Source organism: Klebsiella sp. C283 (assembly GCF_048822555.1).
Lineage (GTDB): Bacteria > Pseudomonadota > Gammaproteobacteria > Enterobacterales > Enterobacteriaceae > Klebsiella > Klebsiella quasipneumoniae.
This window is the reverse complement of sequence record NZ_JBMEZS010000009.1, coordinates 227,389-284,011: the sequence shown is the minus strand read 5'-3', so window position 1 is coordinate 284,011 and position 56,623 is coordinate 227,389. Positions and strand designations below refer to the sequence as shown.

Below are 56,623 nucleotides of genomic sequence, written 5' to 3'. Positions count from 1 at the left end.
GATGCGCGTCTATGGCGCTCGCCTGCGTACCGTTCTCAGTAGCAGCGTAGAGAAAAAGCCGCTCGCCTTCTGCGCGGGTCTTGGCGTGACTGCGCTGGTGCAAAGCAGCAATGCCACCACCATGCTGGTGACCTCGTTTGTCGCCCAGGATTTAGTGGGCCTCACGCCGGCGCTGGTGATGGTGCTGGGGGCCGACGTCGGGACGGCGCTGATGGCGAGGGTGCTGACCTTCGACCTGTCGTGGCTGTCGCCGTTGTTGATATTTATCGGGGTGATTTTCTTCCTCGGCCGCAAGCAGACCCGCGCCGGGCAGCTGGGGCGAGTGGGGATTGGCCTTGGGCTGATCCTGTTGGCCCTGGAGCTGATTGTGCAGGCCGTCCATCCCATTACCCAGGCCAACGGCGTGCAGGTGATTTTTGCCTCGCTGACCGGGGATATTATGCTGGATGCCTTGATTGGCGCCGTATTCGCGATCATCAGCTACTCCAGCCTGGCGGCGGTGCTGCTGACCGCGACGCTGACCGCGGCAGGAGCGATCTCTTTTCCGGTGGCGCTGTGCCTGGTGATTGGCGCCAACCTGGGATCGGGGCTGTTGGCGATGCTCAACAACAGCGCGGCGAACGCGGCGGCGCGCCGGGTGGCGCTGGGCAGCCTGCTGTTTAAGCTGGTGGGGAGCCTGATCATTCTGCCGTTCGTCCATCCGCTGGCCGCGGCGATGCACAAGCTGCCGTTGGCCGAGTCCGAGCTGGTTATCTACTTCCACGTTTTTTACAACCTGCTGCGCTGCATCGCGATGGTGCCTTTTGCCGGACCGATGGCGAAGCTGTGCCAGCGCATGATCCGCGATGAACCCGAGCTGGATAACCATCTCAAACCCAAGCATCTCGACCCGTCGGCGCTGGACACCCCGGCGCTGGCGCTGGCCAATGCCGCGCGCGAGACGCTGCGCATTGGTGACGCGATGGAGCAAATGCTGGAGAGCCTGCATAAGGTGATGCATGGCGAACCGCGTCAGGAGAAAGAGCTACGCCGCATGGCGGACGATATCAACGTACTCTACACCGCCATTAAGCTCTATCTGGCGCGAATGCCAAAGGATGAGCTGGCGGAAGAGGAGTCCCGGCGCTGGGCGGAAATTATTGAGATGTCGTTAAACCTCGAGCAGGCCTCCGATATCGTCGAGCGGATGGGCAGCGAGATCGCTGATAAATCGCTGGCGGCGCGGCGCGCCTTCTCGGTGGAAGGGTTAAAGGAGCTGGACGCCCTGTACGATCTGTTGCTCAGCAACCTGCAGCTGGCGATGTCGGTCTTCTTCTCTAGCGATGTGCCCAGCGCCCGTCGCCTGCGGCGCAGTAAACACCGGTTCCGCATTCTTAACCGCCGCTACTCGCATGCGCACGTTGACCGTCTGCATCAGCAGAACGTGCAGAGTATCGAAACCAGTACGTTGCACCTGGCGCTGCTGGGGGATATGAAGCGTCTGAACAGCCTGTTCTGCTCGGTGGCTTACAGCGTGATGGAGCAGCCGGATGAAGACGACGAACGGGATGACTACTGAGAACTTCCCCGGCGGCGCTGCGCTAACCGGGGTTATGTGTTAGGACGTTTCGTTGAGGCAGCCCGGATAAGGCGCAACGCGCCGCTATCCGGGAAACGTTAGCCATACCAGCTCAGAAGCGGTGGCCTGCAGGCAGGGTTACCGCTGCTTCCCCCGCTTTGAACAACAGCGTCGGGTTCGGGCCGCCAAGGGTCGCGTGACCATCGGTGACCTGGATCCAGTTTCCTTCCGGTAAACCAATCACCGTTAATTCCGGCGCCACGACCAGCAGTTCGCGGATACGCTGTTCGCGGGTTTCACCCTGATGCCCGGTCGGCAACGCGTTGGTGAAGTGCGGGTTAATCTGGAGCGGGAACAGCCCCAGCGCATCAAATCCCTGCGGATCGACAATCGGCATATCGTTGGTGGTGCGAATGGTCGGGCAGGCGAGGTTTGAACCTGCGCTCCAGCCGATATACAACGCCCCGCGTTTGACGACATCGACAATCGGCGCCAGCAGCCCGCGGCTGCGGCACTCTTTCAACAGCTGGAAGGTGTTCCCGCCGCCGACGATCACCATCTCGGCGCTTTCAATGGCGGCGATAGGGTCGGCGACGCGGTGGATACCGGTTACGCTGACCGCCATCGGCGCCATAACCGCAGCCACTTTGGCCGTGTAATCATCCCAGGTTTGCGTCACGCCAGCGAAGGGGATGAATACCGCCGTCCGGCGGCCTTTGACCTGACCGGCCATCAGCGGCAGGGCGTGTTCCAGCCAGGCTTTCCCCGGCAGCGTGGAGTTACTGAGTAGCAGCAGTTCCATCTTTTCTTCCTGTTTTAAACCTATTATTGAAGCAGAAATTCTAGCATCGCCCCGATACCGGCGCGCTGACATGGCGCATGATGTGGGTAAGCGGAATGCTGTTCATGAGCCCGACGAAGCCGTTGAATAATGAATAACGCAATCCAGGTTTTTTCTCGCCCGCAAGGTAGGGTATATTTCGCTTTTACAGGAGAATCTATGCTGCCCGACTCATCAACCCGATTAAACAAATACATCAGTGAAAGCGGCATCTGCTCGCGTCGCGAAGCGGACCGCTTTATTGAACAAGGCAACGTCTTTATCAATGGCAAGCGCGCCACGATTGGCGATCAGGTGAAGCCTGGCGACCTGGTCAAAGTTAACGGACGGTTGATTGAGCCGCGCGAAGCGGATGATCTGGTGCTGATTGCGCTGAATAAGCCGGTCGGCATTGTGAGCACCACGGAAGACGGCGAGCGCGACAACATTGTCGATTTCGTCAACCACAGCAAGCGTATCTTCCCTATCGGCCGTCTGGATAAAGACTCCCAGGGGCTGATCTTCCTCACCAATCACGGCGACCTGGTGAATAAGATCCTGCGCGCCGGCAACGACCATGAAAAAGAGTATCTGGTTACGGTCGATAAGCCGGTGACCGATGAGTTCATTCGCGGCATGGGCGCGGGGGTACCGATTCTCGGGACCGTGACCAAAAAATGTAAGGTAAAGAAAGAAGCGCCGTTCGTTTTCCGCATCACTCTGGTGCAGGGGCTGAATCGCCAGATCCGTCGCATGTGCGAGCATTTTGGCTATGAAGTGACGAAGCTTGAGCGTACGCGGATTATGAACGTCAGCCTGACGGGGATCCCGCTGGGTGAGTGGCGCGATCTGACCGATGACGAGCTGATCGATCTGTTCAAGCTGATTGAAAACTCTTCTTCCGAAGCGAAGCCGAAAGCTAAGCCGAAGGCCAAAGCGGCGACCCCCGGCATCAAGCGCCCGGTGGTGAAGATGGAAAATAGCAACGATAAGGGCCGCCCGGCTGGCAACGGCAAACGTTTCACCCAGCCGGGACGTAAAAAGAAAGGGCGTTAACGCCTGCCGCGGGTCGGCGTATTCGCCGACCAGGAAAAGGTCGCTTCCTTATCCGTCTTATAAGCCTGCTGTTTTTTCACCTGGCGGGCTTTCTTCGCTTCCGCTTCACGCTGGGCCATCAGTTTATCGATATATTCCTTTTTTACGCTGTTCGTTTCCGCATTGCTCAGCGGGCGGCCGTGCGCAATGCGCGCGCGGTCAAGCAGCGTTTTCAATTCGCGCTGTTCGCGCTCGGTCATCTCTTTTTGTGTAATACGGGGGAGTGCCATGGTGGTGCCCTCAGTCAGACCAGAGCACCCAGTGTACGGCAATGAATATTTTACTGATAGCCTGTATGGCAACTAAAGCAGGCACACGTCCGGCCGGCGCCCGGACGTGTCACGCTCAGCGCTTGCTGGTTTTTTTGGCGATGGGCTTCCCTGACCAGTACCCGGCCAGCAGCGAACCGGACAGGTTATGCCAGACGGAGAACAGGGCTCCCGGCAGCGCCGCCAGTGGGCCGAAGTAAATTTTACCCAGCGCGGCCGCCAGGCCGGAGTTCTGCATCCCCACCTCGATCGCCAGCGTACGGCAGGTGGATTCATCAAAACCAAACAGACGTCCGCCCCAGTAGCCGCCGAGCAGGCCAATGGTGTTATGCAGGATCACTGCGATAATCACCACCAGGCCGACGGACGCGATATGGGCCGCAGAACCCGCCACCACCGCGCTGATGATCGCCAAAATGCACACCATCGAGAAAGCGGGCAGGAACGGCTCCACCGCTTTCACCACCTTCGGCAGCAGATGATGGACAATCAGCCCCAGGGCGATGGGAATGACCACAATCTGCAGAATGCTCAGCAACATCCCCATGACGTCGACCTGAATGTGCGCGTCGACGTACAGACGGGTCAGCAGCGGCGTCGCGATGACGCCGACCAGGGTGGAGACCGAGGAAATGGTCACCGACAGGGCCACATCCCCTTTGGCCAGAAAGATCATCACGTTGGAGGCCGTCCCGCTGGCGACGCTGCCCACCAGCACCATCCCGGCGGAAAGCTCCGGCGGCATATGAAACAGCAGCGCCAGCAGCCAGGCGGCGAGCGGCATCACCAGATAGTGCAGAAATATCCCTGCGGCGACCGGCGCCGGACGCGACAGGACGCGTTTGAAATCCGCCAGCTTCAGATGAACCCCCATACCGAACATAATCAGCATCAGCAGGGTGGTAACCCACGGGCCGATCGGGGTGAAGGTGGTGGGGGTGTAATAGGCCAGAACGGAGAGCAGCAGTGCCCATAACGGGAACAGCCGCGTCAGAGTTGCGAGCATGTTGTGTTCCTTGCGATACGCAAACCGGCCGCGCCGTCCCGGTAGGGCGGCGAGCAGGTCAGCTGGTTGTGTTGATGTTGTTATAAAAAAGCCGGGTTCGAGCCCGGCTATAGGTATTGTTTATCGTGCTAAGGAATTTTATTCAAACAAATTATGATGCAACGTCTGCACCACCTTCTCCGCATCGGCGCCAGGCACCAGGAAGCAGAGGTTGTGGCTGGACGCGCCATAGCAGATCATGCGGATGTTAAACGGATCAAGGACGCCAAACACCTCTTTGCCGACGCCGCAGGCTTTCGACAGTTCGTTGCCGATCAGGGCAACCAGCGCCAGGTCTTCTTCCACTTCCACGCGACACAGCGAGGAGAGCTCGGTCAGCAGCGCCTGGGTCAGCAGGGTATCGCCCGCAGAGGTTGAGCCAGTGGTGTCCATGGTCAGGGCCACGCTCACTTCGGAGGTGGTGATCAAATCGACGGAGATGTTATGGCGCGCCAGAATACCGAACACTTCGGCGAGGAAGCCGCGGGAGTGCAGCATATTCAGGCTGTGCAGCGTCAGCAGCGTCTGGCGGCGACGCAGCGCCAGCGCGCGGAACAGCGGCGGGTTCTCGGTGGTTTTACACACCAGCGTACCGCCCGCTTTAGGTTCTTTACTGGAGCCGACAAATACCGGGATATCGCTGCGCACGGCAGGCAGCAGGGTTGCCGGGTGCAGCACTTTGGCGCCAAAGGTGGCCATTTCCGCCGCCTCTTCAAAGGCGATGACGTCGATGCGTTTCGCCGCAGGCGCGACGCGTGGGTCGGTCGTATAGATCCCAGGCACATCGGTCCAGATATCGACGCGGGTGGCATTCAGCGCTTCGCCGAGCAGAGCGGCGGTATAGTCGCTGCCGCCGCGGCCGAGGGTGGTGGTGCGGCCTTTCGCTTCGCTGCCGATAAAGCCCTGCGTCACCACCAGGCCTTCCGCCAGACGCGGCGTCAGCTGCTGCTGAGTCAGTTCGGCGACGGCGGCGATATCCGGTTCGGCGCGACCAAAGCGATCGTTAGTACGCAGTACTTTACGGGCGTCAAACCACTGCGCCTGAATTCCGCGCTCACGCAGAATCTCCACAAACAGCAGGGTGGACATCAGTTCGCCATGGCTGACCAGTTCGTCAGTCAGCGCGCTAGAGGAGGCGAGCGCGGCGGCTTCCGCCAGCGTGGTGATATTTTCCAGCAGGCGCTCAATCTCTTCGCGGATCACGTTGGGATAGCGCAAACGCTCCAGAATATTGAACTGGATCTGGCGCAGAGCGTCCAGCTGGGAAAAACGTTCGGTGGGTTCCAGCCCTTCCGCTAAGGCCACCAGAATGTTGGTCACGCCGGCAGAGGCGGAGAGCACAACAATACGGGTATTGGCATCGAGCAGCGCCACATCAATGCTGCGGTTCATCGCGTCAAAATCAGCAACGCTGGTGCCGCCAAATTTGGCGACGACTAAATCTGTCATAACAACCTCGTGTCAGGGGGCCTGACTTATTAAAACGATTCCTGAACACCGATCCTGGCAGGGGCTGGATGCCGCCGGATCGCAACAAAATGTCTTAATAAGCCAGGCCAAATTATTCAGCCATGGCACAAGGGAAGAGCGATAAACAGGGTGGCGCAGAATGATAAACAACTACGATGTCACCCAGAAGTGCTCCACCTTGTAGACCCGACTCACCGCTCTGGGCGCTGAAGTGTTCGGGTATGAAACGCCCGACTGCGAACGTTTCTGGTGACAACCCAGGGGATTCAGCCCCTGTGGCCGGTGAGGAGCGTAACCAGACGCTCTTTCACCTCGGCGTTGCTCCCCCTCACGTATTTTCGCCGGACTGGTTCCTCCAATACGGTTACCTGGGCAACGCACCTCTTCTGGCAATTACCGACGTCTTTCACCTGGCCGGGGGAATAAGGACATTATATCCCCCGCGAATACCCTTTCGCTGTAGCGTGAAATGCGCGAGCAATAGATACTTACAACACGTAAGCACTGCGGATATATAAAGGCTTAACGCCAGCTATGTCAACGCTGCGGTTATGCGGATTTTTCATGCCCCTGCGGCTAACAGAAAAAAGCCTTATGATAGCTATACTAATGGGGCTTTTTACTCCGTTTTGACCCGATTCCTGACCGGCGTCAGGGACAAGTCACAAAAATCATCACAATTTTCCGTCACCGGCGCTACAATCGACCGAAGTCACAATCTCAAATCAGAAGAGTATTGCTAATGAAAAACATCAACCCAACGCAGACCTCTGCCTGGCAGGCATTACAGAAACACTTCGACGAAATGAAAGATGTCACTATCAGCGAGCTGTTCGCCAAAGATAGCGACCGTTTTTCTAAGTTTTCCGCGACGTTCGACGATCTGATGCTGGTGGACTTCTCCAAAAACCGCATCACCGAAGAGACGCTGGCTAAACTGCAGGATCTGGCGAAAGAGACCGATCTCGCAGGCGCCATCAAGTCGATGTTCTCCGGTGAAAAGATCAACCGCACCGAAGATCGCGCGGTACTCCACGTCGCGCTGCGCAACCGCAGCAATACGCCGATTGTGGTTGATGGCAAAGATGTGATGCCGGAAGTGAACGCTGTGCTGGAGAAGATGAAAGCCTTCTCTGAAGCGATTATCTCCGGTAGCTGGAAAGGCTACACCGACAAACCGATCACCGACGTGGTCAACATTGGTATCGGTGGCTCCGACCTCGGTCCGTTCATGGTCACCGAAGCGCTGCGTCCATATAAAAATCACCTCAACATGCACTTTGTCTCCAACGTCGATGGCACCCACATCGCCGAAGTGCTGAAGAACGTCAACCCGGAAACCACCCTGTTCCTGGTCGCGTCCAAAACCTTCACCACTCAGGAGACCATGACCAACGCCCACAGCGCACGCGACTGGTTCCTGGCGACCGCGGGCGACGACAAGCATGTGGCTAAACACTTCGCGGCGCTCTCCACCAACGCGAAAGCGGTTGGCGAGTTCGGCATCGACACCGCCAACATGTTCGAATTCTGGGACTGGGTTGGCGGCCGTTACTCCCTGTGGTCGGCGATTGGCCTGTCCATCATTCTCTCCGTGGGCTTCGACAACTTCGTTGAGCTGCTGTCTGGCGCGCATGCGATGGATAAACACTTCTCCACCACCCCGGCGGAGAAAAACCTGCCGGTGCTGCTGGCGCTGATCGGTATCTGGTACAACAACTTCTTCGGTGCGGAAACCGAAGCGATTCTGCCGTACGACCAGTACATGCACCGTTTTGCCGCCTACTTCCAGCAGGGCAACATGGAGTCCAATGGTAAGTATGTCGACCGTAACGGCCACGCCGTGGACTACCAGACTGGCCCGATCATCTGGGGCGAGCCGGGCACCAACGGTCAGCACGCGTTCTACCAGCTGATCCATCAGGGCACCAAAATGGTACCGTGCGATTTCATCGCCCCGGCTATCACCCACAACCCGCTCTCCGATCATCATCCGAAGCTGCTGTCCAACTTCTTCGCCCAGACCGAGGCCCTGGCCTTCGGTAAATCCCGTGAAGTGGTGGAGCAGGAATATCGCGATCAGGGTAAAGATCCGGCGACCCTGGAGCACGTGGTGCCGTTCAAAGTGTTCGAAGGCAACCGTCCGACTAACTCTATTCTGCTGCGTGAGATCACCCCGTTCAGCCTCGGGGCGCTGATTGCTCTGTACGAGCACAAAATCTTCACCCAGGGCGCGATCCTTAACATCTTCACTTTCGACCAGTGGGGCGTTGAGCTGGGCAAACAGCTGGCTAACCGCATCCTGCCGGAGCTGAAAGACGGCAGCGAAGTCAGCAGCCACGACAGCTCCACTAACGGTCTGATTAACCGTTATAAAGCCTGGCGCGCATAACGCTTGCGCCGTTAAGACGAAATGCCGACCTTATGGTCGGCATTTTTTTACAGCCTCCGCAGCAGGCGGGCTGGGTTTCCCGCCCACACGCCTTTCTCGGTGATGGACTTCGTCACCACGCTGCCCGCGCCAATCACCACGCCGTCGCAGATGTTGACGGCCAGAATCGTGGCGCCGCTACCGATCGACACGTCATCGCCAATCTCAATCCGCCCCCAGCTGGCGCGGTCGGCGTTTGGTTTGCCGTCGCGAAACAGGTCGTTGGCGAACATCACCCCGTGACCGATAAAACAGCGCCGGCCAATGGTGACGTACTCGCAGATAAAGGTATGCGACTGGATTTTACTCTCCGCGCCGATGCGGGTATTCCCCTGGATCTCAACGAACGGTCCAACGAAGACGTTATCACCCAGCGTGCAGTCGTACAGGTTGGCGGGCTGGTAAATAACGACATTTTTCCCACAGACGACGTTACGTACGCCGGTGTCACGAAGCTCAGGCATAGTTCCTCTCATAGCGGTTTGCCCAGAATATGTAAGGTGCTTTGCTGGCTGGCGGAATGAAAAGTTGCGTCTTTGATGTGCTGCATCCCCTGGCGTTCGTAAAAACGGCGCGCGGCGGGATTCGCGGCGAGTACTTCCAGCCACAGCCAGCTTTCACCGGCCGTTTTTGCTCGCGTCTCGACGGCGTGAAAAATCTGCTCGCCGTAGCGGTGGCCAGTCTCCCCCGGCATCAGGTAGAGCTTATGCAGCAGCGTACCCATCGTGCCATCTTCAGCCATTCGCTGCTGATAGCTATATTTAGCGAAACCAACGGGGGAAGCGGCTTCGGCGATGAGCCAATGATGGTTAGCATCGGTAAGACTCCGACGTAGCGCATCTTCGGCATATTCTTGCTTAAGAAATAACGCCAGTTCATCGGCATTGCGCCAGAGATGGGCGAAGTGGTGCTGGTAACTGGCATAACCCATCGCGCTCAGTTGTGGCGCGTCCTCGGGCAATGCCTTTCGGATAGTTAACATGCTGCGTTCCTCGGGTCGTTCAGTGGCTATAGTGCCTGTAATATGAACAACGTGGAACGACAAAAATCGGTGGGGAAGGGGCTGGAGGTTCTCCCTCCAGCCGGGGGGATTAACGGGCGAAAGCGATCGCTTCGATTTCGACGCCAGCGTCTTTCGGTAACCTGGCCACTTCCACGCAGGAGCGCGCCGGAAAGGCCGCCTGATGTTCGGTAAAGAAGGCCTCGTAGGCGGCATTGATGGCGGCAAAATCCGCCAGGTCTTTCACAAACACCGTGGTTTTGACGATCTGACCAACGGTGAGGCCGGCGGCTTCGACGATGGCTTTCACGTTCTCCAGCGACTGGCGCGCCTGTTCAGCAATGTCGTCGGGCATGGTGCCGTCCTGCGGATTAATGGGCAGCTGGCCGGAGGTGAGGGTCATCGCGCCGAGATTGACGCCCTGAACGTACGGACCAATCGCGGCGGGCGCGTCAGCGGTAGTAATAATCATGTGGTTACCCCTTCAAACAGTTACAGAAAATAATTCAATAGCACCAGCGAGCCGACGCCGCTCACCACCACCCACACCAGACCTAAACGGAAGCTGGCGAGCGTACAGATAATGGCGGCGATCACCTTCGGATTTTTTAAGTCGAACTCCATGCTGGAATTCACGCTCAGGATCTGAATGGTGATGATGGCCGGCAGGACGGTGACCGGCACGAAGCGCAATGTTTTGGTCACCCGCTCAGACATCTGGATCTTGCCGGCCAGGCCGATAAACGAGAAACGAATAAGAAAAGTGACCGCGGCCATGCCCAGCGTCAGGGCGATAAAATAGCTATTACTCATTTTCCAGCGCCTCCACTAACGGCATATCGGATTCGGTTGTTGCCATCTGCTTGCGCTCTTCCGCCAGGTCGACGCACAGGCCGGCAAGGACGCCGAGCACGGAGGCGACAACGATACCCAGCGAGTAGGGCAGGACCACTAACAGCACGCCGGAAACGGCGGCCACTACCGCGGCGACGGTGCAGGCCTGGCTTTTAATTTGCGGCACCACGATGGCGATAAAGGCGGCGACCATGGCGAAATCGAGACCGTATTTCTCAATGTGGGGAAACGAGGCGCCGACCAGCGCGCCAAGAAAATCGGCCAGCACCCAAATCGCCCAGAAGGTGACCATCGCCGAACCATAAAACAGATATTTTTCCTTTTTATTTCCTTCCATCTCTTTGACGGTGGTGGCATACACCTCGTCGGTGAGCGCATAGGACATAAAGCATTTTTTAAAGAATGAGGCTTCGCGCACGGTGCCGGAAATAGAGGCGCTATACAGCACATGGCGAAGATTAATAATTAATGTGGTGAAAATAATCACGCCGAGCGTGGCGCCGGTTTTTAACATATTCAGTGCCAGCATTTGCGCCGAACCGGCAATCACAATCGCCGACCACGCGGTACTTTGCCAGACGCTCATGCCGGCGCTGACGCTTAACGCGCCAACAATGAACGAGAAAGGAAAGTCCCCGATGCACAGGGGCATAATGGCGCTGGCGCCGCGTAATATGACTTTTTTATTCATCGTAAAATACCTGTTGGTGCAGGCAATAAATCATTATTGCGTAGGGTACAAAAGGGCTGGTCTTATTTGCTGACCATAATGCGAATGATCTCTTTATCGGTTTGCGCCATAGGCTTAATCACGAGGCGGCACAGGTTATTAATCGACTGTTCGACGTCGGCGCAGACAATGCCGTCGTTGGCGCTGGCGCAGCGGTTTTGCATCGCCATCAACACAGATTTAAAGGCGCTGGAAACCACCGAGGAGACCTTCATCGCGCAGCTGTTGGAAGCGCCATCGCAAATCATACCGGTAACATCGCTAATCATATTGATGATGGCGGTGTTGATGGTTTCGATATTGCGGGTAAACAGCCATGCCATACCGGCGGCGGCGCCCATGGCGGCGGTGGAGGCCGCGCACAGTGCGGACAGGCGGGTATAGCGCGAATGGATGGAAATGGCCGTCAGATGCGAGAGCGCCAGCGCGCGAGCGAGCGTCTCTTCATCGGCATTCAGATGCTCGGCGACGGTAACTACCGGCATGGTCGCCGCGATCCCCTGGTTGCCAGAGCCGAAGTTCGACATGGCGACCACCGGGGCTCCGCCCATACGCGCATCGGAAGCTGCGACGGTGTTGATAATGACCTCGCTCATTAAGTCATTACTTAACAAACCATTTTTAACGGCTTCAGAGAATGTTCCGTTAATATTCAACCCATACTTTTTCGATTTGCCTTCTGCAGCCAGTGCGCTATTGAGGCGGGCGGCTTCCAGAATAAACGTAATATTCTCAACCGGCGTGGAGATAATAAAGTCATACGCTTCCTGGAGAGAGAAAGTTGGCAGTTCAGTCTGCGCTGTGGCGCTATTTTCCCCGGCGTGTAATGGCTGCTGTTCGCCATTAATATATAACTCGACCACATTGGTATGCGTGCCTTTTACCACGACGCGACAGGTCTGGTCACCGGCGCTGAGGGTGAGATCGAGATGAATAAAGTCAGGTGTATCCTGGACATCAATAGTAACGTGGCCGGCATCCACCAGCGCTTGTGCCTGTTCCACATGCTGTGAAGTAATGCCTGCCAGGGTCTGTAATCCCTTATCGGCATCGCCACCAAAGGCGCCGATGGCGGCGGCCAGCGCGACGCCATTAACTGTCGTGCCGGGAATCGTGACGCCCGTGGCGTTTTTGTACAGATTGGCAGAAATAAAACCGCTAATTTTTTCGCAGGGTGTCGCTAAATGTTTCGCGGCGTAAGCGGTGGTAAATGAAATAGCAACAGGTTCCGTACAACCTAATGCTGGTGCGACTTCTCGCTGTAGCCAGCGAATAAAAAGTGAGGATGCTTGGTCAGACATTATTATGATTCCTGGACGTAAGATGATGAGGAAATATGCTAAGGGAATCGGCAGAAAAAAACTTTCTCAAATAACCCTTTATTTATTAAGGTCTGGAGAAAAATTTTATTTTTAGCCTTATCTAAACATGCAGGCCTGTATGTAAATTAAGTTATTGATTAACAATGACTGTGCAGGGATAGTTTTATACAAAAAAGGGGATTCAGTTATGTCGATCACACGCCGTTAAGGAGGGCATTTTTCTCTTTTGCCGAAATCCTGTCCTGAGGGCGCAAACGTGTAAAGCCCACGCGGTGAGGGGTAACTGTAGATCTGGATCACACTTTTGCGCTATACCGGACGCAACAAGGACTGATTATGAGGTGTGAATATGTCGTCGGTTTATCGCCCACTGGTGAATTTTATCGCCACTGCGATGCAAACGGTTTTGAATCTGGGGCTGCTGTGCCTAGGGATTATCCTGATCGTCTTCCTCGGTAAAGAGACGCTGCATCTGGCCGATGTCCTCTTTACCCCGGAGCCGACCAGTAAGTACCGGCTGGTGGAAGGACTGGTGGTCTACTTTCTCTACTTCGAATTTATCGCGCTGATCGTCAAGTATTTTCAGTCGGGGTTCCACTTCCCGCTGCGCTATTTCGTCTATATCGGCATCACCGCGATTGTGCGTTTGATCATCATCGATCATGAATCGCCGATGGCGGTGCTCATATACTCCGCCGCGATCCTGATCCTGGTGATTACGCTCTGGCTGTGTAACTCCAATCGCCTGAAACGCGAATAAAAAAAAGCGGCCTCCAGGGCCGCTGACCAACAGTCACAAATAGAATTTATGTAGGGTCCAGTTGAGGATAGCAGTGGCATTGGCCTTACTTTTTCAGCTGAGGGCGACGGCGACAATACCCGGTTGGGGTCGTGTATTGCGGCTAGACCGTCGGCCCCCATCTGAAATTTGGGGCCGGTGTTACAAAAAAAACTTAACCTTTCACCCCACCCGCCGTCAGGCCGTTCACCAGCCAGCGCTGCGCCAGCAGGAACACTACCGTGATTGGGATGGCGGAGAGTACCGCCGCGGCGGCAAAATCGCCCCACAGATAGTTCTGCGGGTTGAGATACTGTTGCATGCCTACCGCCAGGGTATAGCTGTTCACATCGCGCAGCAGCAGCGAGGCGACCGGCACTTCGGTGATGGCGGCGATGAACGACAGAATAAAGACCACCGCCAGAATCGGCACCGACAGCGGCAGCAGCACGAGGCGGAACGCCTGCCATGGGGTCGCACCATCCAGCGCCGCCGCTTCTTCCAGCGAGCCATCGATGGTTTCGAAGTAGCCTTTAATCGTCCAGACGTGCAGGGCGATACCGCCCATGTAGGCAAAGATCACGCCGCCGTGGGTGTTGAGGCCGACGAACGGGATGTACTGGCCCAGGCGGTCAAACAACGCGTACAGGGCAACCAGCGACAGCACCGCCGGGAACATCTGGAAAATCAGCATCCCTTTCAGCAGGGTCGCTTTCCCCGGGAAGCGCATACGGGCAAAAGCGTAGGCGCAGGTGGTGGAGAGGGCGACGATACCGATCGCGGTAATCCCGGCGACCTTAATCGAGTTCCACAGCCACAGCAGGACCGGGAACGGCGGCGGCGTGACGCGGCCATCCGCGTGTTCGACGCTGAAGCCTAACGCCAGACGCCAGTGCTCCCAGGAGATGGTATCCGGGATCAGGCTGCCGGTGGCGAAGTTGCCTTCGCGCAGCGAGATAGCGATAACCATCAGCAGCGGAAACATAATCGCGGCGATAAAAATCAGTAGCAGGAGATGCGTGGTAAATAAACGTAGCTTCTGCGATTTGGGTTGGACCATAGCCATTATCGTTATCTCCCTTAATCAAACTTCATGCGTGTGGCTTTCAGATTCACAATCGCTAACGCGCCAACCAGCAGGAAGATAAGCGTTGCGATAGCCGCCGCCAGGCCGAAGTCCTGACCGCCGCCGCCTTCAAAGGCGATACGGTAGGTGTAGCTCACCAGCAGGTCGGTATAACCGGCCGGGGTGGTGGTGCCGAGACGGTCCGGACCGCCGTTGGTCAACAGTTGAATCAGGACGAAGTTGTTAAAGTTAAAGGCGAAGCTGGCGATCATCAGCGGCGTCAGCGGCTTAATCAGCAGCGGGAAGGTAATTTTAAAGAAGTTCTGGAACGGGCCGGCGCCATCCATTGCCGACGCTTCGTACAGATCGTCCGGAATCGCCTTCAGCAGCCCCATGCACAGGATCATCATGTACGGGTAGCCCAGCCAGGTGTTGACGATGATGATCATGGTACGCGCAGTGGTCGGGTCGCTAAACCACGCCGGTTTAATGCCGAACAGCGCGCTGAGCATCATGTTGATTTCACCAAAGCTCTGGTTGAACAGGCCTTTGAAAATCAGAATCGAAATAAATGACGGTACGGCATACGGCAGAATCAGCAGGACACGGTAAATCGCTTTGCCTTTCAGCGCTTCCCACTGCACCAGGCAGGCGAGGATCATCCCCACCGCGACGGTCAGCACCACGGTCAGAACCGAGAACACCACCGTCCAGACGAAGATGGCGAAGAACGGTTTCTGGATGCCTTCATCGTGGAAGACGCGGGTAAAGTTATCCCAGCCGATAGTCACGGTGTAGCCCGGGCTCAGCTTTTCTGTGCCCCAGCTACCGTCGGCGTTGATTGCCTGGTAGAAACCAACGTCGTTGTTCGGGCGGTATTTGACGTGGGTTTGATTGTTGGTCAGCTCGCCGTTTTCGCCAAGCGTATACAGCGGTTGGGTGCCGGAGAACTGGCGCAGCGAGCTCATGATCACTTTGCTGTCATCAGGCAGTACGGCGGTCAGCTGGTTCAGCGCGGTGCGGTTCTGGGTAATGACGCGCAGGTTGGCGCGCTCGCCTTCCGGCAGGGCATCAGTTTCTTTTAACGCCAGCTTCTGCTCGCCGCCGAATTTAAAGGCGTCGGAAAGGTAGTTTTTACCGTTCTCGCCATCGGTCAGGGCCAGCTTCCACTCGTCGCCTGCCGGGATCAGCGTGAAGTTATAGGCTTTGCCGGCCTGGAAGGAGCGATCCATCAGCACCTGCTGCGCGCGCTCAAAGGTCAGCTGGTTGGTGCTGCTGTAGTTGGTGAACGCGATAGCGATAGTACAGATCAGCGGAAACAGGACAAACAGGCCCATGCCGGCGAGGCCGGGATAGACATAGCGCCAGGCATAGGCCTTGCGATTAGCGAAAATATACAGGCCAACTGAGCTTAAAATCAGCGTCATGATGGCGAACAGGTACTCCCCCTGGGCGTACATCAAAACAACAAGGTAACCCACCAGCAGGCACAGTAAGCCAATCACAGACCATGTGAGTTGCGGACTTTGCCACCAGTGTCTCTTTTTAACGGCATCCATGGGGATCATCCTCTACAGCGTTAAACATCTGTCGGCGTCAGTGCCTGATGGCGCTGCGCTTATCCGGCCTACGGATTGTGTAGGCCGGATAAGGCATTCATGCCGCCATCCGGCACGTACGCTACAGCATTACTTAGTGATACGGCTCTGGGCATCCTTCAGCGCAGCATCGACAGTCTGACGGCCGCTGGCGGCGTTGATAACCGCGGTACGAACGGCATACCAGAAGGCAGACATCTGCGGGATGTTAGGCATAATTTCGCCTTTCTGGGCGTTCGCCATGGTGGCAGCGATGCGCGGATCTTTTTCCAGTTTTTCCTGGAAGGATTTCAGCGCCACCGCACCCAGCGGTTTGTCGTTATTAACGGATTCCAGACCCTGATCGGTCATCAGGTAGTTTTCGAGGAACTCTTTCGCCAGCTCCTTGTTCGGGCTGGCGGCGTTGATCCCCGCGCTCAGCACGCCAACGAACGGTTTCGATGGTTTGCCTTTAAAGGTCGGCAGCAGGGTCACGCCGTAGTTAACCTTGCTCTTATCGATGTTAGACCACGCCCACGGACCGTTGATGGTCATCGCGGTTTCACCTTTGTTGAAGGCCGCTTCCGCGATGGAGTAATCGGTATCGGCATTCATGTGCTTGTTCTTGATCAGGTCAACCAGGAAGGTCAGGCCCGCTTTCGCGCCTGCGCTGTCCACGCCGACGTCTTTCACATCGTACTTGCCGTTTTCAAACTTGAACGCGTATCCGCCGTCGGCAGCGATCAGCGGCCAGGTGAAGTATGGTTCCTGCAGGTTGAACATCAGCGCGCTCTTACCTTTCGCTTTCAGTTCTTTATCCAGCGCCGGGATCTCTTCCCAGGTCTTCGGCGGGTTCGGCACCAGGTCTTTGTTGTAAATCAGGGACAGCGCTTCCACCGCGATCGGGTAGGCGATCAGTTTGCCGTTATAGCGAACGGCATCCCAGGTGAACGGATAGAGTTTGTCCTGGAACGCTTTGTCCGGGGTGATTTCCGCCAGCAGGCCGGACTGCGCGTAGCCGCCGAAACGGTCATGCGCCCAGAAGATGATGTCCGGGCCGTCGCCGGTCGCCGCAACCTGCGGGAATTTCTCTTCCAGCTTGTCCGGGTGTTCTACAGAAACTTTAATGCCGGTGTCTTTTTCAAACTTTTTACCCACTTCAGCGAGGCCGTTGTAGCCTTTGTCGCCGTTAATCCAGATAACCAGCTTACCTTCTTCAATTTTCGCGAGGGCAGAGGCGGAAAACATCATCGTGGTCAGTGCCGACAGCGCGAGGATGCGAGCGCCAGTTTTGATTTTCATATACCCGTCCTTTTTGGTGTTGTACTCGTGGATACACTTCGGTGGCTTAACGATGATGAGTTTCCTTTTTTAACAACCCCTTTCCATCCTCCCCAGGTCTACGCCCCACCCGCTGGTTGTGTGATCTCCATTGCAAAAACGGCCGTATTGCGTCCTGGAGCACAGAAAAAAGCGCCCAATTTTGTCGCCTCCATCACGAAATCACCCGCTGCCCGCCATCCCCCGCGGCGAGAGCCAATCTCTCATCCTCCCATCTCCTCCCCCATAAAAAAGCCGGGGGGTGGAGGATTTGCCCGGCTAATGAATGCCGCATAGTCGACCCATCTTGAATGTGACTGTTAGTGACAGGTTGTAACGAAGGGAGAAGGGCATGGCGAGCGTACAGCTGCGAAATGTAACGAAAGCCTGGGGTGACGTGGTGGTATCGAAAGATATCAATCTCGATATCCACGAAGGGGAATTCGTCGTGTTTGTCGGGCCATCGGGCTGCGGCAAATCTACCCTGCTGCGTATGATTGCCGGGTTAGAAACTATTACCAGCGGGGACCTGTTTATCGGTGACACCCGCATGAACGAGATCCCACCGGCAGAACGCGGCGTTGGGATGGTATTCCAGTCTTATGCGCTCTATCCCCACCTTTCCGTTGCGGAAAATATGTCGTTTGGCCTGAAGCTGGCCGGCGCGAAAAAAGATCTGATTAACCAGCGGGTGACCCAGGTGGCGGAAGTGCTGCAGCTGGCCCATCTGCTGGAGCGTAAACCGAAAGCCCTCTCCGGCGGTCAGCGCCAGCGTGTGGCGATTGGCCGTACGCTGGTGGCTGAGCCGAGCGTCTTCCTGCTGGATGAGCCGCTCTCCAACCTCGATGCCGCCCTGCGCGTTCAGATGCGTATCGAAATCTCCCGTCTGCATAAGCGACTGGGCCGCACCATGATCTATGTGACCCACGATCAGGTGGAAGCGATGACCCTCGCGGACAAGATCGTGGTCCTCGACGCCGGCCGTGTGGCGCAGGTCGGGAAACCGCTGGAACTCTATCACTATCCGGCTGACCGCTTCGTCGCCGGCTTTATCGGTTCACCGAAGATGAACTTCCTGCCGGTCAAAGTTACCGCGACGGCTATCGATCAGGTGCAGGTTGAACTGCCAAACCGTCAGCAAATCTGGCTACCGGTGGACAGCGCCAATGTTCAGGTGGGCGCCAACATGTCCTTAGGTATCCGCCCGGAGCATTTACTGCCCAGCGATATCGCCGATGTGACCCTCGAAGGCGAGGTTCAGGTTGTCGAGCAGTTAGGTCACGAAACGCAAATTCATATCCAGATCCCCGCCATCCGTCAAAACCTGGTCTACCGCCAGAACGACGTGGTGTTGGTAGAAGAGGGAGCCACATTCGCTATCGGTTTGCCGCCAGAACGTTGCCATTTATTCCGTGAGGATGGCACCGCTTGTCGTCGGCTGCATAAAGAGCCGGGCGTGTAAGGCTTCCCATTAAAAAAAGGCGCGAACCCGGCTGGCGGTACACCGGCGAAGCGTGCAAAGAAAAGCAATGATCTCAGGAGATAGAATGATGATTACTCTGCGCAAACTTCCACTGGCGGTCGCCGTCGCGGCAGGCGTTATGTCTGCTCAGGCGCTGGCTGTCGATTTCCATGGCTACGCGCGTTCCGGCATTGGCTGGACCGGCAGCGGCGGCGAGCAACAGTGCTTCAAAGCGACCGGCGCTCAAAGTAAATACCGTCTTGGTAACGAATGTGAAACCTATGCGGAACTGAAGCTGGGCCAGGAGCTGTGGAAGGAAGGAGATAAGAGTTTTTATTTCGATACTAACGTTGCCTATTCCGTGAATCAGGAAGATGACTGGGAAAGCACCTCTCCGGCGTTCCGTGAAGCCAACATCCAGGGTAAAAACCTGATCGACTGGCTGCCGGGCTCCACGCTGTGGGCGGGTAAACGCTTCTATCAGCGTCATGACGTTCACATGATCGACTTCTACTACTGGGATATCTCCGGCCCGGGTGCAGGTCTGGAAAACGTTGACCTTGGCTTCGGTAAGCTCTCTCTGGCCGCTACCCGTAACACAGAAAGCGGCGGTTCTTATACTTTCTCCAGCGATGACACCAAGAAATATGCTGCGAAAACTGCCAACGACGTCTTTGACATCCGTCTGGCGGGCCTGGAAACCAACCCGGGCGGCGTACTGGAGTTAGGCGTCGATTACGGCCGTGCGAACCCGCAGGATGACTATCGCCTGGAAGACGGCGCGTCGAAAGACGGCTGGATGTGGACCGGTGAACATACTCAGTCCATCTGGGGCGGCTTCAACAAATTTGTGGTTCAGTACGCCACTGACGCAATGACCTCCTGGAACAGCGGCCACTCTCAAGGGACCAGCATCGATAACAACGGCAGCATGATCCGCGTTCTGGATCACGGCGCGATGGACTTCAACGATGACTGGGGCCTGATGTACGTTGCGATGTACCAGGACGTGGATCTGGACAGCAAAAACGGCTCCACCTGGTACACCGTGGGTGTTCGTCCGATGTACAAATGGACGCCGATCATGAGCACCCAGCTGGAAATCGGTTACGACAACGTGAAATCTCAGCGTACCAGCGAAAACAACAACCAGTACAAAATCACTCTGGCTCAACAGTGGCAGGCAGGCAACAGCGTCTGGTCTCGTCCGGCTATCCGTATCTTCGCAACCTACGCGAAGTGGGATGAAAACTGGGGCTACAGCAACACCTCTGGTCTGCAGACGAAAGACAGCAGCGGAAGCGGCGCTTTCACCTCCAGCCGCGGTGACGACAGCGAAGTTACCTTCGGTGCCCAGATGGAAGTGTGGTGGTAATACCGTCCGCAGGACGGGTGTAACCTGGGAGGGGCATCGGCCCCTCCTGACTATTCAGGGTTAGCGCGCTATTGCCTGGCTACCGCTAAACCGATGCTATCCAAGGTGAGAAGAATGAAAATGAAGAAAACTCTCGTCGCTCTGTGTTTATCCGCAGGGATGTTGGCATGCGTGCCGGGGATGAGCCTTGCCGATGTTAACTTTGTACCGCAGAACACCAGCGCCGCGCCGTCTATTCCAGCCAGCGCGCTGCAGCAGCTGATCTGGACGCCTGCCGATCAATCGAAGACGCAGAGCGTAGATTTAACCACCGGCGGTCAACGCCTGGATGTTCCAGGGATCGTCGGACCGGTCGCCGCCTGGAGCGTGCCGGCCAATATCGGTGAGCTGACCCTAACCCTCGACAGCGAACTGAACAAACATAAACAGATTTTTGCGCCGAACGTGCTGATTCTCGACCAGAACATGACGCCAGCGGCGTTCTTTCCCAGCAACTACTTTACCTATCAGCAGCCGGGCGTGATGACTGCCGATCGCCTGGGCGGAGTGATGCGCCTGACCCCGGCGCTGGGCCAGCAGAAGCTCTATGTGCTGGTGTTTACCACTGAAAAAGATCTCCAGCAGACCACCACCCTGCTGGATCCGGCGAAGGCCTATGCCAAAGGCGCAGGCAATGCGGCGCCGGACATCCCGGATCCGATCGCCAAACATACCACCGATGGCGTGCTGAAGCTGAAAGTGAAAACCAACAGCACCTCCAGCGTGCTGGTGGGGCCGCTGTTCGGCTCCTCCGGCCCGGGCCCGGTCACCGTCGGTAACACCGCGGCGCCGGTAGCTGCGCCAGCCGCCGCAGCCGCTGCGGCGCCGGCCGCCAAAAGCGAACCGATGCTCAGCGATACCGAGACCTACTTCAACAACGGTATTAAGCAGGCGGTGAAACAAGGTGACATCGACAAAGCCCTGAAATTGATGAACGAAGCTGAGCGCCTCGGCTCGAAATCCGCTCGTTCCACCTTTATCAGCAGTGTAAAAGGCAAGGGGTAATCGTCTCCCCACAATGCTGATGTTTAGGCACAGCCTTTAGGTGCATCCTCCGGGATGCACCTTTTTTTGCACGCGCGGCGGTCTGTTGCATGGCTGTTGCGTGAATGATCGTATATTGACGTTTGCCCGCCACCAACCGCCTATTCTGCGATACAATGCTCTCACGTTATGTACCGGAGAATCAGGCATGTCCCATCCTGCGCTTACGCGACTGCGTGCGCTGCGCTATTTTGCCGTTATGCCGCCCCTGGCGCCGCCCCTGAGTGATTGGCTGCTGCTGGAGGACTCAATGACCCAGCGTTTTGAGCAACAAGGAAAGCAGGTCACCGTCACCCTGGTTAACGAAGGGTATATCGGGCGTGAGGCGCTGGCTGACGAAGCGGCGCTGTTGCCCGACGAGCCGCGCTACTGGCTGCGGGAGATTATACTCAATGCCGATGGCGAGCCCTGGCTGGCCGGGCGCACGGTGGTGCCGGAGTCGACGCTGTGTGGGCCGGAGCTGGCGCTACAGCAGCTCGGGCAGACCCCGCTGGGCCGATACCTGTTCACGTCGTCGACGTTAACCCGCGATTTTATTGAAATTGGTCGCGATGCAGCGCTGTGGGGGCGTCGTTCCCGTCTGCGGCTGAGTGGCAAACCCCTGCTGCTGACCGAGCTTTTTTTGCCTGCGTCGCCGTTGTACTAAGAGGAAGAAAAAATGGAGTGGAGTCTGTCGCAGAATAAGCTGTTGGCGTTTCATCGCCTGATGCGCACTGACAAACCGATCGGCGCCTTGCTGCTGCTGTGGCCGACGCTGTGGGCGCTGTGGGTGGCCTCGCCGGGCGTCCCGCCGCTGTGGATCCTGGCGGTATTCGTCGCCGGCGTCTGGCTGATGCGCGCCGCCGGCTGCGTGGTGAATGACTATGCCGATCGAAAATTTGATGGTCACGTAAAGCGTACCGCCCGCCGTCCGCTGCCGAGCGGCGACGTCACCGAGAAAGAGGCGCGAACACTGTTTATCGTTCTGGTGCTGCTCTCTTTCCTGCTGGTGCTCACCCTCAACACCATGACGATTTTGCTGTCGGTGGCCGCGCTGGCGCTGGCGTGGGTCTATCCGTTTATGAAGCGCTACACCCATCTGCCGCAGGTGGTGCTGGGGGCGGCCTTTGGTTGGTCGATTCCAATGGCCTTCTCGGCCGTCAGCGAATCGCTGCCGCTGAGCTGCTGGCTGATGTTCCTCGCCAACATTCTGTGGGCGGTGGCCTACGATACCCAGTATGCGATGGTGGATCGCGATGACGACGTCAAGATCGGCATTAAATCGACGGCGATCCTGTTCGGCGAAAACGATCGTCTGATTATCGGTATCCTGCAGGTGGCCGTGATGGCGCTGATGGGCGCGGTAGGCTGGCTGAACGGGCTGGGCTGGGAATACTACTGGTCGCTGTTCGTGGCGGCGGGTCTGTTTGGCTGGCAGCAGAAGCTTATCTTCAATCGCGACCGCGATAACTGCTTTAAAGCGTTTATGAACAATAACTACGTCGGGCTGGTGCTGTTCCTCGGCCTGGCGATGAGCTACCTGTAAAATCCCTGTCCCCATCCCCCCGGTTTGCCGGGGGGCGAGGAGGACAGCAAACGCCGCGTTACGCGTCGTCCTGCGTGACGCTTTCGATCGTCAGACGTACATCCGACGTAATCAAATCCGCCAGCATCCGATAGACCTTCAGGGTCTCTTCCGGCTCGGCATCGCCCGTATCGCTGATATAGCCTTCATCGCGCAGGGTCAATACCAGGGTACTGAACACCGCTTTATCGAAGAACTCCGGCGCGTTGATGCCATGCAGCACCGACAGGCGCTGAGCCACGGTACGGCTCTCTTTCTCCAGCGAGCTGCGGTTGATCGACGGGTTAGCGCTCAGCAGCCAGAAGGTAATGGCGTAGCGCTGCAGCGTCTCGCGGGCGCCTGCGGCCAACAGCTGCAGAGAGCGAGAGTGCGACGGGTTGAGGCTCATCACATCGCCATCGATGACGATCAGCTCCTGACGCAGCATCTCGGCAATCAGCGCATCCATCACTCCGGCCAGCTCCGCTTTCTCCCAGCGCAGGAACAGCTCGGCTTTGAGGAACGGATAGAGCGTTTCCACATGGCGCAGCACTTCGGCGCGGCTGAGATGACGATGCTGAGTCACCAGGGCGGCTAACAGCGACGGCATCACCAGCATATGGGCGATGTTGTTGCGATAGTAGGTCATCAGCACCGCCTGCTCGCGCGGCAGAATGATGATGTCGCCAATGGTGTCTTTCTCGACTTCGAACTTGTTCATCTGCAGCGCGTGGTCGATAAGTTCGCTGGCCGAAGCGGACGGCGCGGTGGCATCCGGCGAATAGGGCACATTGCGCAGCAGCGCGAGGTAACACTCCAGCTGCTGGGTGAGCTGCTCACGGGTCAGCGAACGCTGGCGGGAGGCCAGCAGCGCCGTACAGCAGAGGTTCATGGCGTTGGCCGCGCCGGCGTTGTTGATGCGTACCATCAGGTCAGCGGCGATGTTATTCACCGTCGGCGTCAGCCAGGAAGGGCGGACCGCTTCGATCGGGTCAATCGCTTCCCGCCACTCCGGCACATGGTGGTTCAGATAGGTCATCAGCGGTAGCGGTTCGCCGAAGTTAACGTAGCCCTGGCCAAGATTGCGCAGCTTGCTTAAGCCGCGCACCATCTGCGGCAGACTCTCTTTCTCTTTGGTGGCGCCGCGCAGCTCTTTGGCATAGGTCCCTACCTCCATCACGTGCTCGTAGCCGATGTAAATCGGCACCAGGGTGATCGGCCGGGTGCCGCCGCGCAGCATCGCCTGGATGGTCATCGACAGCGTACCGGTCTTCGGATCGAGCAGACGGCCGGTACGGGAGCGGCCGCCTTCGACGAAATACTCCACGGAATAGCCGCGGCTGAACAGTTCGCCAAGGTACTCGCGGAACACCGTGGAGTAGAGCTTATTGCCCTTAAAGGTGCGGCGAATAAAGAATGCGCCGAGGCGGCGGAAGATTGGCCCGGCTGGCCAGAAGTTAAGGTTGATACCCGCCGCGATATGCGGAGGCACCAGCCCTTGGTGGTACAGGACGTAAGAGAGCAGCAGATAGTCCATGTGGCTGCGGTGGCAGGGGACATAGACAATCTCATGGCCATCGTGCGCCAGCTGGCGTACGCGCTCGGCGTTATGCACGTTGATGCCCTGGTACAGGCGGTTCCAGGTGAAGCCGAGAATGCGGTCGGTCAGGCGGATCATCTCGTAAGAGAAGTTCGCGGCAATCTCTTCCATCAGCGCAATCGCGTTCTGCTGGGCCTTCTCGTGGGAAATTTTCTTGCTGCGCGCTTCGTCTTCCACCGCCCGGGCAATGGCCTTCGATGCCAGCAGCTTGTTAAACAGATCCTGGCGGGCCGGCAGACGCGGGCCGACGGCGGCCAGGCGCTGGCGGGCAAAATGCATCCGCGCGACGCGAGCCAGTTTCTGGGCGATGATCTTATCGGTACCGTGCTCATCCGCCATGCGGCGCAGCGATACGGAAGGCGAGAAGCGCACGAAGCTGTCGCGGCCGAGCCAGGAGACGGCGAAAAATTTCTGAATGCCGTTAAGCATCCGCAGCGGCGGATTAACTTCCCCTTTCTCACGACCCGGCGAGCGGCCGAACATCACCGACACCGGCACCATTTGCACATCGAGATCCGGATGGTTGCGGTGCAGATCGAGGTAGTCATGGAACAGCTTGATGGACTCTTCTTTTGGCGTGTAGTAGGTGAATACGCGCGGCCCGCCGTGGATGAATACGTAGCGCGGCAGCAGGGCGCCGTCGATTTCCAGCGGTTCAAGCGGGTCAGGTAAATCATGCGCCAGACATTGGGCGCGCAGCGTCAGCAGGTCCGCCTTGGAGTTATAGGGCAGGACGTACATGACCGGACGCGAGGTATCGAGTCCTAATTCCTGAGCAGGCTCTGCCGGAATAGACTTGCTTTTTACCAGCACCCGTAATGGTAAATTCAGTAATTTATAGTAAATTCGTTGCCAGCCGGACATAAACGATGTGAAGCCTCTGGTTAATCATGCAAATGCGCGGCAAGAATAACAGAAAGCGGGCAAAATTTCCGTTACCGCGCGGCAAACGCGTACACTCATCGACGTCATTTACATAAAAAGGTTTTGTGATGGCCAATAATACCACCGGGTTAACCCGAATCATTAAGGCGGCAGGTTACTCCTGGAAAGGATTTCGCGCGGCGTGGATCAACGAGGCCGCGTTTCGTCAGGAAGGTGTCGCCGCCATCGTGGCCGTCGCGATAGCCTGCTGGCTGGACGTCGACGCCATCACCCGCGTATTGCTGATTGGCTCGGTCCTGCTAGTGATGATAGTCGAAATTCTCAACAGCGCGATTGAGGCGGTCGTGGACCGTATTGGCTCGGATTATCACGAGCTTTCAGGGCGCGCCAAAGACATGGGGTCGGCGGCGGTCCTGCTGGCGATAATCATCGCGCTGATCACCTGGGGAACGCTGCTGTGGAGCCATTATCACTAACGTTCTTCGCTAACCCTCGCAAAATATAAACAATCTGCCGATTTTTGTGTGCCATGTGGTTCCAAAATCACCGTTAGCTGTATATACTCACAGCATAACTGTATATACACCCAGGGGGCGGAATGAAAGCGTTAACGACCAGGCAGCAAGAGGTGTTTGATCTCATTCGGGATCATATCAGCCAGACGGGCATGCCGCCGACGCGTGCGGAGATTGCTCAGCGCTTGGGGTTCCGTTCCCCAAACGCGGCGGAAGAACACCTGAAAGCGCTGGCGCGTAAAGGCGCAATCGAGATCGTCTCCGGCGCCTCGCGCGGTATCCGCCTGCTGACGGAAGAAGAGCACGGCCTGCCGCTGATCGGCCGCGTCGCCGCCGGTGAGCCGCTGCTGGCGCAGCAGCATATTGAAGGCCACTATCAGGTCGACCCGTCGATGTTCAAGCCCAACGCCGATTTTCTGCTGCGCGTCAGCGGGATGTCGATGAAAGACATCGGTATTCTGGATGGCGATCTGCTGGCGGTCCACAAAACCCAGGATGTGCGTAACGGCCAGGTGGTGGTAGCGCGCATTGACGATGAAGTGACGGTGAAGCGCCTGAAAAAGCAGGGCAACGTCGTCGAACTGTTGCCGGAAAACAGCGAATTTACCCCTATCGTTGTCGATCTGCGTCAGCAGAGTTTTACCATTGAGGGTCTGGCCGTTGGCGTGATCCGTAATGGAGAATGGCTGTAACGCCTGCCCCCGCGCAGCGTCATCTGATGCATGACGCTGCGACGTTTGTCCTCAATCAGGTCTCCGAACATGCTGCTCAACGCTGCCGATAAAGCGCTGTGGCGCCTTGCACTCCCCATGATTTTCTCCAATATCACCGTCCCGCTGCTGGGGCTGGTGGATACCGCGGTGATCGGCCACCTTGACAGCCCGGTATACCTCGGCGGCGTCGCGGTCGGAGCGACGGCCACCAGTTTCCTGTTTATGCTGCTGCTGTTTCTTCGCATGAGCACCACCGGGCTGACCGCTCAGGCCTGGGGGGCCAAAGATCCGCTGCGACTGGCGCGGGCGCTGGTGCAGCCGCTGGCTCTGGCGCTGGGCGCCGGGGTGTTGATTATCCTGTTTCGCCTGCCGTTGATTAACCTCGCCCTGCATATCGTCGGCGGCAGCGAGGCGGTTCTCGAGCAGGCGAGACGGTTTCTCGATATCCGCTGGCTCAGCGCTCCCGCGTCGCTGGCCAACCTTGTGCTGCTCGGCTGGCTGCTGGGGGTCCAGTACGCCCGGGCGCCGGTGATTTTGCTGGTGGTCGGTAATCTGTTGAATATTGTGCTCGACCTGTGGCTGGTGATGGGCCTGCGGATGAACGTCCAGGGGGCGGCGCTGGCCACGGTCACTGCGGAGTACGCCACACTCATTATCGGCCTGATGATGGCGAAGCGGGTGCTGACGCTGCGCGGCGTGTCGCTGGCGATGCTGAAAAACGCCTGGCGTGGCGACATGCGCCGTCTGCTGGCGTTGAATCGCGACATCATGCTGCGCTCCCTGCTGCTGCAGCTGTGCTTTGGCGCGCTGACCGTCTACGGCGCCCGTCTGGGCAGCGATATCGTGGCGGTCAACGCCGTACTGATGACCATGCTGACCTTTACCGCCTACGCGCTGGATGGCTTTGCCTATGCCGTGGAGGCCCACTCCGGCCAGGCCTACGGCGCGCGCGACGGCAGCCAGCTGCTGGAGGTATGGCGGGCGGCCTGCCGGCAGTCCGGTATGGTGGCGCTGGCGTTTGCCCTGGTTTACAGCCTGGCGGGGGAGTACATCATCGCGCTGTTAACCTCACTGCCTTCCCTGCAGCAGCTGGCCGATCGCTATCTGATCTGGCAGACCATACTGCCGGTGGTCGGGGTCTGGTGCTATCTGCTGGACGGCATGTTTATCGGCGCGACGCGCGGCGCGGAGATGCGGAACAGTATGGCGGTCGCCGCGGCCGGCTTCGCCGTGACGCTGCTTACGGTCCCGGCGCTCGGCAATCACGGCCTGTGGCTGGCGCTGGCGGTGTTTCTCGCGCTGCGAGGCCTGTCGCTGGCGCTGATCTGGCGCCGCCACTGGCGACGCGGCACCTGGTTTAGTTAGCCCTTTCTCTAGCTCGCCGTTATCGGTGAACGTCCTCCGGTCGCGCCAGGCTTGCCGGAGCGACTCAGTAGCCCGGCCGAGCGTAGCGCGTGCCGGGAAAACCACCTTCAGCGTTTCCAGTGAGGGCTATGGTTAAAAATTCCGAATAACGAATCGGCGCCAGCATTCTCATCTATAGTTAATACCATGTCCGGCACAAAACGGGCTGTAAACCCACCGAATGATGAGGACGTTATCATGAATAAAGACGAAATCGGCGGTAACTGGAAACAGTTGAAAGGTAAAGCCAAGGAACAGTGGGGCAAACTTACCGATGACGATATGACCGTAATCGAAGGGAAGCGCGACCAGCTGGTCGGCAAAATTCAGGAGCGTTACGGCTATGAGAAAGATCAGGCTGAGAAAGAAGTCTCAGACTGGGAGCATAAGAACGACTATCGCTGGTAGCGTTCCGTGATCCGAAGAATGAAGCATTTGTGTTAGTGCCTGTCTAAATGGCGCAGGGACGCGCCGTTAACCCTTTTTCCCGCTGCGGCTGCCGCTCAGCGGGCTTTCTTTTTGAGCTGAATCGTATGATCGTGCTGGCAGTGTCCCGGCGTGCTGCAGGCTTCCACTTCCACGCAGCTCGCGCAAAGGCCATGAGCTTCAATCACGTTGTGGCGCAGGGCGAAGCCCATTCTGGCCGCCAGCGTGTGCATGATATCTTCCACCCCTTCAGCCGCCTCTTCCTTCACCACGCCGCAGCGGTCGCAGATAAACATGGCCGAGCTGTGGGTTGGCTGGTCAAAGAGATGACACAGCACATAGCTGTTGGTCGATTCCACCTTGTGGACAAAACCCTGCTCGAGTAAAAACTCCAGCGCGCGGTAGACCGTCGGCGGCTTCGCCTGCGGCTCTTTCTCACGCAGCAGATCCAGCAGGTCGTAGGCGCTGATTGCCCCTTGCTGCAGGCTCATCAGGCGCAACACTTCCAGACGCTGTGGGGTCAGGCGTACGCCGCGTTGCGCACACAGCTTTTCAGCATGCGCTAACATCTCTTGCGAAGGGGTCTTATCCATGAGCATCCTCAGGTTGCGTGAAATTGAATCTGTTACTTTATCACGTTCCGCGGAAAACGCCGAGACCCGACGGGTGATGCGGGTCATACTTCAGATTGTCGGCGCCAGTCCACTCCCTGGCGCTGGCCGCTGACGCTCGTGGAGGCTGCGCCTTAGCCGGTCGTTAAAACCGTATGCCCGATTTAATCGCAACACGCCTGACCCAGGGTATGCTATATCTGAAGTGTCTCATTTTCGGGAGAAAACGATGAAACGACCTGATTGCATTCGCCACTGGCGCGAACTGGAAGGGCCCGACGATGCCACTTATCCCGACAGCCCGGAGCGTTTTTCCATTGGCGCGCCGCTGGGGCGCGGTTTACGCCTCAACCGGCTGGGGATCCACCACGAGAGACTGCCGCCCGGGCGGCGCACCTCTTACCCGCACGCGGAGAGCGATGAGGAAGAGTTCATCTATGTGCTGGAGGGCTATCCGGAAGTGTGGATAAACGGCTATCTCTGGAAGCTGGAGCCGGGCGATAGCGTAGGTTTCCCCGCCGGCACCGGCGTTTGCCACACTTTTCTCAATAACACCGAGCAGGAGGTTCGTCTGTTGGTGGTGGGTGAGGCCAACAAAAAGTACAACCGAATTTACTACCCGCTCAATCCCGGCTATGCCGCGACGCGCCAGGATCGCTGGGTTGATCATCCGCCGCAGTTCTTTGGCCCACATGATGGCAAACCGCGGATAAAGTAATCGACACCGGGAAGGGGCGAAGCGCGGCGCACTACGCGCCTGTGGTTTATCTTTATGCTATAGTAGCGCCCCTTTTTACCCGGATGCTTATTTATTCGCCATGATGCCTGAATCAACGTCACCTGTTTTTCCTGCTCACCGCTTCTCCATCGCGCCGATGCTCGACTGGACTGACCGGCATTGCCGCTACTTCCTGCGGCTGCTGTCGCGGCATACGCTGCTGTATACCGAAATGGTGACCACCGGGGCGATTATTCACGGCAAAGGGGACTATCTGGCCTATAGCGAAGAAGAACACCCGGTTGCTCTGCAGCTCGGCGGCAGCGATCCGCAGGCCCTGGCGCAGTGCGCGAAGCTGGCCGAGGCGCGCGGCTATGATGAGATCAATCTCAACGTCGGCTGCCCCTCCGATCGGGTGCAGAACGGGATGTTTGGCGCCTGTCTGATGGGGAATGCCCAGCTGGTGGCCGACTGTATCAAAGCGATGCGCGATGTGGTGTCGATCCCGGTCACGGTGAAGACCCGTATCGGCATCGACGACCAGGATAGCTATGAATTCCTTTGCGATTTCATTGAGACGGTCTCCGGCAAGGGCGAATGTGAGATGTTTATTATTCACGCCCGCAAAGCCTGGCTCTCCGGTCTGAGCCCGAAAGAGAACCGCGAGATCCCGCCGCTGGATTATCCCCGCGTCTGGCAGCTGAAGCGTGACTTCCCCCACCTGACGATGGCGATTAACGGCGGTATCAAATCGCTGGATGAAGCCAGAGTGCAGCTTGAGCATATGGATGGGGTGATGGTCGGGCGTGAGGCCTATCAGAATCCGGGTATTCTGGCTTCGGTCGACCGGGAGATTTTCGGCGTCGCCGGCGCGGATGCCGATCCGGTGGCCGTCGTGCGGGCCATGTACCCGTATATTGAGCGCGAGCTCAGCAAGGGTACTTATCTGGGCCATATCACCCGTCATATGTTGGGACTGTTTCAGGGTATCCCGGGCGCCCGCCAGTGGCGTCGCTACCTGAGCGAGAATGCGCATAAAGCCGGCGCCGACATTGCGGTGCTGGAGCAGGCCCTGAAGCTGGTGGCCGATAAGCGTTAGTTTCTCACCAAAACCTGGTGAAATTGACCACGCCTCGCACACCATTGCGGGGCGTATTCTTTTAAATTCAGTTGGTTATTGTTGGCATGTTTTTTGTAATACCTGCAGAGCGACATATTAATGACTGTGGGGAGAGAGCCATGCTGGAACTGTTATTTGTCATCGGATTTTTTGTCATGCTGCTGGTCACCGGCGTATCGCTGTTGGGGATTATCGCCGCCATCGTGGTGGCTACGGCGCTGATGTTCGTCGGCGGTTTGTTTGCTTTAATGATTAAATTGCTGCCGTGGCTGCTGTTGGCGGTGGTGGTGGTGTGGGTTATTCGGGCACTGAAAACCCCGGACGGAAACGCTTTTCGCGACAATAACCGTTGGCGTTACTAAGGTATTGAGGGGTATGTCACAACCTGAACAATTTTGCACAGAACCGCGTAGGCATTACTGCGCAAATCTGTCACTATTAGCGCGTTAACGAATTCATCGCGCTGTACCCTACATACAGCCGAACTAAAAAAAAGTAAGGGCTTCCCAGGTGGAAGCCCTAAACTTTTGTCCCTTTGTTCGCTTACGGCAGCAGCAGACTCGATCCCTGTGTCACCCGGCTTTCCAGAACTTCATGCGCCCGTCGCGCTTCGGTCAGCGGATAGGTCTGACTCTCGGGCACGTCCACTTTAATCACGCCGCTGGCGATCAGCGAAAACAGCTCACTACAGGCTTCCGCCAGCTCTTCCCGGTTGGTGATATAGCCCTGCAGCGATGGGCGGGTGACGTACAGAGAACCTTTCTGGTTCAGGATCCCCAGATTAACGCCGGTTACCGGGCCGGAGGAGTTGCCAAAGCTGACCATCAGGCCGCGGCGTTGCAGACAGTCCAGAGAGGCTTCCCAGGTATCTTTCCCTACCGAGTCATAGACCACGGCGACTTTCTTACCGTCGGTGAGCGCTTTGAGCCGCTCCGCGATAGGTTCTTCGCGATAGTTAATCACCTGCCAGGCGCCCGCCGCTTTGGCGCGCTGCGCCTTCTGCGCGCTGCCGACGGTGCCGATAAGTTTCGCCCCCAGCGCTTTCGCCCACTGACAGGCTATCAGCCCCACGCCGCCGGCGGCTGCGTGAAACAGGAACATCTCATCAGGCTTAATTTCATAGGTTTTGCGCAGCAGATACCAGACCGTTAATCCCTTGAGGAATGACGCGGCGGCCTGTTCGAAAGAGATGGCGTCCGGGAGGACCGCCGCTTTGTCGGCCAGCACATTGTGCACCGTGCTGTAGGCGCCGAGCGCCGACTGGGCGTACACCACCCGATCGCCTACCTTAATGTGCGATACCCCATGGCCAACTTTACTGACGACGCCGGCCGCTTCGGTGCCGAGGCCGCTCGGCAGCGACGGCGGCGGATAGAGGCCGCCACGAACATAGGTGTCGATATAATTGATACCGATGGCTTTGTTTTCGACCTGAATTTCATGCTCAGCGGGATCGCGGGGCGTGAATTCAACCGCCTGAAGCACCTCCGGCCCCCCGTGTTTTGAAAATTCGATGCGTGTTGCCATGTTCGCTCCTGTGTTGTTCTGAGATTATCCAGTAAGCTTAACAGCCTGCGGCGGCGGCGACGGATTTTCTTACCCGCCTCAGGCCAGTCACGCTGAATGGGTTCTTTAGCGGCAATGGCTTTCTCGCTATACTGTCACGCTCTTTTCCGTATCGGTGAAACGTTAGGCTATGGCAGGAAATAAACCCTTCAACAAACCACAGACAGAAACCCGCGAACGCGATCCGCAGCTCGCCGGGCTGAAAGTCCCGCCGCACTCGATTGAAGCGGAGCAGTCGGTGTTGGGCGGTTTAATGCTGGATAACGAGCGCTGGGACGACGTCGCCGAACGCGTCGTTGCCGACGACTTTTATACCCGTCCGCATCGTCATATCTTTACCGAGATGGCGCGCCTGCAGGAGTCGGGCAGCCCGATTGACCTGATCACCCTTGCGGAGTCGCTGGAGCGTCAGGGACAGCTGGACAGCGTGGGCGGCTTCGCCTATCTGGCTGAACTGTCCAAAAATACCCCCAGCGCGGCAAACATCAGCGCCTATGCCGACATCGTGCGCGAACGCGCGGTCGTGCGCGAGATGATCTCGGTGGCCAATGAAATCGCCGAGGCCGGCTTCGACCCGCAGGGGCGAACCAGCGAAGATCTGCTCGACCTCGCCGAGTCCCGCGTCTTTAAAATCGCTGAAAGCCGGGCCAATAAAGACGAAGGGCCGAAAAACATCGCCGATGTCCTCGACGCCACCGTCGCCCGTATCGAACAGCTGTTCCAGCAGCCCCACGACGGCGTTACCGGGGTCAACACCGGCTACGACGACCTCAACAAAAAGACCGCCGGCCTGCAGCCGTCGGATCTGATTATCGTCGCCGCCCGTCCGTCGATGGGTAAAACGACCTTCGCCATGAACCTCGTGGAAAACGCAGCGATGCTGCAGGACAAGCCGGTACTCATCTTCAGTCTCGAGATGCCCTCGGAACAGATCATGATGCGTTCTCTGGCCTCGCTGTCGCGCGTCGATCAGACCCGCATTCGTACCGGTCAGCTGGACGATGAGGACTGGGCGCGGATCTCCGGCACCATGGGCATTCTGCTGGAAAAACGTAACATCTATATCGATGACTCCTCCGGCCTGACGCCGACGGAAGTGCGTTCCCGCGCGCGGCGTATCGCTCGCGAGCACGGCGGCATCGGGCTGATTATGATCGACTACCTGCAGCTGATGCGCGTGCCGTCGCTCTCCGACAACCGTACCCTTGAGATCGCCGAAATCTCCCGCTCGCTGAAGGCGCTGGCCAAAGAGCTGCAGGTGCCGGTGGTGGCGCTGTCGCAGCTGAACCGCTCGCTGGAGCAACGTGCCGATAAACGCCCGGTCAACTCCGACCTGCGTGAGTCCGGCTCTATCGAACAGGATGCCGACTTAATCATGTTCATTTACCGTGATGAGGTCTATCACGAGAACAGCGATCTGAAGGGCATCGCGGAAATTATCATTGGTAAACAACGTAACGGCCCGATCGGCACCGTGCGACTGACCTTCAACGGCCAGTGGTCGCGTTTCGATAATTATGCTGGCCCTCAGTATGATGATGAGTAATCCTTCCTCCTTCTTTAATTAAGGAATTCAAATGCAAGCGGCAACTGTAGTTATCAACCGCCGCGCTCTGCGACACAACCTGCAACGTCTGCGTGAACTGGCGCCTGCCAGCAAACTGGTTGCGGTGGTGAAAGCGAACGCCTACGGACACGGTCTTCTTGAGACCGCGCGAACGCTGACCGACGCCGACGCTTTTGGCGTCGCCCGCCTGGAAGAGGCGCTGCGCCTGCGAGCGGGGGGGATCGCCCAGCCGATCCTCCTGCTGGAAGGCTTTTTTGCGGCGGAAGACCTGGCGGTGATCGCCGCTCAGCGTCTGCATACGGCGGTGCATAGCCCCGAACAGCTGGCGGCGCTGGAGCAAGCCGACCTCCCCGAGCCGGTGACCGTGTGGATGAAACTGGATACCGGTATGCATCGCTTAGGGGTGCGCCCGGAGGAAGCTGAGGCGTTTTATCAGCGTCTGAGCCAGTGCAAAAACGTCCGCCAGCCGGTCAACGTGGTGAGCCACTTCGCCCGCGCCGATGAGCCGACCTGCGGCGCCACCGAACGGCAGCTGGATATCTTCACCACCTTTACCGAAGGCAAGCCGGGATGGCGCTCTATTGCCGCCTCGGGTGGCATCCTGCTGTGGCCGCAGTCGCATTATGACTGGGTGCGTCCGGGCATTATCCTGTATGGCGTGTCGCCGCTGGACGATCGCTCCACCGGGAAAGATTTTGGCTGTCAGCCGGTGATGACCCTGACGTCCAGCCTGATTGCCGTGCGCGAGCATAAAGCAGGGGAGCCCGTCGGCTACGGCGGCACCTGGATCAGCGAACGCGACACTCGGCTCGGCGTGGTCGCGATGGGCTATGGCGACGGTTATCCGCGCGCCGCGCCGTCGGGCACCCCAGTGCTGGTCAATGGCCGCGAAGTGCCGATTGTCGGCCGGGTGGCGATGGATATGATCTGTGTTGACCTCGGCCCGCAGGCCGAGGATAAAGCCGGCGACGCGGTGGTGCTATGGGGAGAGGGACTCCCGGTAGAGCGCATCGCCGAGATAACGAAAGTGAGCGCTTACGAACTTATTACGCGACTGACCTCCCGCGTCGCCATGAAATACCTCGACTGAGCCTCGTTCGTACCGGATAGCTCAGACGCTGGTCCGGTACGCAATCGGTATAGCCGCGGACAAAAAAGCGGTTTATACCGCTGCGCAGTCACTTTCCCCTCAACATCCTCTCGACCTGCCGTCATATCCGGTTTATTGTGTAAGAACCTGCCCTATGTAAACCTGGAGATACATCGCGTGTTTCAAAAAGTTGACGCCTACGCCGGCGACCCAATTCTTTCTCTGATGGAACGCTTCAAAGAAGACCCGCGAAGCGACAAAGTCAACCTGAGTATCGGGCTATATTACAACGATGACGGCATTATCCCGCAGCTGCAGGCGGTGGCGGAAGCGGAAGCGCGCCTGAACGCCGAGCCGCACGGCGCCTCGCTGTATCTGCCGATGGAAGGGCTGAGCGGCTACCGCCAGGCGATTGCCCCGCTGCTGTTTGGCGCAGAGCATACCGCGCTTAAGCAAAACCGCATCGCCTCCATTCAGACGGTCGGCGGTTCGGGCGCGCTGAAGGTCGGGGCCGACTTCCTCAAACGCTACTTTCCTGAGTCTCATGTCTGGGTCAGTGACCCGACCTGGGAAAACCACATCGCCATATTTGAAGGGGCTGGCTTCGAAGTAAGTACTTACCCCTGGTTTGATAAAGCCACCAACGGCGTGCGCTTTGAAGCGCTGCTGGCGACGCTGCAAACGCTGCCGGCGCGCGACATTGTGCTGCTGCACCCCTGCTGCCACAACCCGACCGGCGCCGACCTGACGCCGGAACAGTGGGATCGTGTGGTGGAGATCCTGAAAGCGCGTCAGCTGATCCCGTTCCTCGACATTGCCTACCAGGGCTTTGGCGCAGGGCTGGAAGAGGATGCCTACGCCATTCGCGCCATCGCCAGCGCCGGGATGCCGATGCTGGTCAGCAACTCTTTCTCCAAAATTTTCTCCCTGTACGGGGAGCGCGTCGGCGGCCTGTCGGTGGTCTGTGAAGACAGTGAAACCGCAGGCCGCGTGCTGGGCCAGCTGAAGGCCACCGTGCGCCGCAACTACTCCAGCCCGCCGAGCTTTGGCGCGCAGGTGGTGGCGACGGTGCTGAACGATGCCGGGCTGAAAGCCACCTGGCAGGCGGAAGTGGACGCCATGCGCGCGCATATCCTGACCATGCGTCAGGCGCTGGTCGACGCGCTGCAGCAGGTTGCTCCGGGCAGCAAAGTGGATTATCTGCTCAAGCAGCGCGGGATGTTCAGCTACACCGGCTTCAGCGCGGCGCAGGTGGATCGCCTGCGCGACGAGTTTGGCGTCTACCTGATTGCCAGCGGACGTATGTGCGTGGCGGGGTTAAACTCACGTAATGTTCAGCAGGTAGCGAAAGCCTTTGCCGCGGTAATGTAAGCCGCTCTCCAGCAGGTTGTCTCTGCCGGTCAACGGGCAGGGGCAACCCCCTCTGATTGTGATCATCCTCTTTTTCTATGACATCTGCGCGAAAAAGGCTTTTCATCCCTGCCGCCTGCGGGTAAGGTCGGGACGTTACTAAGCATGCACATTATTGAAAACAATAATGATTGATAGATTTAGGGATAAATATGCGCAAACTTACTCTCGCCCTTGCGGCGGCCTCTCTCCTGTTCACGCTGAACAGCGCCGTCGTGGCGCGCGCCTCCACGCCGCAGCCGCTGTGGGTCGGTACCAACGTGGCCCAGCTGGCCGAGCAGGCGCCGATCCACTGGGTTTCGGTGGCGCAAATTGAGAACAGCCTGCTGGGGCGCCCGCCGATGGCCGTCGGTTTTGATATCGATGACACCGTCCTCTTCTCCAGTCCCGGTTTCTGGCGCGGGCAAAAAACCTTCTCCCCCGGCAGTGAGGATTACCTGAAAAACCCGCAGTTCTGGGAAAAAATGAACAACGGCTGGGACGAATTCAGCATGCCAAAAGAGGTGGCGCGCCAGCTGATTGCCATGCATGTGAAGCGTGGCGACAGCATCTGGTTCGTCACCGGCCGCAGCCAGACCAAAACAGAAACCGTTTCTAAAACCCTGCAGGATTATTTCCTCATCCCGGCCGCCAATATGAACCCGGTAATTTTCGCTGGCGATAAGCCGGGTCAGAACACCAAGACCCAGTGGCTGCAGGCGAAGCAGATAAAGGTTTTCTATGGCGACTCGGATAACGACATTACCGCTGCCCGCGAGGCGGGCGCCCGCGGGATCCGCGTGCTGCGCGCCGCCAACTCCTCCTACAAGCCGCTGCCGATGGCCGGCGCGCTGGGCGAAGAAGTGATCGTCAATTCCGAATACTGATGGGCGCCTGAACGGGATAAACGGCAGCGGTGACGCTGCCGTTTTTTTATGCAAAATCCGGGGTGGAAGGTTTTACCTTTTCACGTATTGCTGCACACTTAGAGGGATTCATTCGCAAAAAGGAGTCGATGATGTGGTATCAGCAAACCCTGACGCTTGGGCCTAAATCCCGTGGTTTTCATCTGGTCACCGACGAAATCCTCGGCCAGATCCGCGGGCTGTCCGGGGTGAAGGTCGGCCTGCTACACCTCCTGCTCCAGCATACTTCCGCTTCCCTGACGCTCAACGAAAACTGCGATCCCACCGTCCGGTATGACATGGAGCAGTATTTTCTTAACGCCGTGCCGGACAATGCGCCGTACGAACATGATTATGAAGGCCCTGACGATATGCCGTCGCACATCAAATCCTCGATGCTTGGCGTGTCGCTGATGCTGCCGGTCGAGGACGGACGCGTCAGGCTGGGGACCTGGCAGGGCATCTGGCTGGGGGAGCATCGGATACACGGCGGTTCGCGGCACATCGTTGCGACGCTCATGGGGGAATAAAAGATGACAATTTCGGAGTTATTGCAGTACTGCATGGCGAAGCCGGGAGCAGAGCAGAGCGTCCACAGCGACTGGAAAGCCACGCAGATTAAGGTCTCGGACGTGCTGTTTGCCATGGTGAAGGAGGTCGAAGACCAGCGGCCGGCGGTTGCGTTGAAGGCGAGTCCGGAGCTGGCGGAGCTCCTGCGGCAGCAGCATCGCGACGTCCGGCCCAGCAAGCATCTCAATAAAGCGCACTGGAGCACCGTCTTTCTGGATGGCTCGCTGCCGGATTCGCAAATCTACTACCTGGTCGATGCGTCTTACCAGCAGGCGGTGAAAATGCTGCCGGAGCCGGTCCGGCAGCAGCTTTCCCGCTAATTATTTCAGCATCGGCTTCAGGAAGCGCGCGGTGTGCGAGGCTTCGCACTCAGCGACGGTTTCCGGCGTACCGGAAACCAGAATTTCGCCGCCGCCGCTGCCGCCTTCCGGGCCGAGATCGACAATCCAGTCGGCAGTTTTTATCACGTCGAGGTTGTGCTCAATCACCACGATGGTATTGCCCTGATCGCGCAGCTGGTGCAACACTTCCAACAGCTGCTGGATATCGGCGAAGTGCAGACCGGTGGTTGGCTCATCGAGGATATACAGCGTCTGCCCGGTACCGCGTTTGGACAGCTCGCGCGCCAGCTTGACGCGCTGTGCCTCGCCGCCGGAGAGCGTCGTCGCCGACTGGCCAAGGCGAATATAGGTCAGCCCGACGTCCATCAGCGTTTGCAGCTTACGCGCCAGCGCCGGAACCGCATCGAAGAACTCACGGGCTTCTTCAATGGTCATATCCAGCACTTCATGAATCGTTTTGCCTTTGTACTTAATCTCCAGCGTTTCGCGGTTATAGCGTTTGCCTTTGCACTGGTCGCACGGTACGTAGATATCCGGCAGGAAGTGCATCTCGACCTTGATCACGCCGTCGCCCTGGCAGGCTTCACAGCGGCCGCCGCGCACGTTAAAGCTGAAGCGGCCCGGCGTGTAGCCACGCGAACGTGATTCCGGCACCCCGGCGAAGAGCTCGCGCACCGGCGTAAACACCCCGGTATAGGTCGCGGGGTTGGAGCGCGGCGTACGGCCGATCGGGCTCTGGTCGATATCGATGACTTTATCGAAGTGCTCCAGCCCCTGAATATCGCGATACGGCGCCGGTTCGGCGATGGTCGCCCCGTTAAGCTGACGCTGGGCAATCGGGAACAGGGTATCGTTGATCAGCGTGGATTTACCCGACCCTGAAACGCCGGTAATACAGGTGAAGAGCCCCACCGGCAGCGTCAGCGTTACGTCTTTCAGGTTGTTACCGCGCGCGCCGGTCAGTTTGAGGACTTTCTCCGGATCGGCGGGCACGCGCTGCTTCGGCACTTCAATTTTGCGCTTGCCGCTCATGAACTGGCCGGTCAGGGATTCCGGGACGGCCATAATGGCCTCCAGCGGCCCTTCCGCCACCACCTGGCCGCCGTGGACCCCGGCCCCAGGGCCGATATCGATCACATGGTCGGCGGCGCGAATGGCGTCTTCGTCATGCTCAACGACGATCACCGTGTTGCCTAAATTACGCAGGTGGATCAGGGTCCCGAGCAGGCGCTCGTTATCGCGCTGGTGCAGGCCGATGGAGGGCTCATCCAGGACGTACATCACGCCAACCAGTCCGGCGCCAATCTGGCTCGCCAGACGGATACGCTGGGCCTCGCCGCCGGAGAGCGTTTCCGCCGAACGGGAGAGCGTCAGGTAGTTGAGGCCGACGTTGACGAGGAACTTCAGGCGATCGCCAATCTCTTTCAGCACTTTTTCGGCGATTTTCGCCCGCTGGCCGGAGAGTTTCAGATTGTTGAAGAAGTCCATCGCGTGGCCGATGCTCATATCGGAAATGGTCGGCAGTGGGGTGTTTTCCACAAACACGTGGCGCGCCTCGCGGCGCAGACGCGTACCGTCGCAGCTGGCGCACGGGCGATTGCTGATGAACTTCGCCAGCTCTTCGCGCACCGCGCTGGATTCCGTCTCTTTGTAGCGGCGCTCCATGTTATGCAGCACGCCTTCGAACGGATGGCGGCGTACCGAGGTGTCGCCGCGGTCGTTCATGTATTTGAATTCAATATTCTCTTTACCGGAACCGTACAGGACCACTTTCTGCACGCTGGCGCTGAGAGTGCCCCACGGCGCTTCGACGTCGAACTTGTAGTGCTCCGCCAGCGACTTCAGCATCTGGAAGTAGTAGAAGTTACGTCGATCCCAGCCGCGGATGGCGCCGCCCGCCAGCGACAGCTCCGGATTTTGCACCACGCGATCGGGGTCGAAATATTGCTGCACGCCGAGGCCGTCGCAGGTCGGGCAGGCGCCCGCCGGGTTGTTGAAGGAGAACAGGCGCGGCTCCAGCTCGCGCATGCTGTAGCCGCAGATCGGGCAGGCGAAGTTGGCGGAAAACAGCAGTTCTTCCGCTTTCTCATCATCCATATTGGCCACGATGGCGGTACCGCCGGAGAGCTCCAGCGCGGTTTCAAACGACTCGGCCAGACGTTGCGCCAGATCGTCGCGGACCTTGAAGCGGTCAATTACCACCTCGATGGTGTGTTTCTTCTGCAGCTCCAGCTTCGGCGGATCCGAGAGATCGCAGACTTCGCCGTCGATCCGTGCGCGGATATAGCCCTGGCTGGCGAGGTTTTCCAGGGTTTTGGTGTGCTCGCCCTTACGCTCTTTAATAATGGGCGCCAGCAGCATCAGACGCAGGCCTTCCGGCTGGGCGAGGACGTTATCGACCATCTGGCTGACGGTCTGCGCCGCCAGCGGCACGTCGTGGTCCGGACAGCGCGGCTCGCCGACGCGGGCGTACAGCAGACGCAGGTAGTCGTGAATTTCGGTAATAGTACCCACCGTCGAGCGGGGGTTGTGAGAGGTTGATTTCTGTTCGATGGAAATCGCCGGCGACAGCCCTTCGATATGGTCGACGTCCGGCTTCTCCATCAGCGACAGGAACTGTCGCGCATAGGCGGAGAGCGATTCGACGTAGCGACGCTGGCCTTCGGCATACAGGGTGTCGAAAGCGAGTGAAGATTTGCCAGACCCGGAAAGCCCGGTGACGACAATGAGTTTGTCGCGCGGGATAACGAGGTTGATGTTTTTGAGATTATGGGTGCGGGCGCCCCGAACTTCGATCTTATCCATTCACCTTTCCCGGTAGGTAGATACACGGATTGCCTGGTTTGCTTGAAGGACAAACGGCAGAAACGGCTAATTATGACACAATTTAACCTGTCTGGATATACAGTATTGGAATGGCGCTGCGGGAAGCGTGTGAAAATTTGCATAGCGGCGGCATGTTTTCTGGAATTGGCTTAGCAGCTATCAAATTGTCCCTTTGTGGTGTTAGAATTCCCGGTTTACACTTATACAAAACGTATTATTCAGGAGATTCGATCATGGCCAGCAGAGGCGTAAACAAGGTGATTCTCGTCGGTAATCTGGGGCAGGACCCGGAAGTACGCTACATGCCAAGTGGCGGCGCAGTCGCCAACTTCACGCTGGCAACTTCCGAATCCTGGCGTGACAAGCAGACCGGCGAAATGAAAGAGCAGACTGAATGGCACCGCGTTGTGCTGTTCGGCAAACTGGCGGAAGTCGCTGGTGAGTACCTGCGTAAAGGCTCTCAGGTGTACATTGAAGGCCAGCTGCGTACCCGCAAGTGGACCGATCAATCCGGTCAGGACAAATACACCACTGAAGTGGTGGTGAACGTTGGCGGCACCATGCAGATGCTGGGCGGCCGTCAGGGCGGCGGCGCACCGGCAGGCGGCGGCCAGCAGCAGGGCGGTTGGGGTCAGCCTCAGCAGCCGCAGGGCGGCAACCAGTTCAGCGGCGGCGCGCAGTCCCGTCCGCAGCAGCAGGCTCCGGCAGCGCCTTCCAACGAACCGCCGATGGACTTCGACGACGATATCCCGTTCTAAGGCTTGCCTTAGACGCAATAGCCGCGTAGTTAAAACAGAAAGCCCCGGTTTCGCCGGGGCTTTTTTTATGATTATTCCACCACCGCCTCAGGAGTCGTTTTGACCACTGATCGCGGATCGCGAGCGCTTCAGGCCGCGGGCACCTGAGCGGTTGCGGGCGTCGCCACGCCTGGCTGCGGTGCGGCGGGCTGTGTCGCTGGCCTCTGCCGCGGCGCGGCCGTCGCTTTTTGTTTGCGGGCCATGTCATCGACGATCAGCCGATAGGCGATGTAATACTTATAGATATTGCTGACGTAGGTCACCGTTTCCGCGCCGATTTTTTCTGCCGCCAGATTTTCGACATTACCGAACCAGACGTTTGGATCAAACCCGCGCTGTTTGGTCATGGTGCGCAGGCGGGCGATACGCGCTGGACCGGCGTTGTAGGAAGCAAAGGTAAATAGCGCTTTATCCAGCCGGGTCATGGGCTCATCAGCATAGTATCGATCTATCATCCAGCGCATATATTTCACGCCAGCATGAATGTTGGGATCCAGCTGTTTAATATCGCCCACCTTCAGCTCTCTTCCGGTGCTGGGCATCACCTGCATTACCCCGACGGCGCCGACGTGGCTTCGAACCGACTGGTTCAGCCGCGACTCCTGGTATCCCTGGGCCGCCATCAGCAGCCAGTCGACATCGTAGCGATCGCCATATTTACGGAAGACGTCCACCATGGCGAGGAACTTGCGCCGTTCCTGACTCGCTGCGGCATTTTTGACATATTTAGCGTTTTTCAGGTAACGCAGCAGAAGAGTATTGCCCAGCGTGGTGCCCTGACGATTCTTTTTCACAAAGTTGTTCAGCAGCGCCAGCAGCTGCGGACTGTCCTGGCGTACCGCCCACGCAATGTTGCCGCCGTCGCGCAGCACCACGTTGTCATGGACCTGGATTTTCGGAAACACCTGTTTCCAGAAAACAGCTTTATGCTGATCGACGACGATCAACGGCACCAGCCCGGCGTTGAGCATTTCCAGCAGATCTTCATCCTCCAGCGCTTCCGGCGCCGCTTCCAGGGTAACCGGCGGTCTTGACTCACTGGCAAATCGGGCGTTCAGCGCTTGCAGACTGTCGTAATAGCTGGAGGAGCGGCGAACAAAGACCGTTTGACCGGAGAGCTGCTCCAGGCTGTCGACCTTTGGCGACGCCGGGCCGGAGATCAGCAACTCTTTGACGCCGCTGTAGAGCGGCTGAGCGAAAGCGGCCTGGGCTTCCCGCGACGAAGTGATGGTCAGGTTGGCGGCGACGATATCCCCTTTACCTTCATTGAGCGCGGTGAAGAGATTATCCCGGCTGACCGGCACGAAAACGATATGCAGCTTCAGGTGGCGCTGTTTCAGCTTTTTATCCCTGGCCAGCTGTTTATTCAGATCTTTTTCCAGCGCCATGAAAATGTCGTGCGTCGCTCCGCGTTGGGTTCCCTTATCAATAAAAAAGAAGGTCTTGCTGTAGGTGGTTAATACCCGGATGGTGCGCCGATCAAGCATGCCAGGCAGATCGCCTTTCCACGGCTGCAGCATGTCGTCGATATGGATTGACAGCGTGTTGTCTTCGGTTGCCACCGGCGGTGCTTTTTCCGCCTCCGCCGCAAGCAGGATAGGGGCGAATAACAGCGTCGCGAGGCAGGTGAGCCAGGCGATAAACAGGCGTGATAGCAAGTTGGCGTTCATGGAGGAACACTCCGCAGGGGGATGTGTTTATTTTAGCAGAACGGCCGCCGTTAGCCGGGCACGACAAGGGCGTAAAAAACATAACGATGCTGACAAATCATTTTCTCCCATTTTATCGCTTACTATTAATGTGCTTTTATCTTTACTTTAACTATGGAGATAATATGGCGGAAATGTGTTTTTTTAATGATAAATAGAAAGTAATGATAATGTTTTTATTTTATGCTTCCTCATCTGTTTTGTATTAACCTTTTGATTATTAGTATTTATTTTATTTTTATCCGATATTGATTATTATCACCTTGATAATGAATCTCATTTTTATTACCGTAGCACAGCACATTACTCTTATTATTCGCTGTCTGGATTACGCTATCAAAGAATAGCGCGAAGCGCTTTTTCTCTAATGATGAAACAGGGCACTTAATTTTATTATGCCTCTTGCTGTTTTCTTATTCCCATGACTATCGGGAAGGGGCTGACCTACGCCAAAATCTGGCGAGGCGCTGAGGCGAGTATTTTATCCCCTTGTTTTTTCAATTGGGGAAGGCGTTATGCCCGACAGCAACAGAAAACAGGGCATATTCTATGAAATACACGTCTCACTTCCCGCTGGGGATCGTCATTCCTTTGCTCGCCTGTAGCGTGCAGCTGCAGGCGGCAGAGAATATTACTGAACAATCGACTCGTGACGAGAGCACCCCAACGGCCGAAAACCAGGAGGAAACGATGGTGGTGACCGCTGCCAGGCAGAACCTGCAGGCGCCGGGCGTGTCGACCATTACCGCAGAGGAGATTCGCAAACATCCCCCCGCCCGCGATGTGTCGGAGTTAATTCGCACGCAACCCGGGGTCAACCTGACCGGTAACTCCACCAGCGGTCAGCGCGGCAACAACCGGCAAATTGATATCCGTGGCATGGGGCCAGAGAATACGCTGGTGCTGGTCGATGGAAAACCGGTCACCAGCCGTAACTCGGTACGATATGGCTGGCGCGGCGATCGTGATTCCCGTGGCGATACCAACTGGGTGCCGGCAGAGATGATCGATCATATCGATGTGATCCGCGGCCCGGCGGCGGCGCGCTATGGTAATGGCGCGATGGGCGGGGTCGTCAACATCGTGACCAAACCGACCACGCCTGAATGGCATGGGTCGTGGAATACTTATATGAATGCTCCGCAGCACCGTAAAGAAGGGTCGACGAAACGTACCAACTTTAGCCTCAATGGTCCGCTGTCAGACAGTGTTAGCTTCAATCTCTGGGGTAATCTGAGTAAAACCCAGGCCGATGCTCAGGACATTAACGCCGGGCATGAAGCTGAGCGTACCGGTTCCTACGCAGGCTCTTATCCAGCCGGACGTGAAGGGGTGGTGAACAAAGATATTCACAGTAAGCTGCGCTGGGAATTCGCCCCGATGCAGGCCCTGGAGTTTGAGGCTGGCTACAGCCGCCAGGGCAACCTCTATGCCGGCGACACACAAAACACCAATACCAGTACGCTGGTGAAGAGTATGTACGGGAAAGAGACTAACCGTCTCTACCGGCAAACTTACGGCGTAACATGGACCGGAGGCTGGGATAATGGCGTGACCAGCAACAGCTATGCCCAGTACGAACACACCCGCAACTCGCGAATGAATGAAGGGCTGGCGGGCGGTACGGAAGGGATCTTCTCCAGTAACGAGTTTTCAGATATCGATCTGGCCGATGTTCTGCTACATAGCGAAGTGAATATTCCGTTTACGCTGGGGGTCGATCAGAATCTGACGCTGGGCACCGAATGGAACCAGCAGCGGATGAAAGACGGCGTGTCGACAGCCCAGGCGCTCTCTTACGGGGCGATCGACGGTGTATCGGCTACCGATCGTAGCCCGTACTCCAGCGCTGAGATTTTCTCGCTGTTTACCGAAGATAATATGGCGCTAACGGACAGTACCATGCTGACACCCGCTCTGCGCTTCGATCACCACAGCATCGTCGGTAATAACTGGAGCCCGTCGCTGAATCTGTCCCAGGAACTGACGGATGACTGGACGCTTAAGCTGGGCATTGCCCGCGCTTACAAGGCGCCTAACCTCTACCAGTTGAACCCGAACTATATTCTCTACAGCAATGGTCAAGGCTGTTACGCCAGTAGTTCCGCCTGCTATCTGATGGGAAATAGCGACCTGAAAGCGGAGACCAGCGTCAATAAAGAGATCGGTATTGAGTACAAGCATGATGGCTATCAGGCGGGAATTACCTGGTTCCGTAACGACTATCACAACAAGATTGAGTCAGGGTATGCGGCGGTGGGCACTGCCAGCAACGGTACCACCAATATCTATCAGTGGGAAAACGTACCAAAAGCGTTAGTGGAAGGCCTGGAAGGAACGCTGAATCTTCCAGTGGGGGAGACGGTTAACTGGAGCAATAACCTGACATGGATGCTGCAGAGCAAGAATAAGACGACAGGCGACCGGCTGTCAGTGATCCCGCAGTTTACCCTGAACTCGACTTTGAGCTGGCAGGTTCGTGAAGATCTCTCTCTGCAGAGCACCTTTACCTGGTATGGCCGTCAGAAACCAAAACGCTTTAATTATAAGGGCGAGGCGGTCAGCGGCAGCGAACTAAACGAAGTCAGCCCATACAGCATTGTCGGCCTCAGCGCGACCTGGGATGTGAACAAAAATCTGAGCTTCACCAGTGGGATAGATAACCTGTTTGATATCCGCCATTATCGGGCAGGGAATGCGCAAACGACTGGAAACGCGACGACGGGGGCTTACCTTTATGGTGCGGGTGCTGAGACCTATAACGAGTCGGGGCGAACCTTCTTTATGAGCGTAAATACTCATTTCTAATGGTGCTGATGAGAATGAAACCGGGTGCAGCGCGGCCCGGTTTTTTTATTTCAGATAAAAGTGGTGGAAGCGGTTATAAATGGTGACAAAATCTTCACGCCTTCTACATTATTAGCTCAAAATATCCTTTTATACTGATCTCCGTTGCGCAAGGTCGTTGATCCCGACCGGGCTCGATAATAGCATCCTGCTATTTCCCTTCTGCAATACCCCCCTGTCCCCCTTCCATTCCCAACCGCAGTGATGCGGAGGAGGGGGACCTTCCTTATTTTTGTCGCGTGACCCGATGACGATATTGAGTGGGTGTGAGCGCATGATATTTTTTGAAGGTACGATTAAACGCACTGAGATCGTCATAACCAACCATAATACAAATATCGACAATACGGTAACCAGGCGTCGTCAGCAATAAACGGCGACAGAGCGACATACGCTGTTGACGGATATATTCCATCGGCGAACGATCAAAATAATAACGAAAGAGCCGAAATAGATGCCAGGGAGAATAACCAGAGATATCGCTCAGATCATCGACGGTTAGTTTCTTATCCAGATTATTATCGATCCAAAGGATCAGGTCGTTTAGTACCGATTGCTGGAGCGTTTTGCTACGCATGATTGAGGCCAGTCCCAAAAACGAATGGCTCCTCAATGAGGAGCCCCGGGTTTATTGAACGGTGAGCTCGCCGCGGCGAACCTGATAATTTTTTTGGTTATCAGGGCCAATATAGTCGCTGGCGGGTTTTGCCACCTGCAGATGACCAAACGCGGTTGATTGCTCTGCATGATAATTTTCGCCGTCATTCACGTCGCCGCGCCCGTTATAACGGGCAATAGCTGGGAAGGGATACACCGGACGCGTTGCGATAACGGCTGGAGTGGCGTCAGCGTAAGGCTGACTGATTTTCTGCATGCCGTGAAACTGCGTTTGCGCATCTGGTTTTTCTGTCATCGGCGGCAGCCTGGCGGCGGCTGACGCCCGTTTTCCGGCCATAAGCTCTTGCGGCGCGATGCCTTCCTCGGTCCAGCGCATCAGCGGGGTAAGGAGATCAATTTGATCGTAACCTTCGCCATTACCGCAATGTGCTACCCCAGGCAGCAGGAATAACCGCAGGAAGGTATCCGTTGCGGCATGGCCCATCTCTGCTTCTACGCCGCGGTAATAGGCGATAGAAAAGGCTGGGCTGACGGAGTCATCGGCCAGACCGTGCCACAGGATAAGCTTGCCGCCGCGCTGTTGATAGGCATGAAGATTGGTATTTGCCGCGTTATAGAGCGGTGCCAGTTGAGCGACGGCGTCAAAATTCTGCTGATTAAGTGGGAAATCCCGCATCGAATGGATCTTCTGTTTTCCTCCCGGCAGGAGCACGGATTGCAGAGCCGGTAGTACCATCATTTCCGACATTGAGTGGCCGGTCGGCGTCTCCGGCACCGGCCAGCGTAGCTCGGAGCCCAGCGGAAGACCGCCAGCGACGAACTGGGCGCCGTGGCTGTCGTAAGCGCCGCGGTAGAGCTTTTTCACTACCTCAATCTCTTCCTGTGTCAGGCAGGCGGAACGGTCCTGAGCGTTGGCAGGACAGCGGGGGAGCCAAGTCTCAGAGAACTGGCAGGCATACGGGTTTTGCAGGATGCCGTCCTGCACGCCGGAAAGCGTCGGGCAGTGAGCCAGTATGGCCTGGTGAATCAAAGGTAAGCGATCTTTCAACAAGACAGCGGTACCGTCGGGACGCTGATTGGCGGCCACATTCCAGCCGTGGAAGAAGGAATTCTGAAACTGGAAAAAGGCCGCAGGCGCGCCAGCGCTGATACCGTCAAAATCCTGCGGAAAGCGCTGTGCTTCCATCAATGCTTCGCGACCGCCGTCTGAGCAGCCCATAAAGTACGCGTATTTTGGCGGCTGGCGGTAAAGCGTCTGAATCACCGCTTTGGTCAGCACTGCGGTCAGGTGGTTGGCGCGCCAGGCAAAATCGATGCGCTTTTGCGGATCCTCGGCCCATGAAGCATCCATCATACTGCCATGGTGCCCCATATCGGTTGCTGCCACCACGAACTCGCCGTTCATTGCCGGCAGGCAGCCGCTGGCATTCGACAGACTCAGGTTAATGCTCCCGCACAGTCCGCCGCAGCCGACCTGCAAGAAACGTTGACTCCAGCGCTGGGTCGGCAGGGCAATCTGCACGCCAATCTGGGGGGCGATAGTGGCGCTCACCTTGCACCAGCTTCCCTGCGCGGAGGTTTGCATTTCAGTGTGGTTGATAGTGACCTTTGCGCCAACGGCGGCGCTGAAGTCGGTAGCGCTCAGCGTATCGCATGTCAGCGCGGGGAGAACAATCTGCAGACTGGAGGCAGCCTGCGCCGGCGAAGCGAACGGTAACCCAAAGAGGGTGCAGATAATGATGGGTAAGATCGTTTTAAGTAAGCGTGACATACGCAATTCCCTGTGATTGATGGTGGGAGGCGGCAGGATGGTGAATCCTATGCCTCACCTTCCCTGGCGAGGCGCCACTGCTTGGCTATTGTAGATAACGATAGACTTTCCTTGATGCCTTGATAAGGCGTCCCTACTGTATTCTGCTATTTTGAGGAAAATATGGAGATTTTCTCCATTGTCATCTGGCGGTAAATACATGAAAGAATGTTGTGATGTCGATTGCATAATTTATTCAATTTCTCTTCATTATATCTGCTGGCTTTAAGAATATGATTGTGCCTGTTCCTGGTGATTCCAGAGAACAACATTCCTAACGAGATCCTTCCCCCTTTCCATTAGCAAGAAAGGGGGCTTTTTCAATAAAAACCGTTCAGGCAAATCTAAATATAGCTCTGGTGTTGGCCATTAGAACCACGGAGTTCAGGAAAAGTTCCATCCTTAAATATATTTTTAAAGATGATTTAACATCCTTTTTTTCTCCATTTTGTCGCCATAATTGCATGTAATTCTGCGTCTCGCTCAGGTTAATTCTGTCGCATATCTTAGATACGCAATCTGAACAAATAAGCTCAACGCCAGCAGATAACTGCTATTGCTCATTATCTCGTAGACGACACATTCATGTTAAAAAAGACTCATATCATCAGCGGATTATTGATTACCCCTTTAACGTTGTACGCCGCAACCTCATATCAAGTTGATGATATCCGTTTTGAAGGGCTGCAGCGCGTGACCGTCGGGGCGGCGCTATTAAGTATGCCGTTGCACGCGGGAGAAGCGGTGACGGCAGAGGAAGTCAGCGAGGCAGTGCGCGCGCTGTATGCGAGCGGCAATTTCGAGAATGTGCAGATCCTGCGCGCTGGGAAAACGCTGGTGGTGCAGGTTAAGGAGAGGCCCACTATTGCCAGCATCAGTTTTTCCGGGAATAAGTCGGTGAAGGATGATGCGTTAAAGGAAAATCTCACCGCGACAGGTATTTCAGCAGGTAGCGCACTGGATCGAAATTCGCTTAGCGAAATAGAAAAGGGGTTGCAGGATTTCTATTACAGCGCGGGGAAATACAGCGCGCAGGTTCACGCTGTGGTGACACCGTTACCGCGTAATCGCGTTGACTTAACGTTCGTCTTTCAGGAAGGCGTATCGGCGAAAATCGCACAAATAAACATTATCGGTAATCAGGCGTTTCGGGAAGAGACGCTCCTGGACCAGCTTCAGCTACGCGATAATGTGCCGTGGTGGAATGTGGTAGCGGATAAAAAATACCAGAAACAGAAGCTGGAAGCCGATCTGGAAACGCTGCGCAGTTTTTATCTCGATCGCGGCTATGCGCGCTTTGCTATCCAGTCCACGCAGGTCAGTATGACGCCAGATAAAAAATCCCTGTATATCACCATCACCCTCAATGAAGGCGAACGTTATCGGGTCGACCGAACTCAGGTGACAGGCGACCTGGCGCAGCATGGACCGGAGATCGAGGCCCTTGCCCAGCCGCTGGCGGGGGCATGGTATAGCGGGGCGCAAGTCACCACGATTGAAAATGAGATCAAAAAGCGTTTCGGCAAGTATGGTTATGCCTGGCCGAAAGTGACGACCACGCCGGAAATCGATGATGCGCATCACCGTATGACGCTGCATATTCAGGTCGACGCGGGTCGCCGCTACTCGGTACGCCAGATCCGCTTTTCCGGTAACGACACCTCCCGGGATGCGGTGCTGCGTCGTGAAATGCGTCAAATGGAAGGGGCGTGGCTCAACAACGAAAAAGTCGAGCAAGGGAAAGTACGTCTTGACCGAACGGGTTTTTTTGAGAACGTTGAACAGCAGATCGTTCCGGTTAGTGGGACGGCGGATCAGGTCGATGTGGTCTACAAGGTGAAGGAGCGCAACACCGGCTCATTTAACGTGGGCCTGGGATTTGGAACGGACAGCGGCGTGAGCTATCAGCTTGGCGTGACTCAGGATAACTGGCTGGGAACGGGCAACAGCGTTAGCTTCAACGGGACGCGCAACAGCTATCAGTCTTATCTTGAACTGGGGGCGACGAATCCGTGGTTTACCGTCGATGGCATTAGCCTGGGCGGAAAGATTTTTTATAACAGCTATGATGCTTCCGATGCGGACGCCGGGAGCTATAACCAGCAGAGCTACGGCTTAGGCAGTACGCTGGGGTTTCCAATTAGCGAAAATAACTCCCTGAACCTGGGACTGGATTATGTTCATAATCGGCTGACTAATATGGATCCGGAGCTGTCGACCTGGCGCTACCTCAGCTCTCGCGGAATCGAGCCCAGCGTGGTGACGAAAGATGGCGACAGCGGCGCGAAATATAGCGCCAACGATTATTTTGTGAGTATTGGATGGGGTTACAACGACCTCGACCGCGGCTTTTTCCCGCGAGCGGGAAACAAAAGCAGCCTTAGCGGAAAACTGACCCTCCCCGGCTCGGATAACAGTTATTACAAACTCTCCTTTGACACTGCCCAGTATCTGCCACTGAACGAGAATAAGCGCTGGATCTGGATGGAACGCCTGCGTGCAGGCTATGCCGGCGGGTTAGACGGCAAAAGTGTGCCGTTCTACGATAACTTTTACGCTGGCGGTTCGTCGACAGTGCGCGGCTTCTCATCTAACACCATCGGGCCTAAAGCGGCCTATTACCGTTGTAACGGCAGCGAAAGCAGCTATAGCGCCTGCCCGCTGGACTCCTCATCTGATGCGGTCGGCGGGAATGCCATGGCGGTGCTGAACAGCGAATTTATCATTCCAACCCCCTTTGTGAATGACAAATATGCCGATAGTCTGCGAACCTCGCTGTTTGTTGATGCGGGGACGGTCTGGAGCACCTCCTGGCAAAACACCGCGCAGACGCAGGCGGCAGGGATCCCTGACTACGGCGATCCGAGTCATATTCGTCTCTCCGCTGGGATTGCCGTGCAGTGGATGTCTCCTCTCGGTCCACTGGTCTTCTCATGGGCAGAGCCATTTAAAAAGTATGATGGCGATAAAGCAGAGCAGTTTCAGTTTAATATCGGCAAAACCTGGTAAGGCCCCAGCGGGGCCTATTAGACCGGTGTGGCAATATTCTGTAGACGGTACCCCGACATACGGATTGAGCTAAATAAGATCAATCGCCATGGCGATATTATCGCTAAGATATTCGCTATGGCGATATACCAAAGACATTTACCCGAGCGCGGCCTGATGGCTGCGCGGGTCTGTTGTCGTACGCCGAGGCAACCGCGCAATAAATAACTGGCTGTCGTCGTCCTCTCTGCCGGCGGAAGCTTTGGCGACGCTCAGCGCCACATCGTCTGATACGAATGGATGAAGACTCATCCAAAGGGACTAATACATATTGTCAATTATTTTTATTTAATCTTATTTTTTATTGTATTTTCTTTTCTTAGGTTGATTTGTTTCTATTTTTATAGCGTCTAATCATTAATCTCTCGACGAAAAGTAAACGTTACTAATAATGGAGTATGTTGTTAGGAATTGTCTTAAGTCAAATAATTGTCAGGGATGCTTGCAGTTTATATTAATGAATGCTATCACTATATACGGTAACAATTTGTAGCATTTATATAAGGAAGGAATATGAAATGGACTATTCTTAATACTCTGATCTGCCCGCAATCCGGCATCGCCTTTTCGGCGATATCCAGCCTGCGTTTCTTAAAATTTATTATGTGGTACGAGGCCGATGTGATCCTGCTGCCCGGTGAGACAATGAAGCTCTATTCCTCAAGAGTTTTAATTAATGACCAGTATCATTCATTAAAAATCTACAATATTGCGGTGTACGACGAGGCGCAGTGGGAAATATTACGCGAGCGGCCATCGTGCCCGTACCATGCCGGCGGCGAGCGGTCTGACTCCTGTTTTTACCAGTCCTTTTGCGCGATTAAGCGCTGCCCGAATAATATTCCCCGCAGCGAAACCTGGCGTTAGTCAGGCCACGCCGGGGGCGGTATGGCGTCATTTCTCCAGCAGGGCGGCCAGTCGTGGCTGGACGCCTGCGCAGCCGGCCAGCACGCGGTTACCTCGCCGTAGCCCCTCATTGGCGAGAAACGCTTGCACGTTCCGCCCGTCTCCTCAATCAACTGCATGCCTGCCAGCGCGTCCCAGCTGTTCATATGCGCTTCATAATAGGCATGGAGCTGGCCGGCGGCGACATGCGCCAGCATCAGGGCGCCCGCGCCGAAGCGGCGATATTCCAGTCCGGCGTCGAGCAGGAGGGTGACGGCCCAGGTGGAAGGGAGAGTATTGAGCCAGCCGCTGCGCAACAGCTGGTTAGCGGCCAGTTCGGCGCCGGCGGCGTTATCAGAGCAGACATCATCCACCCCGGGGATCGTTGCCGCCAGCATCTTTGTTTTTCTGGAGTCGCTGGATGAGTTTACCGGCACCTTTTTCGTCGGGGCGCCGGATGTCACTACGCTACCGCTGCTGCTCAATAACGCCAGCATGTCGGGTAACTATCAGGTCTTGTCGAATACCGCGCTGATTTTGCTGGCGCCATCGCTGCTCTTTATGGTGGTGATCCATAAATTTATGCGTCCGGAGATGATGGCGAGACTGGGGAAATAAGGGCTGCAGAAAACGAAAAAGCTTCCCGGTGGGAAGCTTTTTAACCTCAGGTCATCATCATTGGCCATTCTGGCGGTGTCTGACTCATGACTTCAATCATCACATCTTTGATATTGCCCCAGATTTTGGCAATATCGAGCAGGGTGATGCCGAGCAAACCGGTGGCGAACCAGCAGGCGGCGGCAAGGCCGAGGCAGCTGCAGATCACCGCCAGACCGGCATAATCGCTTTTGCGAAGTTGGATATTCAGTGAACTGGCAAGAAACATCAGTACCGCGCTCACCAGGGGCCAGCGCAACAACACAACACTGGTAGTAATGGAAGCCATTAACCTGTCCTCAAAGAAAGTCGGAGAGCCATGGACGACCTGGCGCGACTGACGATGGCATAGCGCTCTGGTCTCAACTGGCCTACTAGAGAGTGATGAAACGCCATTTCTGTTTCATCAACTTGTGTGAACTATATCACACTTGGTGCTTTATTCACCAGTCAAAAAATGAGCTTTCGCTGCGCTTAATAACAATGCTATTTATGTGGATATTAGTGAGCAACCTCCGATGATCTTATTTTCATTCTCTTGCTAATGATTATTATTCTGCGGGTTTTATTACTTGTTCTTGTTTAATACACGGAGAAACCGAGTCAGAAGCGCGTCTATTCTTAATCTTGGCGGAATATCTTCCGAATACCTGATAAATAAGTATTATTCTTCCCTGTCAGTGGTAAAGCTGACGCCCGTGAGGGCTGGCGGAAATCGGCTGATGTCTATCGCAGTCGCGATTGCTAACGTGTTTGGGCTACCTTAATTAAGGCATATCGCATGGATGTAAGCGTAAATGGGTGACAGTACGCCGCATAAGGCGCTAAGGCTCATCGGAACGGGTTTGGTTATTTTATTGCCAGTGGTACTGGCATTGTGGTTTGCCCAACTGCGGGCGAAAGCCGAAACCATTGATCAATTACACTCATTTTCGCAGCTGGCGCTGCAAAAAACGGAAATGGTCATCCGCGAAGCGGATCAGGCCCGGGCGAAAGCCAGCCAGTATCGCGGGGAGCTGTGCTCAGCGGACCATCAGCGTTATTTATTGCATATCGTTCGCGGCCTGCTGTATGTAGAAGATCTGATCTACGCTAACGGCCAGCGCTTTATCTGTTCAACGTCCGTTCATCAGCAAACCGGCTGGCGGATGCCGGCGGCCAATTACACCAAAAAGCCGGATGTCGCGATTTACTATTACCGGGACACGCCGTTTTATCCCGGCTTTGCCATGAATTATATGCAGAAGGGGCCCTATGTGGTGGTGGTCAATCCCTTCTCGTACAGCTCGGTAATCGCCAGCGATCGCGATTTAGCCTATGGCGTGTTCGATACCAAAACCAACCTCTTTTTCTCGGTGAGTAACAATGTCGAGCCCGCGGAGCTCCATGCGTTAATTCGCGAAGGCGATACCTTTTTTAATCAGAATGGCCGGGTGTATACGATAGCCCGCTCCGCTATCCGGCCGATCGCCGTCATTATGTCCACCTCGCGGGCCAGCTATTATCATAACTTTTGTGACCAGGCCAGCCTGACGCTGCCGCTGGGGATCATTTGCAGTATTTTACTGGTGCTGGTGTGGTCGCGCACCCGCCGGCAGTATCACTCGCCGCGCAATATGCTGCAGCGGGCTCTGAGCTGCCGCCAGCTGCGCCTGCACTACCAGCCGATTATCGATATTAAAAATAACCGCTGCGTCGGGGCGGAAGCGCTGCTGCGCTGGCCAGGGTTTGACGGTCCGGTGATGAACCCGGCGGAGTTTATTCCGCTGGCGGAAAATGAAGGCATGATTGCCCAGGTGACGGACTACGTGGTGGATGAGCTGTTTTACGAAATGGGAGAGTTTCTTGCCAGCCATCCGCAGCTGTACGTGGCGATCAATCTCTCTGCGTCGGATTTCCACTCGGCGCGGCTGATTTCACAGATCAGTGAGAAAGCGCGCAGCTATGCGGTCTGTATCGGGCAGATCAAAATCGAAGTAACCGAGCGGGGGTTTATCGACGTACCGAAGACCACGCCGGTGATTCAGGCGTTCCGCGAAGCGGGCTATGAAATTGCCATCGATGATTTCGGCACCGGCTATTCGAATCTGCATAATCTGCACGCCCTGAACGTCGATATCCTTAAAATCGATAAAACCTTCGTTGATACGCTGACCACCAACAACACCAGCCACCTGATTGCCGAACACATCATCGAGATGGCGCGCGGGTTGCGTCTAAAGACTATCGCGGAAGGCGTGGAGACGCCTGAGCAGGTAAGCTGGCTCTACAAGCGCGGCGTGCAGTATTGCCAGGGCTGGCTGTTTGCGAAAGCGATGCCGGCGCGGGAGTTTATGCAGTGGTTAGCCAATGCGCCCGCGCCCGTGAACGTGCCTCAGCCGTCGCGTCACGCGGAGATCTGATGGCGGTAGTCGCTGGGGGTGCGGTCGAACTCCCGGCGGAAAACCCGCGAGAAGGTTTGCTGCGAGACGTAGCCCAGATCCATGGCGATATCAAAGATCGGCCGCTGGGTGGTTCGCAACGCCTCCGCCGCCAGCAGCAGACGGCGCTGACGAATATAATCCCCCAGCGTCTGATGCATCACGGTGCGGAACATCCGCTGCAGGTACCACTTCGAGTATCCTGACTTTCTGGCGACTACATCAATGTTAAGTGGTTGATCGATATGTTCATCAATCCATTCAATCAGTGTTTGAATAATATCCTGATGGGACATAAAGCGGCCTCTCTCAATTCTCGATTCGTCGTTTTGTCTGCGGGCGAGTATAATTCCTCAAGTTAACTTGAGGTAAAGCGCTTTATGGAAAAGAAATCACCCCGCATCAAAATGCTGCTGACGCCCGGGGAAGTGGCAAAACGAACCGGCGTGGCGGTCTCGGCCCTCCATTTTTATGAGAGTAAAGGGCTGATCCACAGCCAGCGGAATGCCGGCAATCAGCGGCGCTACCGGCGCGATGTCCTGCGCGCGGTGGCGATTATCAAAATTGCGCAACGTATCGGCATCCCGCTGGCCACCATCGGCGACGCGTTTGGCGTGCTGCCGGAAGGGCACAATCTCAGCGCAAAAGAGTGGAAAATGCTGTCATCACAGTGGCGCGAGGAGCTGGACCGGCGTATCCACACCCTGACGGCGCTGCGCGACCAGCTCGACGGCTGCATCGGCTGCGGCTGTTTATCGCGGCGCGACTGCCCGCTACGCAACCCGGG

50 protein-coding genes, 3 pseudogenes and 1 riboswitch (2 of these 54 running past the window's edge) are annotated in these 56,623 nt (G+C 56.7%); of the genes and pseudogenes, 29 read left to right on the top strand and 24 right to left on the bottom strand.

What is annotated here, in order from left to right; translation table 11 throughout:
- Window positions 1–1,558 carry the 3' portion of a Na/Pi cotransporter family protein gene (locus ACOI7Z_RS19350; protein WP_004206824.1) on the top strand. Its footprint begins 74 nt before the window's first position, so the window shows 1,558 of its 1,632 coding nt (coding positions 75–1,632); its start codon lies off the left edge, out of view; its stop codon occupies window positions 1,556–1,558.
- Between the two features lie 112 nt (window positions 1,559–1,670).
- On the opposite strand, the gene pepE is transcribed toward ACOI7Z_RS19350, so the two are convergent.
- Window positions 1,671–2,360 (bottom strand): dipeptidase PepE, encoded by a 690-nt coding sequence (gene pepE / locus ACOI7Z_RS19345; protein ID WP_065883736.1) that lies wholly within the window; start codon window positions 2,358–2,360, stop codon window positions 1,671–1,673.
- Between the two features lie 198 nt (window positions 2,361–2,558).
- On the opposite strand from pepE, the gene rluF reads away from it, so the two are divergent.
- Window positions 2,559–3,434 (top strand): 23S rRNA pseudouridine(2604) synthase RluF, encoded by an 876-nt coding sequence (rluF, locus tag ACOI7Z_RS19340; RefSeq protein WP_023291614.1) that lies wholly within the window; start codon window positions 2,559–2,561, stop codon window positions 3,432–3,434.
- Here the strand turns inward: rluF and ACOI7Z_RS19335 are convergent.
- The 3 genes from ACOI7Z_RS19335 to lysC all read right to left on the bottom strand — a co-directional run bounded on the left by ACOI7Z_RS19335 (window position 3,431) and on the right by lysC (window position 6,236).
- A complete protein-coding gene (locus ACOI7Z_RS19335) occupies window positions 3,431–3,703 on the bottom strand; it encodes a DUF3811 domain-containing protein (protein ID WP_004177859.1) in 273 nt (90 codons plus the stop codon). The genes rluF and ACOI7Z_RS19335 overlap by 4 nt on opposite strands.
- A 115-nt stretch (window positions 3,704–3,818) precedes the next feature.
- Complete coding sequence (gene panS / locus ACOI7Z_RS19330; RefSeq protein WP_023291615.1) at window positions 3,819–4,748, bottom strand: ketopantoate/pantoate/pantothenate transporter PanS; 930 nt, start codon at window positions 4,746–4,748, stop codon at window positions 3,819–3,821.
- 138 nt (window positions 4,749–4,886) lie between these two features.
- Window positions 4,887–6,236: a lysine-sensitive aspartokinase 3 gene (lysC, locus tag ACOI7Z_RS19325; RefSeq protein WP_017900129.1), complete on the bottom strand. Its 1,350-nt coding sequence runs from the start codon at window positions 6,234–6,236 to the stop codon at window positions 4,887–4,889.
- Window positions 6,237–6,415: 179 nt separating this feature from the next.
- Window positions 6,416–6,651, bottom strand: a riboswitch (Lysine riboswitch).
- A 348-nt stretch (window positions 6,652–6,999) separates the two neighbouring features.
- Here lysC and pgi point away from each other — a divergent pair.
- Window positions 7,000–8,649, top strand: coding sequence for a glucose-6-phosphate isomerase (gene pgi, locus ACOI7Z_RS19320; RefSeq protein ID WP_087848900.1), 1,650 nt, complete (start codon window positions 7,000–7,002; stop codon window positions 8,647–8,649).
- 47 nt (window positions 8,650–8,696) lie between these two features.
- Here pgi and ACOI7Z_RS19315 read toward each other — a convergent pair whose 3' ends face one another.
- The 6 genes from ACOI7Z_RS19315 to ACOI7Z_RS19290 all read right to left on the bottom strand — a co-directional run bounded on the left by ACOI7Z_RS19315 (window position 8,697) and on the right by ACOI7Z_RS19290 (window position 12,574).
- Complete coding sequence (locus ACOI7Z_RS19315) at window positions 8,697–9,152, bottom strand: acyltransferase (RefSeq protein ID WP_023291618.1); 456 nt, start codon at window positions 9,150–9,152, stop codon at window positions 8,697–8,699.
- Window positions 9,153–9,160: 8 nt separating this feature from the next.
- Window positions 9,161–9,670 (bottom strand): GNAT family N-acetyltransferase, encoded by a 510-nt coding sequence (locus ACOI7Z_RS19310; protein ID WP_080901807.1) that lies wholly within the window; start codon window positions 9,668–9,670, stop codon window positions 9,161–9,163.
- A gap of 109 nt (window positions 9,671–9,779) precedes the next feature.
- Window positions 9,780–10,160, bottom strand: coding sequence for a Rid family detoxifying hydrolase (locus ACOI7Z_RS19305; protein WP_047718378.1), 381 nt, complete (start codon window positions 10,158–10,160; stop codon window positions 9,780–9,782).
- A 20-nt stretch (window positions 10,161–10,180) separates the two neighbouring features.
- Entirely contained in the window at window positions 10,181–10,501 is a 321-nt protein-coding gene (locus ACOI7Z_RS19300; protein ID WP_004206276.1) for an AzlD domain-containing protein, read from the bottom strand.
- The gene (locus ACOI7Z_RS19295; RefSeq protein WP_023291621.1) at window positions 10,494–11,234 is read right to left on the bottom strand and encodes an AzlC family ABC transporter permease; all 741 of its coding nucleotides are present in this window, start codon (window positions 11,232–11,234) and stop codon (window positions 10,494–10,496) included. Before ACOI7Z_RS19295 ends, ACOI7Z_RS19300 begins: the two co-directional genes overlap by 8 nt.
- Window positions 11,235–11,296: 62 nt before the next feature.
- Entirely contained in the window at window positions 11,297–12,574 is a 1,278-nt protein-coding gene (locus ACOI7Z_RS19290) for a serine dehydratase subunit alpha family protein (protein ID WP_023291622.1), read from the bottom strand.
- A gap of 370 nt (window positions 12,575–12,944) precedes the next feature.
- Between ACOI7Z_RS19290 and psiE the strand changes: the two genes are divergently transcribed.
- Window positions 12,945–13,355 (top strand): phosphate-starvation-inducible protein PsiE, encoded by a 411-nt coding sequence (psiE, locus tag ACOI7Z_RS19285; protein ID WP_004206282.1) that lies wholly within the window; start codon window positions 12,945–12,947, stop codon window positions 13,353–13,355.
- A gap of 193 nt (window positions 13,356–13,548) precedes the next feature.
- On the opposite strand, the gene malG is transcribed toward psiE, so the two are convergent.
- The 3 genes from malG to malE form a co-directional block, all read right to left on the bottom strand.
- Entirely contained in the window at window positions 13,549–14,439 is an 891-nt protein-coding gene (malG, locus tag ACOI7Z_RS19280; RefSeq protein ID WP_002884725.1) for a maltose ABC transporter permease MalG, read from the bottom strand.
- A 14-nt stretch (window positions 14,440–14,453) separates the two neighbouring features.
- Entirely contained in the window at window positions 14,454–15,998 is a 1,545-nt protein-coding gene (malF, locus tag ACOI7Z_RS19275; RefSeq protein ID WP_087848899.1) for a maltose ABC transporter permease MalF, read from the bottom strand.
- A gap of 129 nt (window positions 15,999–16,127) precedes the next feature.
- Window positions 16,128–17,318, bottom strand: coding sequence for a maltose/maltodextrin ABC transporter substrate-binding protein MalE (malE, locus tag ACOI7Z_RS19270; RefSeq protein ID WP_004206285.1), 1,191 nt, complete (start codon window positions 17,316–17,318; stop codon window positions 16,128–16,130).
- A 370-nt stretch (window positions 17,319–17,688) separates the two neighbouring features.
- Between malE and malK the strand changes: the two genes are divergently transcribed.
- The 5 genes from malK to ubiA all read left to right on the top strand — a co-directional run bounded on the left by malK (window position 17,689) and on the right by ubiA (window position 22,781).
- Complete coding sequence (malK, locus tag ACOI7Z_RS19265; RefSeq protein WP_025713802.1) at window positions 17,689–18,798, top strand: maltose/maltodextrin ABC transporter ATP-binding protein MalK; 1,110 nt, start codon at window positions 17,689–17,691, stop codon at window positions 18,796–18,798.
- Between the two features lie 85 nt (window positions 18,799–18,883).
- A complete protein-coding gene (locus ACOI7Z_RS19260) occupies window positions 18,884–20,173 on the top strand; it encodes a maltoporin (protein WP_087848898.1) in 1,290 nt (429 codons plus the stop codon).
- Between the two features lie 114 nt (window positions 20,174–20,287).
- A complete protein-coding gene (malM, locus tag ACOI7Z_RS19255) occupies window positions 20,288–21,217 on the top strand; it encodes a maltose operon protein MalM (protein WP_008807310.1) in 930 nt (309 codons plus the stop codon).
- A gap of 187 nt (window positions 21,218–21,404) precedes the next feature.
- On the top strand, window positions 21,405–21,902 hold the full coding sequence (ubiC, locus tag ACOI7Z_RS19250) for a chorismate lyase (RefSeq protein ID WP_017900123.1): 498 nt from the start codon (window positions 21,405–21,407) through the stop codon (window positions 21,900–21,902).
- Between the two features lie 12 nt (window positions 21,903–21,914).
- The gene (ubiA, locus tag ACOI7Z_RS19245) at window positions 21,915–22,781 is read left to right on the top strand and encodes a 4-hydroxybenzoate octaprenyltransferase (protein WP_087848897.1); all 867 of its coding nucleotides are present in this window, start codon (window positions 21,915–21,917) and stop codon (window positions 22,779–22,781) included.
- Between the two features lie 58 nt (window positions 22,782–22,839).
- Here the strand turns inward: ubiA and plsB are convergent, their stop codons facing one another.
- Window positions 22,840–25,263 (bottom strand): glycerol-3-phosphate 1-O-acyltransferase PlsB, encoded by a 2,424-nt coding sequence (gene plsB / locus ACOI7Z_RS19240; protein WP_017900122.1) that lies wholly within the window; start codon window positions 25,261–25,263, stop codon window positions 22,840–22,842.
- Between the two features lie 128 nt (window positions 25,264–25,391).
- On the opposite strand from plsB, the gene ACOI7Z_RS19235 reads away from it, so the two are divergent.
- From ACOI7Z_RS19235 to dinF, 3 genes are all read left to right on the top strand, one after another.
- Window positions 25,392–25,760 (top strand): diacylglycerol kinase, encoded by a 369-nt coding sequence (locus ACOI7Z_RS19235; RefSeq protein WP_004206290.1) that lies wholly within the window; start codon window positions 25,392–25,394, stop codon window positions 25,758–25,760.
- A 122-nt stretch (window positions 25,761–25,882) separates the two neighbouring features.
- Window positions 25,883–26,491, top strand: coding sequence for a transcriptional repressor LexA (gene lexA, locus ACOI7Z_RS19230; RefSeq protein ID WP_004206291.1), 609 nt, complete (start codon window positions 25,883–25,885; stop codon window positions 26,489–26,491).
- Window positions 26,492–26,560: 69 nt separating this feature from the next.
- Window positions 26,561–27,877, top strand: a complete 1,317-nt coding sequence (dinF, locus tag ACOI7Z_RS19225; RefSeq protein WP_044525128.1) for an MATE family efflux transporter DinF — start codon at window positions 26,561–26,563, stop codon at window positions 27,875–27,877.
- Window positions 27,878–27,937: 60 nt separating this feature from the next.
- Here dinF and ACOI7Z_RS19220 read toward each other — a convergent pair.
- A pseudogene (locus ACOI7Z_RS19220) lies at window positions 27,938–28,049 on the bottom strand (hypothetical protein); the annotation flags it as partial.
- 65 nt (window positions 28,050–28,114) lie between these two features.
- Between ACOI7Z_RS19220 and ACOI7Z_RS19215 the strand changes: the two are divergent.
- Window positions 28,115–28,324: a CsbD family protein gene (locus tag ACOI7Z_RS19215; protein ID WP_023291626.1), complete on the top strand. Its 210-nt coding sequence runs from the start codon at window positions 28,115–28,117 to the stop codon at window positions 28,322–28,324.
- Between the two features lie 95 nt (window positions 28,325–28,419).
- Here the strand turns inward: ACOI7Z_RS19215 and zur are convergent, their stop codons facing one another.
- A complete protein-coding gene (gene zur, locus ACOI7Z_RS19210) occupies window positions 28,420–28,935 on the bottom strand; it encodes a zinc uptake transcriptional repressor Zur (RefSeq protein ID WP_049013098.1) in 516 nt (171 codons plus the stop codon).
- Window positions 28,936–29,182: 247 nt separating this feature from the next.
- Between zur and ACOI7Z_RS19205 the strand changes: the two genes are divergently transcribed.
- The 3 genes from ACOI7Z_RS19205 to pspG all read left to right on the top strand — a co-directional run bounded on the left by ACOI7Z_RS19205 (window position 29,183) and on the right by pspG (window position 31,153).
- Window positions 29,183–29,671: a cupin domain-containing protein gene (locus ACOI7Z_RS19205; RefSeq protein WP_023291628.1), complete on the top strand. Its 489-nt coding sequence runs from the start codon at window positions 29,183–29,185 to the stop codon at window positions 29,669–29,671.
- Window positions 29,672–29,771: 100 nt separating this feature from the next.
- The gene (dusA, locus tag ACOI7Z_RS19200) at window positions 29,772–30,770 is read left to right on the top strand and encodes a tRNA dihydrouridine(20/20a) synthase DusA (protein WP_087848896.1); all 999 of its coding nucleotides are present in this window, start codon (window positions 29,772–29,774) and stop codon (window positions 30,768–30,770) included.
- Window positions 30,771–30,910: 140 nt separating this feature from the next.
- Window positions 30,911–31,153, top strand: a complete 243-nt coding sequence (gene pspG, locus ACOI7Z_RS19195; RefSeq protein ID WP_004206297.1) for an envelope stress response protein PspG — start codon at window positions 30,911–30,913, stop codon at window positions 31,151–31,153.
- Window positions 31,154–31,334: 181 nt separating this feature from the next.
- Here the strand turns inward: pspG and ACOI7Z_RS19190 are convergent, their stop codons facing one another.
- Window positions 31,335–32,318: a quinone oxidoreductase gene (locus ACOI7Z_RS19190; protein ID WP_023291630.1), complete on the bottom strand. Its 984-nt coding sequence runs from the start codon at window positions 32,316–32,318 to the stop codon at window positions 31,335–31,337.
- Window positions 32,319–32,487: 169 nt separating this feature from the next.
- Here ACOI7Z_RS19190 and dnaB point away from each other — a divergent pair, with 169 nt between their 5' ends.
- The 6 genes from dnaB (at window position 32,488) to ACOI7Z_RS19160 (ending at window position 38,198) form a co-directional block, all read left to right on the top strand.
- Window positions 32,488–33,903: a replicative DNA helicase gene (gene dnaB / locus ACOI7Z_RS19185; RefSeq protein WP_002884942.1), complete on the top strand. Its 1,416-nt coding sequence runs from the start codon at window positions 32,488–32,490 to the stop codon at window positions 33,901–33,903.
- A 31-nt stretch (window positions 33,904–33,934) separates the two neighbouring features.
- A complete protein-coding gene (gene alr, locus ACOI7Z_RS19180) occupies window positions 33,935–35,014 on the top strand; it encodes an alanine racemase (RefSeq protein WP_047718370.1) in 1,080 nt (359 codons plus the stop codon).
- Between the two features lie 177 nt (window positions 35,015–35,191).
- Entirely contained in the window at window positions 35,192–36,385 is a 1,194-nt protein-coding gene (gene tyrB / locus ACOI7Z_RS19175) for an aromatic amino acid transaminase (protein ID WP_048296433.1), read from the top strand.
- Window positions 36,386–36,576: 191 nt separating this feature from the next.
- Window positions 36,577–37,290, top strand: a complete 714-nt coding sequence (aphA, locus tag ACOI7Z_RS19170) for an acid phosphatase AphA (RefSeq protein WP_087848895.1) — start codon at window positions 36,577–36,579, stop codon at window positions 37,288–37,290.
- A gap of 131 nt (window positions 37,291–37,421) precedes the next feature.
- Entirely contained in the window at window positions 37,422–37,838 is a 417-nt protein-coding gene (locus tag ACOI7Z_RS19165; RefSeq protein ID WP_004206303.1) for a secondary thiamine-phosphate synthase enzyme YjbQ, read from the top strand.
- A gap of 3 nt (window positions 37,839–37,841) precedes the next feature.
- Window positions 37,842–38,198, top strand: a complete 357-nt coding sequence (locus ACOI7Z_RS19160; protein ID WP_023291634.1) for an MmcQ/YjbR family DNA-binding protein — start codon at window positions 37,842–37,844, stop codon at window positions 38,196–38,198.
- On the opposite strand, the gene uvrA is transcribed toward ACOI7Z_RS19160, so the two are convergent.
- Window positions 38,199–41,024 (bottom strand): excinuclease ABC subunit UvrA, encoded by a 2,826-nt coding sequence (gene uvrA, locus ACOI7Z_RS19155; protein ID WP_023291635.1) that lies wholly within the window; start codon window positions 41,022–41,024, stop codon window positions 38,199–38,201.
- Window positions 41,025–41,278: 254 nt separating this feature from the next.
- Between uvrA and ssb1 the strand changes: the two genes are divergently transcribed.
- Complete coding sequence (gene ssb1, locus ACOI7Z_RS19150; protein ID WP_004151744.1) at window positions 41,279–41,803, top strand: single-stranded DNA-binding protein SSB1; 525 nt, start codon at window positions 41,279–41,281, stop codon at window positions 41,801–41,803.
- Window positions 41,804–41,931: 128 nt separating this feature from the next.
- Here the strand turns inward: ssb1 and ACOI7Z_RS19145 are convergent, their stop codons facing one another.
- Entirely contained in the window at window positions 41,932–43,512 is a 1,581-nt protein-coding gene (locus ACOI7Z_RS19145; RefSeq protein WP_080901801.1) for a lytic transglycosylase F, read from the bottom strand.
- Between the two features lie 588 nt (window positions 43,513–44,100).
- On the opposite strand from ACOI7Z_RS19145, the gene ACOI7Z_RS19140 reads away from it, so the two are divergent.
- Entirely contained in the window at window positions 44,101–46,359 is a 2,259-nt protein-coding gene (locus tag ACOI7Z_RS19140; protein WP_087848894.1) for a TonB-dependent siderophore receptor, read from the top strand.
- 265 nt (window positions 46,360–46,624) lie between these two features.
- On the opposite strand, the gene ACOI7Z_RS19135 is transcribed toward ACOI7Z_RS19140, so the two are convergent.
- Together ACOI7Z_RS19135 and ACOI7Z_RS19130 are read right to left on the bottom strand one after the other, a co-directional pair.
- The gene (locus tag ACOI7Z_RS19135) at window positions 46,625–46,993 is read right to left on the bottom strand and encodes a helix-turn-helix transcriptional regulator (RefSeq protein ID WP_048296437.1); all 369 of its coding nucleotides are present in this window, start codon (window positions 46,991–46,993) and stop codon (window positions 46,625–46,627) included.
- 33 nt (window positions 46,994–47,026) lie between these two features.
- Window positions 47,027–48,787 (bottom strand): tannase/feruloyl esterase family alpha/beta hydrolase, encoded by a 1,761-nt coding sequence (locus ACOI7Z_RS19130; RefSeq protein ID WP_087848893.1) that lies wholly within the window; start codon window positions 48,785–48,787, stop codon window positions 47,027–47,029.
- Window positions 48,788–49,411: 624 nt separating this feature from the next.
- On the opposite strand from ACOI7Z_RS19130, the gene bamA reads away from it, so the two are divergent.
- The gene (gene bamA / locus ACOI7Z_RS19125; RefSeq protein WP_087848892.1) at window positions 49,412–51,835 is read left to right on the top strand and encodes an outer membrane protein assembly factor BamA; all 2,424 of its coding nucleotides are present in this window, start codon (window positions 49,412–49,414) and stop codon (window positions 51,833–51,835) included.
- 552 nt (window positions 51,836–52,387) lie between these two features.
- Window positions 52,388–52,741 (top strand): anti-adapter protein IraM, encoded by a 354-nt coding sequence (iraM, locus tag ACOI7Z_RS19120; RefSeq protein WP_023291644.1) that lies wholly within the window; start codon window positions 52,388–52,390, stop codon window positions 52,739–52,741.
- 27 nt (window positions 52,742–52,768) lie between these two features.
- On the opposite strand, the pseudogene ACOI7Z_RS19115 reads toward iraM, so the two are convergent.
- Window positions 52,769–53,037 (bottom strand): annotated as a pseudogene (locus ACOI7Z_RS19115) (inositol monophosphatase family protein); the annotation flags it as partial.
- A gap of 91 nt (window positions 53,038–53,128) precedes the next feature.
- Between ACOI7Z_RS19115 and ACOI7Z_RS19110 the strand changes: the two are divergent.
- Window positions 53,129–53,377 (top strand): annotated as a pseudogene (locus tag ACOI7Z_RS19110) (ABC transporter permease); the annotation flags it as partial.
- A 46-nt stretch (window positions 53,378–53,423) separates the two neighbouring features.
- Here the strand turns inward: ACOI7Z_RS19110 and ACOI7Z_RS19105 are convergent.
- Window positions 53,424–53,705 carry a YjcB family protein gene (locus ACOI7Z_RS19105; RefSeq protein WP_002885064.1) on the bottom strand — a complete coding sequence of 94 codons (282 nt, stop codon included), beginning with the start codon at window positions 53,703–53,705 and terminating at the stop codon, window positions 53,424–53,426.
- A gap of 508 nt (window positions 53,706–54,213) precedes the next feature.
- On the opposite strand from ACOI7Z_RS19105, the gene ACOI7Z_RS19100 reads away from it, so the two are divergent.
- The gene (locus ACOI7Z_RS19100; RefSeq protein WP_087848891.1) at window positions 54,214–55,818 is read left to right on the top strand and encodes an EAL domain-containing protein; all 1,605 of its coding nucleotides are present in this window, start codon (window positions 54,214–54,216) and stop codon (window positions 55,816–55,818) included.
- Here the strand turns inward: ACOI7Z_RS19100 and soxS are convergent.
- A complete protein-coding gene (gene soxS, locus ACOI7Z_RS19095) occupies window positions 55,803–56,132 on the bottom strand; it encodes a superoxide response transcriptional regulator SoxS (protein WP_023291646.1) in 330 nt (109 codons plus the stop codon). The genes ACOI7Z_RS19100 and soxS overlap by 16 nt on opposite strands.
- Before the next feature lie 84 nt (window positions 56,133–56,216).
- Between soxS and soxR the strand changes: the two genes are divergently transcribed.
- Window positions 56,217–56,623, top strand: partial view of a redox-sensitive transcriptional activator SoxR gene (gene soxR, locus ACOI7Z_RS19090; protein WP_004206331.1) — the 5' portion only. The gene runs 52 nt beyond the window's last position; 407 of the gene's 459 nt are visible here — the first part of the coding sequence; the start codon lies at window positions 56,217–56,219; the stop codon falls past the right edge of the window.

Excerpts from the sequence above, each read along its gene's own strand:
- pepE (WP_065883736.1), bottom strand. The coding sequence starts at position 2,360 with ATGGAACTGCTGCTACTCAGTAACTCCACGCTGCCGGGGAAAGCCTGG.
- rluF (WP_023291614.1), top strand. The coding sequence starts at position 2,559 with ATGCTGCCCGACTCATCAACCCGATTAAACAAATACATCAGTGAAAGC.
- ACOI7Z_RS19335 (WP_004177859.1), bottom strand. The coding sequence starts at position 3,703 with ATGGCACTCCCCCGTATTACACAAAAAGAGATGACCGAGCGCGAACAG.
- panS (WP_023291615.1), bottom strand. The coding sequence starts at position 4,748 with ATGCTCGCAACTCTGACGCGGCTGTTCCCGTTATGGGCACTGCTGCTC.
- lysC (WP_017900129.1), bottom strand. The coding sequence starts at position 6,236 with ATGACAGATTTAGTCGTCGCCAAATTTGGCGGCACCAGCGTTGCTGAT.
- pgi (WP_087848900.1), top strand. The coding sequence starts at position 7,000 with ATGAAAAACATCAACCCAACGCAGACCTCTGCCTGGCAGGCATTACAG.
- ACOI7Z_RS19315 (WP_023291618.1), bottom strand. The coding sequence starts at position 9,152 with ATGCCTGAGCTTCGTGACACCGGCGTACGTAACGTCGTCTGTGGGAAA.
- ACOI7Z_RS19310 (WP_080901807.1), bottom strand. The coding sequence starts at position 9,670 with ATGTTAACTATCCGAAAGGCATTGCCCGAGGACGCGCCACAACTGAGC.
- ACOI7Z_RS19305 (WP_047718378.1), bottom strand. The coding sequence starts at position 10,160 with ATGATTATTACTACCGCTGACGCGCCCGCCGCGATTGGTCCGTACGTT.
- ACOI7Z_RS19300 (WP_004206276.1), bottom strand. The coding sequence starts at position 10,501 with ATGAGTAATAGCTATTTTATCGCCCTGACGCTGGGCATGGCCGCGGTC.
- ACOI7Z_RS19295 (WP_023291621.1), bottom strand. The coding sequence starts at position 11,234 with ATGAATAAAAAAGTCATATTACGCGGCGCCAGCGCCATTATGCCCCTG.
- ACOI7Z_RS19290 (WP_023291622.1), bottom strand. The coding sequence starts at position 12,574 with ATGTCTGACCAAGCATCCTCACTTTTTATTCGCTGGCTACAGCGAGAA.
- psiE (WP_004206282.1), top strand. The coding sequence starts at position 12,945 with ATGTCGTCGGTTTATCGCCCACTGGTGAATTTTATCGCCACTGCGATG.
- malG (WP_002884725.1), bottom strand. The coding sequence starts at position 14,439 with ATGGCTATGGTCCAACCCAAATCGCAGAAGCTACGTTTATTTACCACG.
- malF (WP_087848899.1), bottom strand. The coding sequence starts at position 15,998 with ATGGATGCCGTTAAAAAGAGACACTGGTGGCAAAGTCCGCAACTCACA.
- malE (WP_004206285.1), bottom strand. The coding sequence starts at position 17,318 with ATGAAAATCAAAACTGGCGCTCGCATCCTCGCGCTGTCGGCACTGACC.
- malK (WP_025713802.1), top strand. The coding sequence starts at position 17,689 with ATGGCGAGCGTACAGCTGCGAAATGTAACGAAAGCCTGGGGTGACGTG.
- ACOI7Z_RS19260 (WP_087848898.1), top strand. The coding sequence starts at position 18,884 with ATGATGATTACTCTGCGCAAACTTCCACTGGCGGTCGCCGTCGCGGCA.
- malM (WP_008807310.1), top strand. The coding sequence starts at position 20,288 with ATGAAAATGAAGAAAACTCTCGTCGCTCTGTGTTTATCCGCAGGGATG.
- ubiC (WP_017900123.1), top strand. The coding sequence starts at position 21,405 with ATGTCCCATCCTGCGCTTACGCGACTGCGTGCGCTGCGCTATTTTGCC.
- ubiA (WP_087848897.1), top strand. The coding sequence starts at position 21,915 with ATGGAGTGGAGTCTGTCGCAGAATAAGCTGTTGGCGTTTCATCGCCTG.
- plsB (WP_017900122.1), bottom strand. The coding sequence starts at position 25,263 with ATGTCCGGCTGGCAACGAATTTACTATAAATTACTGAATTTACCATTA.
- ACOI7Z_RS19235 (WP_004206290.1), top strand. The coding sequence starts at position 25,392 with ATGGCCAATAATACCACCGGGTTAACCCGAATCATTAAGGCGGCAGGT.
- lexA (WP_004206291.1), top strand. The coding sequence starts at position 25,883 with ATGAAAGCGTTAACGACCAGGCAGCAAGAGGTGTTTGATCTCATTCGG.
- dinF (WP_044525128.1), top strand. The coding sequence starts at position 26,561 with ATGCTGCTCAACGCTGCCGATAAAGCGCTGTGGCGCCTTGCACTCCCC.
- ACOI7Z_RS19215 (WP_023291626.1), top strand. The coding sequence starts at position 28,115 with ATGAATAAAGACGAAATCGGCGGTAACTGGAAACAGTTGAAAGGTAAA.
- zur (WP_049013098.1), bottom strand. The coding sequence starts at position 28,935 with ATGGATAAGACCCCTTCGCAAGAGATGTTAGCGCATGCTGAAAAGCTG.
- ACOI7Z_RS19205 (WP_023291628.1), top strand. The coding sequence starts at position 29,183 with ATGAAACGACCTGATTGCATTCGCCACTGGCGCGAACTGGAAGGGCCC.
- dusA (WP_087848896.1), top strand. The coding sequence starts at position 29,772 with ATGATGCCTGAATCAACGTCACCTGTTTTTCCTGCTCACCGCTTCTCC.
- pspG (WP_004206297.1), top strand. The coding sequence starts at position 30,911 with ATGCTGGAACTGTTATTTGTCATCGGATTTTTTGTCATGCTGCTGGTC.
- ACOI7Z_RS19190 (WP_023291630.1), bottom strand. The coding sequence starts at position 32,318 with ATGGCAACACGCATCGAATTTTCAAAACACGGGGGGCCGGAGGTGCTT.
- dnaB (WP_002884942.1), top strand. The coding sequence starts at position 32,488 with ATGGCAGGAAATAAACCCTTCAACAAACCACAGACAGAAACCCGCGAA.
- alr (WP_047718370.1), top strand. The coding sequence starts at position 33,935 with ATGCAAGCGGCAACTGTAGTTATCAACCGCCGCGCTCTGCGACACAAC.
- aphA (WP_087848895.1), top strand. The coding sequence starts at position 36,577 with ATGCGCAAACTTACTCTCGCCCTTGCGGCGGCCTCTCTCCTGTTCACG.
- ACOI7Z_RS19165 (WP_004206303.1), top strand. The coding sequence starts at position 37,422 with ATGTGGTATCAGCAAACCCTGACGCTTGGGCCTAAATCCCGTGGTTTT.
- ACOI7Z_RS19160 (WP_023291634.1), top strand. The coding sequence starts at position 37,842 with ATGACAATTTCGGAGTTATTGCAGTACTGCATGGCGAAGCCGGGAGCA.
- uvrA (WP_023291635.1), bottom strand. The coding sequence starts at position 41,024 with ATGGATAAGATCGAAGTTCGGGGCGCCCGCACCCATAATCTCAAAAAC.
- ssb1 (WP_004151744.1), top strand. The coding sequence starts at position 41,279 with ATGGCCAGCAGAGGCGTAAACAAGGTGATTCTCGTCGGTAATCTGGGG.
- ACOI7Z_RS19145 (WP_080901801.1), bottom strand. The coding sequence starts at position 43,512 with ATGAACGCCAACTTGCTATCACGCCTGTTTATCGCCTGGCTCACCTGC.
- ACOI7Z_RS19140 (WP_087848894.1), top strand. The coding sequence starts at position 44,101 with ATGAAATACACGTCTCACTTCCCGCTGGGGATCGTCATTCCTTTGCTC.
- ACOI7Z_RS19130 (WP_087848893.1), bottom strand. The coding sequence starts at position 48,787 with ATGTCACGCTTACTTAAAACGATCTTACCCATCATTATCTGCACCCTC.
- bamA (WP_087848892.1), top strand. The coding sequence starts at position 49,412 with ATGTTAAAAAAGACTCATATCATCAGCGGATTATTGATTACCCCTTTA.
- iraM (WP_023291644.1), top strand. The coding sequence starts at position 52,388 with ATGAAATGGACTATTCTTAATACTCTGATCTGCCCGCAATCCGGCATC.
- ACOI7Z_RS19105 (WP_002885064.1), bottom strand. The coding sequence starts at position 53,705 with ATGGCTTCCATTACTACCAGTGTTGTGTTGTTGCGCTGGCCCCTGGTG.
- ACOI7Z_RS19100 (WP_087848891.1), top strand. The coding sequence starts at position 54,214 with ATGGGTGACAGTACGCCGCATAAGGCGCTAAGGCTCATCGGAACGGGT.
- soxS (WP_023291646.1), bottom strand. The coding sequence starts at position 56,132 with ATGTCCCATCAGGATATTATTCAAACACTGATTGAATGGATTGATGAA.